At 45.9% G+C, this 57,671-nt stretch carries 42 protein-coding genes and 6 pseudogenes (1 of these 48 cut by a window edge); 38 read left to right on the plus strand and 10 right to left on the minus strand.

Translation table 11 applies throughout. From position 1 onward, the window contains the following. Window positions 1–557: 557 nt before the first annotated feature. Window positions 558–1,280, plus strand: a complete 723-nt coding sequence (locus tag NST07_RS16360) for a response regulator transcription factor (protein WP_341378585.1) — start codon at window positions 558–560, stop codon at window positions 1,278–1,280. Between the two features lie 210 nt (window positions 1,281–1,490). Then, a complete protein-coding gene (locus tag NST07_RS16365) occupies window positions 1,491–8,543 on the plus strand; it encodes an alpha-amylase (RefSeq protein ID WP_342481884.1) in 7,053 nt (2,350 codons plus the stop codon). Between the two features lie 78 nt (window positions 8,544–8,621). On the opposite strand, the pseudogene NST07_RS16370 reads toward NST07_RS16365, so the two are convergent. Beyond that, window positions 8,622–8,810: pseudogene (locus NST07_RS16370) on the minus strand (winged helix-turn-helix transcriptional regulator); the annotation flags it as partial. 32 nt (window positions 8,811–8,842) lie between these two features. Between NST07_RS16370 and NST07_RS16375 the strand changes: the two are divergent. Then, window positions 8,843–8,959: pseudogene (locus NST07_RS16375) on the plus strand (dehydrogenase); the annotation flags it as partial. 8 nt (window positions 8,960–8,967) lie between these two features. Here the strand turns inward: NST07_RS16375 and NST07_RS16380 are convergent. Together NST07_RS16380 and fabV are read right to left on the minus strand one after the other, a co-directional pair. Beyond that, a complete protein-coding gene (locus NST07_RS16380; RefSeq protein ID WP_342481885.1) occupies window positions 8,968–10,032 on the minus strand; it encodes a LacI family DNA-binding transcriptional regulator in 1,065 nt (354 codons plus the stop codon). Between the two features lie 213 nt (window positions 10,033–10,245). Then, on the minus strand, window positions 10,246–11,439 hold the full coding sequence (gene fabV / locus NST07_RS16385) for an enoyl-ACP reductase FabV (RefSeq protein ID WP_342481886.1): 1,194 nt from the start codon (window positions 11,437–11,439) through the stop codon (window positions 10,246–10,248). 570 nt (window positions 11,440–12,009) lie between these two features. On the opposite strand from fabV, the gene NST07_RS16390 reads away from it, so the two are divergent. Together NST07_RS16390 and NST07_RS16395 are read left to right on the plus strand one after the other, a co-directional pair. Further along, window positions 12,010–12,363, plus strand: coding sequence for a hypothetical protein (locus tag NST07_RS16390; RefSeq protein WP_341093114.1), 354 nt, complete (start codon window positions 12,010–12,012; stop codon window positions 12,361–12,363). A gap of 549 nt (window positions 12,364–12,912) precedes the next feature. Beyond that, window positions 12,913–13,795 (plus strand): annotated as a pseudogene (locus NST07_RS16395) (transposase). 931 nt (window positions 13,796–14,726) lie between these two features. Here NST07_RS16395 and NST07_RS16400 read toward each other — a convergent pair. After that, window positions 14,727–15,384: pseudogene (locus tag NST07_RS16400) on the minus strand (DJ-1/PfpI family protein). Window positions 15,385–15,999: 615 nt separating this feature from the next. Here NST07_RS16400 and NST07_RS16405 point away from each other — a divergent pair. From NST07_RS16405 to NST07_RS16460, 12 genes and pseudogenes are all read left to right on the plus strand, one after another. Further along, a complete protein-coding gene (locus tag NST07_RS16405) occupies window positions 16,000–17,712 on the plus strand; it encodes a histidine kinase (RefSeq protein ID WP_342481887.1) in 1,713 nt (570 codons plus the stop codon). After that, the gene (locus NST07_RS16410; RefSeq protein WP_342481888.1) at window positions 17,709–19,115 is read left to right on the plus strand and encodes a response regulator; all 1,407 of its coding nucleotides are present in this window, start codon (window positions 17,709–17,711) and stop codon (window positions 19,113–19,115) included. Before NST07_RS16405 ends, NST07_RS16410 begins: the two co-directional genes overlap by 4 nt. Before the next feature lie 370 nt (window positions 19,116–19,485). After that, window positions 19,486–21,222 (plus strand): sugar ABC transporter substrate-binding protein, encoded by a 1,737-nt coding sequence (locus NST07_RS16415; protein WP_341093119.1) that lies wholly within the window; start codon window positions 19,486–19,488, stop codon window positions 21,220–21,222. 60 nt (window positions 21,223–21,282) lie between these two features. Then, the gene (locus NST07_RS16420; RefSeq protein ID WP_341093120.1) at window positions 21,283–22,197 is read left to right on the plus strand and encodes an ABC transporter permease subunit; all 915 of its coding nucleotides are present in this window, start codon (window positions 21,283–21,285) and stop codon (window positions 22,195–22,197) included. Window positions 22,198–22,210: 13 nt separating this feature from the next. Continuing rightward, window positions 22,211–23,104, plus strand: coding sequence for a carbohydrate ABC transporter permease (locus NST07_RS16425; RefSeq protein WP_038591843.1), 894 nt, complete (start codon window positions 22,211–22,213; stop codon window positions 23,102–23,104). Window positions 23,105–23,166: 62 nt separating this feature from the next. Further along, window positions 23,167–24,801, plus strand: a complete 1,635-nt coding sequence (locus NST07_RS16430) for an alpha-glucosidase (protein WP_342481889.1) — start codon at window positions 23,167–23,169, stop codon at window positions 24,799–24,801. Between the two features lie 49 nt (window positions 24,802–24,850). After that, window positions 24,851–25,171 (plus strand): annotated as a pseudogene (locus NST07_RS16435) (alpha-amylase family glycosyl hydrolase); the annotation flags it as partial. A 209-nt stretch (window positions 25,172–25,380) separates the two neighbouring features. Next, entirely contained in the window at window positions 25,381–25,737 is a 357-nt protein-coding gene (locus NST07_RS16440; RefSeq protein WP_342481890.1) for a hypothetical protein, read from the plus strand. Window positions 25,738–26,247: 510 nt separating this feature from the next. Next, window positions 26,248–26,943 carry a response regulator transcription factor gene (locus NST07_RS16445; RefSeq protein ID WP_341093126.1) on the plus strand — a complete coding sequence of 232 codons (696 nt, stop codon included), beginning with the start codon at window positions 26,248–26,250 and terminating at the stop codon, window positions 26,941–26,943. 1 nt (window position 26,944) lies between these two features. After that, on the plus strand, window positions 26,945–28,000 hold the full coding sequence (locus NST07_RS16450) for a HAMP domain-containing sensor histidine kinase (protein WP_341378597.1): 1,056 nt from the start codon (window positions 26,945–26,947) through the stop codon (window positions 27,998–28,000). A 218-nt stretch (window positions 28,001–28,218) separates the two neighbouring features. Continuing rightward, a complete protein-coding gene (locus tag NST07_RS16455) occupies window positions 28,219–29,400 on the plus strand; it encodes an alpha/beta hydrolase (RefSeq protein WP_341093130.1) in 1,182 nt (393 codons plus the stop codon). A 212-nt stretch (window positions 29,401–29,612) separates the two neighbouring features. Then, window positions 29,613–29,993, plus strand: coding sequence for a DUF488 family protein (locus tag NST07_RS16460; RefSeq protein WP_341093132.1), 381 nt, complete (start codon window positions 29,613–29,615; stop codon window positions 29,991–29,993). A 57-nt stretch (window positions 29,994–30,050) separates the two neighbouring features. Here the strand turns inward: NST07_RS16460 and hmpA are convergent, their stop codons facing one another. Then, complete coding sequence (gene hmpA / locus NST07_RS16465) at window positions 30,051–31,232, minus strand: NO-inducible flavohemoprotein (RefSeq protein ID WP_341097667.1); 1,182 nt, start codon at window positions 31,230–31,232, stop codon at window positions 30,051–30,053. Between the two features lie 151 nt (window positions 31,233–31,383). Here hmpA and NST07_RS16470 point away from each other — a divergent pair. Continuing rightward, window positions 31,384–31,812: pseudogene (locus NST07_RS16470) on the plus strand (Rrf2 family transcriptional regulator); the annotation flags it as partial. A 13-nt stretch (window positions 31,813–31,825) separates the two neighbouring features. Here the strand turns inward: NST07_RS16470 and NST07_RS16475 are convergent. Next, window positions 31,826–32,245, minus strand: coding sequence for a hypothetical protein (locus NST07_RS16475; RefSeq protein ID WP_342481891.1), 420 nt, complete (start codon window positions 32,243–32,245; stop codon window positions 31,826–31,828). A 318-nt stretch (window positions 32,246–32,563) separates the two neighbouring features. On the opposite strand from NST07_RS16475, the gene NST07_RS16480 reads away from it, so the two are divergent. From NST07_RS16480 to ilvB, 11 genes are all read left to right on the plus strand, one after another. Continuing rightward, complete coding sequence (locus tag NST07_RS16480) at window positions 32,564–36,238, plus strand: nitrate reductase subunit alpha (protein WP_342481892.1); 3,675 nt, start codon at window positions 32,564–32,566, stop codon at window positions 36,236–36,238. Continuing rightward, window positions 36,228–37,799, plus strand: a complete 1,572-nt coding sequence (gene narH / locus NST07_RS16485; RefSeq protein WP_342481893.1) for a nitrate reductase subunit beta — start codon at window positions 36,228–36,230, stop codon at window positions 37,797–37,799. The genes NST07_RS16480 and narH overlap by 11 nt, the downstream gene beginning before the upstream one ends. Then, window positions 37,792–38,358 (plus strand): nitrate reductase molybdenum cofactor assembly chaperone, encoded by a 567-nt coding sequence (gene narJ, locus NST07_RS16490; RefSeq protein ID WP_341097668.1) that lies wholly within the window; start codon window positions 37,792–37,794, stop codon window positions 38,356–38,358. Before narH ends, narJ begins: the two co-directional genes overlap by 8 nt. Beyond that, window positions 38,355–39,041: a respiratory nitrate reductase subunit gamma gene (gene narI / locus NST07_RS16495; protein ID WP_341093137.1), complete on the plus strand. Its 687-nt coding sequence runs from the start codon at window positions 38,355–38,357 to the stop codon at window positions 39,039–39,041. Before narJ ends, narI begins: the two co-directional genes overlap by 4 nt. Window positions 39,042–39,090: 49 nt before the next feature. Further along, window positions 39,091–39,549 carry a GAF domain-containing protein gene (locus NST07_RS16500; RefSeq protein ID WP_342481894.1) on the plus strand — a complete coding sequence of 153 codons (459 nt, stop codon included), beginning with the start codon at window positions 39,091–39,093 and terminating at the stop codon, window positions 39,547–39,549. Between the two features lie 11 nt (window positions 39,550–39,560). Then, complete coding sequence (locus tag NST07_RS16505; protein ID WP_341093139.1) at window positions 39,561–40,613, plus strand: sensor histidine kinase; 1,053 nt, start codon at window positions 39,561–39,563, stop codon at window positions 40,611–40,613. Window positions 40,614–40,620: 7 nt separating this feature from the next. Next, entirely contained in the window at window positions 40,621–41,268 is a 648-nt protein-coding gene (locus NST07_RS16510; RefSeq protein ID WP_341093140.1) for a response regulator transcription factor, read from the plus strand. Window positions 41,269–41,292: 24 nt separating this feature from the next. Beyond that, the gene (locus NST07_RS16515) at window positions 41,293–41,820 is read left to right on the plus strand and encodes a hemerythrin domain-containing protein (protein WP_341378603.1); all 528 of its coding nucleotides are present in this window, start codon (window positions 41,293–41,295) and stop codon (window positions 41,818–41,820) included. 307 nt (window positions 41,821–42,127) lie between these two features. Then, window positions 42,128–43,618, plus strand: coding sequence for an MFS transporter (locus NST07_RS16520; protein WP_341378604.1), 1,491 nt, complete (start codon window positions 42,128–42,130; stop codon window positions 43,616–43,618). A gap of 19 nt (window positions 43,619–43,637) precedes the next feature. Next, complete coding sequence (moaA, locus tag NST07_RS16525) at window positions 43,638–44,654, plus strand: GTP 3',8-cyclase MoaA (RefSeq protein WP_342481895.1); 1,017 nt, start codon at window positions 43,638–43,640, stop codon at window positions 44,652–44,654. A gap of 34 nt (window positions 44,655–44,688) precedes the next feature. Continuing rightward, window positions 44,689–46,365 (plus strand): biosynthetic-type acetolactate synthase large subunit, encoded by a 1,677-nt coding sequence (gene ilvB, locus NST07_RS16530; protein WP_341097669.1) that lies wholly within the window; start codon window positions 44,689–44,691, stop codon window positions 46,363–46,365. A gap of 76 nt (window positions 46,366–46,441) precedes the next feature. On the opposite strand, the gene NST07_RS16535 is transcribed toward ilvB, so the two are convergent. Then, window positions 46,442–47,155, minus strand: coding sequence for a YwiC-like family protein (locus tag NST07_RS16535; protein WP_342481896.1), 714 nt, complete (start codon window positions 47,153–47,155; stop codon window positions 46,442–46,444). A 164-nt stretch (window positions 47,156–47,319) separates the two neighbouring features. Between NST07_RS16535 and NST07_RS16540 the strand changes: the two genes are divergently transcribed. Together NST07_RS16540 and NST07_RS16545 are read left to right on the plus strand one after the other, a co-directional pair. Further along, window positions 47,320–47,532 carry a hypothetical protein gene (locus NST07_RS16540; RefSeq protein WP_341093145.1) on the plus strand — a complete coding sequence of 71 codons (213 nt, stop codon included), beginning with the start codon at window positions 47,320–47,322 and terminating at the stop codon, window positions 47,530–47,532. A 127-nt stretch (window positions 47,533–47,659) separates the two neighbouring features. Continuing rightward, window positions 47,660–48,292 (plus strand): type 1 glutamine amidotransferase family protein, encoded by a 633-nt coding sequence (locus NST07_RS16545; RefSeq protein WP_341093146.1) that lies wholly within the window; start codon window positions 47,660–47,662, stop codon window positions 48,290–48,292. A 19-nt stretch (window positions 48,293–48,311) separates the two neighbouring features. Here NST07_RS16545 and NST07_RS16550 read toward each other — a convergent pair whose 3' ends face one another. Beyond that, entirely contained in the window at window positions 48,312–49,160 is an 849-nt protein-coding gene (locus NST07_RS16550) for an AraC family transcriptional regulator (protein ID WP_341093147.1), read from the minus strand. A gap of 83 nt (window positions 49,161–49,243) precedes the next feature. Between NST07_RS16550 and NST07_RS16555 the strand changes: the two genes are divergently transcribed. The 5 genes from NST07_RS16555 (at window position 49,244) to NST07_RS16575 (ending at window position 53,903) form a co-directional block, all read left to right on the plus strand. After that, window positions 49,244–50,302: a Gfo/Idh/MocA family oxidoreductase gene (locus NST07_RS16555; RefSeq protein WP_341093149.1), complete on the plus strand. Its 1,059-nt coding sequence runs from the start codon at window positions 49,244–49,246 to the stop codon at window positions 50,300–50,302. 28 nt (window positions 50,303–50,330) lie between these two features. After that, window positions 50,331–51,188, plus strand: a complete 858-nt coding sequence (locus NST07_RS16560) for a sugar phosphate isomerase/epimerase family protein (RefSeq protein ID WP_342481897.1) — start codon at window positions 50,331–50,333, stop codon at window positions 51,186–51,188. Window positions 51,189–51,229: 41 nt separating this feature from the next. Then, window positions 51,230–52,105, plus strand: a complete 876-nt coding sequence (locus NST07_RS16565; protein WP_341093151.1) for a sugar phosphate isomerase/epimerase family protein — start codon at window positions 51,230–51,232, stop codon at window positions 52,103–52,105. Window positions 52,106–52,397: 292 nt separating this feature from the next. After that, entirely contained in the window at window positions 52,398–53,438 is a 1,041-nt protein-coding gene (locus tag NST07_RS16570) for an NAD(P)-dependent alcohol dehydrogenase (protein ID WP_341093152.1), read from the plus strand. Window positions 53,439–53,492: 54 nt separating this feature from the next. Further along, window positions 53,493–53,903, plus strand: coding sequence for a MerR family transcriptional regulator (locus NST07_RS16575; RefSeq protein ID WP_342481898.1), 411 nt, complete (start codon window positions 53,493–53,495; stop codon window positions 53,901–53,903). A 132-nt stretch (window positions 53,904–54,035) separates the two neighbouring features. Here the strand turns inward: NST07_RS16575 and NST07_RS16580 are convergent, their stop codons facing one another. Beyond that, window positions 54,036–54,902: a MurR/RpiR family transcriptional regulator gene (locus tag NST07_RS16580; RefSeq protein ID WP_342481899.1), complete on the minus strand. Its 867-nt coding sequence runs from the start codon at window positions 54,900–54,902 to the stop codon at window positions 54,036–54,038. Window positions 54,903–55,047: 145 nt separating this feature from the next. On the opposite strand from NST07_RS16580, the gene NST07_RS16585 reads away from it, so the two are divergent. Both NST07_RS16585 and NST07_RS16590 read left to right on the plus strand, forming a co-directional pair. Beyond that, window positions 55,048–56,067, plus strand: a complete 1,020-nt coding sequence (locus NST07_RS16585) for a Gfo/Idh/MocA family oxidoreductase (protein ID WP_341093156.1) — start codon at window positions 55,048–55,050, stop codon at window positions 56,065–56,067. A 1-nt stretch (window position 56,068) separates the two neighbouring features. Then, window positions 56,069–57,064 (plus strand): Gfo/Idh/MocA family oxidoreductase, encoded by a 996-nt coding sequence (locus tag NST07_RS16590; protein ID WP_341093158.1) that lies wholly within the window; start codon window positions 56,069–56,071, stop codon window positions 57,062–57,064. A gap of 259 nt (window positions 57,065–57,323) precedes the next feature. Here NST07_RS16590 and NST07_RS16595 read toward each other — a convergent pair whose 3' ends face one another. Further along, window positions 57,324–57,671 carry the 3' end of an ABC transporter substrate-binding protein gene (locus tag NST07_RS16595; protein ID WP_342481900.1) on the minus strand. Its footprint extends 1,398 nt past the window's final position, so the window shows 348 of its 1,746 coding nt (coding positions 1,399–1,746); its start codon lies beyond the right edge, outside the window — the gene reads right to left on this strand; it ends in the stop codon at window positions 57,324–57,326.

Genomic DNA, 57,671 nt, shown 5'->3' on the forward strand with positions numbered 1-57,671 from the left:
CTCTGCCTATTCGAATGAAAAAAACGCCTTATAATCTTACTGGACAGTCAAAAGTTCTACAGAGCTAAGAAACCATGAGCAAACAGGCGAAAAATAGACTTGCGTAAATAAGCGGCAACGCTGGCTTCGGAGACCACGGCATGGGAGGGCGTTCGCAGGTAGCGGAAAAACAGCCCTGAGGTGCGGCCTGAGAATTGCAAGGCCACCAGTTGGAGAGTCTCATTGCAATGCACTGGCACATCACAAATCCCTCAATGGCCTGGCTCGTTTTCTGGATGCGCTGCTGATCATTCTTGTAACCCATTTGGCGATTAGATTGTGGTCTATATAGTTGCGATATACCACAGCATATGATATTTTTGTATGAAAATAACAGGATTTTGTACACGCTCTAAAGTTCACCTTGTAATGTTAATATCTACAAGAGGTTGAGATTGTTTTTACTACTGATTAAATTAGGAATAGGCCAACAAACGACCACCCTGTAAATGAAGTAGGGCTGTCTCTTTAACATCATCAGGAAAGCGCTTACACATCTTATGAAAGGAGAAAAATGAATGCGGGAAAAAATCATAATCATTGATGATGATACTGAACCTCGCAAAATATTGGTTCAATCCTTACTAGAGCATGGATATGATGCTGTTGGATATCCTCACGGCGGACAAGCATTGGTAAGCATCATTCATTCTCACGATCCTGATTTAATTATTCTTGACCTGTCAATGCCAGGCGCGGGGGGCTTGAACTTATGCACGGAATTGCGCAAATTCAGCGATAAACCAGTACTTTTTACAAGTCATCATACTGAAGATTATCTTAGGATTGAAGCCTTGAACCGGGGGGCAGATGAGTTTATTGCCAAACCCTCCAGCTTTGAAGTATTGCTCGCCCGGATCAGAGCACACCTCCGCAGGTACAAACGGGCTTTCCCTGTTAATCAACGTCATTTAATAGTTTTTCCAGGCCTGCAGATCGATCCTACTACCCACTCAGTAATTGTCTATGGCAAGGAAGTCTCTTTATCTTCTAAAGAATTCCGACTCCTTGTTGTTCTGGCAAAGAACCCGAATCGCGTATTTCACACCGAAACCTTATATGATCTAATTTGGAAAGACATTAAGCATGGGGACATACGAACCGTCATGGTTCATATTTATAACTTGCGGCAAAAAATCGAAAAAAAACCGAGTAAACCGCTATATATTCATACTGTCAGAGGTGCCGGCTATAAATTTAACGGATCGGTTTCACTTTTGATGGAATCCATGGATGCGTAGTATTAAAACACCGCTTATCGAATAATCAAAGACTTTGCTTAAAAACTTATTTCATTACTTTAACTAGACTTTAACATAAGTTGGTAAGATGGACTTGGATGCAAACGATTGCAGTCCGAAAAAAACCAGATTTTTAGCAGCAGATCGCTTGCTGGTTTACGGATCACGTACTCGTTTCATATCAAAGGGTACAGGAGGAGAAAAAAACTAATGGTGAAAAAGAGTTGCAAAGTTTTACTAAGCATGATGCTGCTCTGCTCAATGCTGGGGAGCGTTGCAGTATTGCCAGCGGGCCAAGCAACAGCGGCCACATTGACCCCGACAGCACCGTCCATAGAAGCGTCTGCAACAACCAGCAGCGCGCCGGTTAATAACACGATGATGCAGTTTTTCGAATGGAATACACCTAAGGATGGTGGACATTGGAACCATCTTGCTGCTGAAGCGGCTAATCTGAGCGATGTGGGGATCACGGCAATCTGGATACCGCCTGCTTATAAAGGCCATGTGGGAACAGACGATGTTGGTTATGGCGTTTACGATTTCTACGATCTGGGTGAATTCAACCAGAAAGGAACCGTACGTACCAAATATGGTACGAAAGCTGAACTGAAATCGGCGATCGAATCGCTTCACAACAACAATGTTCAAGTCTACGGCGATATCGTTGTCAATCATTTGATGGGCGGCGATCAAAGCGAGAATATTAAAGTGACGCAAGTACATGGGAACAACCGCAACCAGACGATCGGCGAGTTCAATACAAACGTTTGGACAAAATACAATTTTGATGGCCGCAACAATGCCTATTCCAATTTCAAATGGAATTGGACGCACTTTGACGGTTCAGGGGACCACGATAAAATTTACCGCTTTCCAGGCAAAGCATGGGATTGGGAGGTTAGCACCGAGAACGGTAACTATGACTACCTGATGGGTACCGACATTGACTATGACAACACTGCAGTTGCAGATGAAATAAAAAAATGGGGCGTATGGTATGTCAACGAAATGGGTCTGGATGGTTACAGACTAGATGCTGTTAAACATATCAAATACGGCTTCATGAAGGAATTTGTAGAAAATGCCCGTACCAAAACAGGCAAAGAGTTGTTCACTGTCGGTGAATTTATCGGTGGTACAGCTGAATTGAACTCCTACCTGGGTAAAGTGAATCAAAGCATGTCCTTATTTGATTTCCCGCTCCGCAACAACTTTGCGGCAGCCTCCAGTTCCAACGGAGGTTATAGCATGCGCAACCTGGCCAGCGGAACATTGACGGGAACAAATTCGGGTAAATCCGTTACTTTCATTGAGAATCATGATACGCAGCCTGACCGTTCAGATTCTCATGGCGCACAGGTTCTTGATTGGTTTAAACCGCTAGCTTATGCGTACACTCTGACACGACAGGAAGGTTATCCCTCAGTATTCTATGGTGACTACTATGGAACCAGAAGCAGCAACACTGCTGGTCCTGGAACAGGGAAAATTAAATCGCTGAAGAGCAAGCTTGATCCGCTTCTCAAAGCACGCAAGGATTACGCTTACGGTAAACAAAACGACTATCTTGATAGTGATGACATGATCGGCTGGACTCGTGAAGGTTTGGCTTCCAAACCAAACTCGGGCTTGGCAACAGTCATGACAGACCGTGCCGGCGGATCGAAAACTATGTATGTGGGAACAAGCCACGCCGGTGAACAATGGAAAGATATCACAGGCAACTTCTCTGATAAAGTAACTATCGGCTCTAGCGGCAATGGTACATTCAAGGTTAAAGACGGTTCTGTATCGGTATGGGTACCAGATGTGGCAACTCCAACCGATCAAGCCCCTACAGTACCAACAAATGTACAAGGAACAGCAGTAGGCACTACCTCTGTAAATCTGAGTTGGACAGCTTCTACTGACGACAAGGGAATTGCTAAATACGAGGTTTATCGTGACAGCGCTCTCATCGGTGAGTCCGCCAGCACTACTTACAACGATTCAACAGTAGCAGCTAACAAGACCTATTCCTATACAGTCAAGGCAGTAGATACAGTCGGTCAGAAATCAGGATTCAGCCCTGCGGCTGCTGTTACCGTTGGCGGCGGAACGCAAGATCAGCTTCCAACTGTGCCAATGAATGTGAAGGGAACCGCATCAGGCACAATATCAGTCAACCTGATATGGAGTCCTTCTACGGATGACAAGGGTATTGTGAAATATGAAATTTTCCGTGACGGTATGCTGAAAGGCGAAGCCACGGGAACAGCATATTCAGACAACACTGTAGCAAATGACAAAACGTATTCCTACACAGTCAGAGCTGTAGATACGATTGGACAGAGATCAGCATTCAGTGCTCCTGCTGCCGTTAAAATCGGCAACGGCGGGCAGCAGCAAGAAGTAAGCCCATTCAGCTGGGATAATGCAAACGTTTACTTCGTTATGACAGACCGTTTCAACAACGGTAATACCAGCAATGACAACGCTTATGGCAGACCTAAGACAGATACCTGGGGCTCGGATGTGGGTACATTCCACGGCGGAGATATTAAAGGTTTGACCAAAAAGCTGGAAGAAGGTTACTTCACCGATCTGGGTACAAATGCAATTTGGATTACAGCTCCTTGGGAACAAATGCACGGCTGGGTAGGCGGTAAAGACGGTGACTTTGCTCACTATGGCTACCATGGCTACTATGGACTTGATTTCACTGCGATGGACAAGAGCATCGGTACCATTGATGAAATGCGCGAGTTCGTTGACCTTGCCCACACCAAGGGAATTCGTGTTGTCCTTGACGTGGTGATGAACCATGTCGCTTATCCGACACTTGTGGATATGGCGGAATACGGATACGGTGACCGCGGCGGACTCGCCGGCAACTGGATTCCGGATAAAAGCCAAGGCCAGAACTGGCACACGCACAATAACATTATGAACACAAATAATTCCAGTGCATGGGCTTCCTGGTGGGGAAGTAGCTGGATTCGTGCCAACACTATTGCGGGATACGATCAATGCAGCGGTAACGATCAGACGCTGTGCGTAGGGTTCCTGCCTGATATCAAGACCGAATCCACTAGTGGTACCGGTTTGCCGCCGCTACTGAAGACGAAGTTCAACAAAGAAACAAGCGGTTACGACAACTGGATCGTTCCGGCTGCCAAGCAATACCGCAAAGACCTGAACGTCGCCCCTAAGGATTACATGATCAAATGGCTGTCTTCATGGGTCGAAGAATTCGGAGTGGATGGTTTCCGTATCGATACTGCAAAGCATGTTCAAGCTGATAGATGGAAAGAGCTCAAGACAAGCGCAAGCAGTTCCCTTGCGAAATGGAGGCAGAACAACCCAACGAAACCGGGAGCAGACTGGACAGATAACTTCTGGATGACCGGGGAAGTGTGGGGTCATGGCCTCGGAAGAACCGGCACTTATTTCGATAACGGATTTGATTCCTTAATCAACTTCTCCTTCCAAAGCGCAAATATGAGCGACCTGGAAGGGCTCTTCTCCCGGTATGCAAGTGAATTAAACGGAGATCTGCCTAACTACAATATGCTCAGCTACCTTTCTTCCCACGATAAAGGGTTGTACAACCGTGGAAACCTGATTCAAGCAGGCACCGCGCTGCTGCTTCTTCCGGGCGGAGTGCAAACATTCTATGGAGATGAGACGGCAAGACCGTTCGGAGCTACCGGCTCTGACCCGGATCAGGGTGCGCGTTCATCTATGAACTGGAGCGGTATTCACCAAGGTGTTCTGTCACACTGGCAGAAGATAGGACAATTCAGAAACAATCACATTGCTGTAGGCGCAGGAACTCATAAGAAAATTGCGGACAGTCCGTATACATTCTCACGCATCTATGAGAAGGATGATATCCTGGATAAAGTAGTAGTTGCTACAGGAGTCTCCGGAACTGTGGATGTGAATGTATCCGGCATCTTCCCGGATGGCACTACTGTACGCGATACTTACACGCAAAACGAAGGGATTGTAAGCGGAGGCAAGGCTAAATTTACCGCTGGAGCCAACGGCGTTATTCTGATTGAAAATGTTGGCGTAAACAAAAGGTTCCCGGTTCTGACGGCTTCACCAGCAGGCGGTAAATTTAAAACCGAAACTACCTCTGTAACGCTTTCGATCAAAAATACGGACAGCGGCAAGTACACGCTGGATGGCAGTGATCCGATTAACGGAACTGCATTTACCAATGGAACAACAATCACAATTGGCGCAGGCATGGCCATTAATGACACGAAAACACTGAAGATGTACGCTACGAATGAAAATGGCGAAGGTACGGCGTCTTACGATTTTACGAAGGGCGATCCTAACGCCAAGCTGGAGGTTTATCTCAAGAAACCGGCTGGATGGGGAACACCTTCCATCTACTACTACGACACAGCACCTAAGGACAATGACCCAACCTGGGCTACAGCTCCAGCTATGACAAGCGCTGGCGGAGACTGGTATGTCTACAGCTTCGACACGGCTGAACAAGCTACAATTATCTTTAAAGACAGCACAGGCAAACAAGTGCCAGCTCAGAACCAAGCTGGATTCACCAGAACAGCAACAGGCTGGTATGACGGAAGCGCTTGGTCCGATAATGATCCGCGTGTCGTGACTAAACCGACGGCTCCATCGAACCTGGCTGTGTCTGTAAAGACAGACAAGACAGTAACATTGACTTGGAATGCATCTACCGACAGCTCCGGAATTGCCGGATACGACATATACCGCAACAATGTGAAGGTTGGTTCGTCGACAACTGCAACTTATAAGGATACAGGCTTGACTGCAGAAACAACGTATTCCTTTAAAGTTATTGCCAGAAGCCAATCCGGCGGAACCTCCAATCCGAGTAACGAGCTCAGCGTTAAGACCAATCCGCCTGAACAAGGTACGGACAACACCGTTACTGTTTACTACAAAAAGGGATACACAAATCCTTACATTCACTACCGCGCTGAAGGTGGCAACTGGACAGCCAGTCCGGGCGTGAAGATGGAGGATTCTGAAATTCAGGGATATGCAGTGCACACGATTGACCTGGGAACCTCACCGGCAACACGCGCAGAGGTAGCATTCAACAATGGCAGCGGTCAATGGGATAACAACAATCAGAAGAACTATTTCTTCGACATAGGCGACAATACCTATGACGCAGGTAAAGTGACTGCCGGTAAACCGGGAACTGCAAATCCGGGCAATAAAGTTACCGTGTACTACAAAGAGGGCTGGACGAATGTAAACATTCATTATCGCGCCGAGGGTGGCACTTGGACGTCTGCTCCTGGCGTGAAGATGGAGAATGATTCGTTGAATCCCGGTTACAAAAAAATAACTGTTGATATTGGAACCGCTAGTCGTCTGGAAGCTTGCTTCAATAACGGAAGCAATGTTTGGGACAGCAATGGTCAGAAGAACTACTTCTTCAACGCAGGCGACAATATTTACGTTCCTGGCAACAACAATGCTCCAGGACAAGTGAAGCTTGGGGAAAAACCGGTGGGAGCTGATACGATTGCCCCTTCTGTCCCGTCTAACCTGGCTGGCAATCTAAGCAGTGGAACGCCTAAGACGATCACCTTGACTTGGGGGGCCTCAACTGACAATGTCGGGGTAGCAGATTACCAAATAACCCGTAAGGCTGGTATAAGCACGGAGACATTTACGGTGAAGGCAACAACATTCATCGACAGCACGGTAACGGATGTTACAACTTACAAGTACCAAGTCCGCGCTCGTGATGCTGCAAATAATTTCTCTGCGAACAGCAATGAAGTAACCATTCAAGTATCGGGTGCGGGTGATAGCATCGCACCTTCGGCGCCAAGTAATGTAACAGGTACAGCAACTACTACCAGTGTTGCCCTTCAGTGGACAGCTTCGACGGATAACGTTGGTGTAGAGGGTTATGAAATATATCGTAATGGAGCTAAAGTGGGTACTTCAACAGTTCCAAGCTATTCCGACACAGGATTAACTAAAGAAACTTCGTATAAGTACACAGTTAAAGCTTTCGACGCTGCAGGCAACCTTTCAGCTGCCAGCAACGAAGTAACCGTTGAAACTTCAGCCGGAACCGATACAGAGGCGCCAAGTGTTCCAGCCAGTCTTATATCGACCGGTAAGACAACTTCAACAGTGAGCCTGTCCTGGGCAGCTTCAACAGATAATGTGGCTGTAGCAGGTTACGACATCTATCGTGATGCAGTAAAAGTAGGAACTTCAACAACTCCTGCTTTCACGGACACAGGTTTGGCTGAAGAAACATCGTATACCTACACGGTAAAAGCTTTCGATGCTGCAAATAACTTCTCAGCAGCAAGCGCTGAACTTACAGTGGTAACATTGAAAGGAACGATCGTTATTCCTGGTGGTGACAAGCCATATTCCACTAATCCTTCATTCGGTAAACGCGTATCCACTCCGATCACAATTGATGGAGTGAACAGTGGTGAATGGACAGATGACATGCTGATTGCCATCGACATGGCCGGTGACGACCCGCGTACACTCGGCAGCAACTGGTCTCTACATGAAACGCCAATGGATCTTAGCCATCTGTGGGCTGCATGGGATAGTGAGTTCGTGTATCTGGCTTGGCAGTATGTAGATGTTACAGACATCGTTGATCCTGCCAATGCTGGTTCTGCAGGCGGTACACCGATCCGCTCCATGGATATGCCGCAGACGATTGCCATTGATACAATTCCTGGTGCTGGTGCAACAAATGATATGTGGAAGAAGAATGGAAATAAGCCGCTCTGGGGCGGACTGGATCTTCCTGATTATCAGTTCAACATCGCTTCGAATATGTTCCACTCCGGTTACATTTCCAGAGCCGTAAACGGTTTGTTCCCTGTTGACGATGCTGGAGTGAACTATAAGACAGGCGCAGCAGCAGGTATTACCGTTAAATTTGCTAAAGGCAAAGGTTATACATCCCTGTGGGGCGTGAAAGATGCTGATGATGTTAATGATTCAAGCAAGCTTATAAACTTCATGGCGCTTGGCCACGATCCAAATCGTGACACATTCTATGAAGCGAAAATCCCGCTTAGCGCACTCGGAAATCCGGATATTGAGAATGCAGGTATTGGTGTAATGCTGCACCAAGGCGAGTTCTCGCCAATGGATACCCTTCCTAATGATCCAGCGACTTCCGATACGCCAGGGGTTTCAGAGTCCAACTCCCCTAAAGAGTGGAGCGACATTGATTTATTGATTTCTCCATTCGCACGCATCGGCAGATAATAGCGGACGGCTATTATTGAATTACACATTCCCTGTAACAACACAAAGAGGTCGGCCAGTTTTCTGGCTGACCTCTTTTCAATGAGACACCGTCATTGAACAAGTGGAAACGGCTTCGCCGTCCTCAAAAGAACGCCCCCAGCCGCACATGCTGTCCAAAAGGGTACTCAGCGTTTTACCGTGAGCGGAGAGGCTGTATTCAACCTTTGCGGGGATACTGGGGAACACTTTCCGTTCAATTAACATGGCCTCTTCCAGCTCGCGGAGAGAACATCTTAAAGAATACGAGAAACTGTCTGCTACTGGGACGTGTTGGCTATGATGGGGAGATTGCGCATACAGTACTTTACCTGATGACGAACCCCTTTACAACAGGCAGCACCTTGTTCCCGGACGGGGGTAATCTTTTGCAGTAGGATTACCGTCAAGTGAAAGGGAGAACTTTGCGGACGGTGGTCCCTCCATGAAGACCGCCCTGAAGCATAATCTGCTCGTAGGGGAGGGCCGGGTTAGCGATCCGCCACAACATCCGGTCCACTGCGCGATACCCGGTTTCCGTCACAGGCAATGTGGGCCGGGCGATATCGGGCAGGATGCCAGGCAATACTGCTTCAGGCTCCAGTCCAATCAGGGAGAAGTCGCCTGGAATGGTATGGCCTGTGATTTGACAGGCCAGATAGGTACGGGTCAGAGCGTCCTGTGAAGCACACACAAAGGCAGTGGGGGCATAACGGCTGATCTTTTCCTGCCATCTGCCTGTCCATTTATCCTGCGGCCCATCCAGCTCAAAGATATGGAACTCATCTAAGGGTAAGCTCATTCCGGCTTCATCTATTGCAGTGTTGAAGGCTTGCCAGCGCATCCGGTATCCCCGGCTCCGCCGGATATCTCCGATATACATGATGCGGCGGTGTCCCATGGCAATTAAGTGCCTGGTTGCTTGCTGCATAGCGTCATACACATTCCAGATCACGCTGTCCACACCTGCTCCCGGAGGCGGGAAATGAAGCAGAATGCGCGGCATGGGCAATCCGATCAGTCGGGCTTCCACAGCTTCAGGGATAACCGGGCTGATAAATATTCCATCTGCATACTTCAGGTTGTTCCTGTCTCTCCAGGATTTGAACCTTCCCGGCTGCCAAAGATCATCTGGCACAAAAACAACTTCAACCGCATGACCGGCTTCAGCCAGACGCTGCTGTACACTCTCCAGCAGAATGCGGTGCAGCTCCGACTTCAGTCCCTGGTCCGCTGCAATCAAGAAGATAAAGCGGCGTCCCGCACCCGCATATAGTGGTGTATTTTCGAACAACTGGCTGCGTTCCTGTTCTTTGGTATGATAGCCGAGCTTGTCGGCCAGCAGACGAACCTCATTTCGGGTATGCTCCGACATCCCGGGCAGCCCGCGAAGTGCCTTAGAAACAGTATGAACGGTTAATCCCAGCTCATCGGCAAGCTGTTTAAGGGTGATCTTTTTCTTGATCGGCATATCGACCCTCCTACAAATGAAACAAAAATGGGAGTTAAATCAATAAAGGCAACGGCATTGGAACACCCTGATATTACGCTATAGTCGGACTGGTACAAAGAGGATCTCGTGCAGGACCTATCGCCTATTATGGAAAGCTCCTGGCCCGGAACAGCGCTTCTTTCTATCTAGCTATCTGAGGAAGGAAACACTTGGTTAACTTACTTGTCAGACTTATTGGAATAAGTTTGGTATAGCAACTTCCGGGTTCGTGTCTGCTTCATAGTTGATATCTGCATTCTCAAAGCCAAACAACTGGAAGAACTCTCTGCGGTAGCCTTCCAGGTCGGTAAGTTCATTCATATGCTCTGTGGACAAAAGATTCCAGAGGCGGGTTACCTCAGCTTGAACGGCAGGCGACATTTCCCAGTCATCAATACGAATACGTCCTTCCTCATCCAGCGGAACTTCTCCACCTGTATAGAGACGATCTGCAAACAGTCGGTATGTCTGTTCAATACAACCTTCGTGCAGCTCCAGTTCCTTCATGACTTTGAACAGGACTGAGATGTATAAAGGAACAACCGGCAAGGCGGAACTCGATTGGGTCACCAGCCCTTTACTAACTACGACGAATGCGCGACCGCCATGAACCTTCATCTGCCCGTTAAGCTCTCTGGCGGTGGCTTCCAGATGATCCTTAGCCCGGCCGATGGTTCCGGAGCGGTAGACTGCATCCGTAAGCTCCGGCCCGATATAGGAGTAGGCTATCGTTGTCGCATCGTCTGCCAGCACACCCGCTTCCCGGAGAGCATTAATCCACAGCAGCCAATCTTCACCGCCCATCACTTTGACCGTGCCGCGGATTTCCTCTTCTGTGGCAGGCTCAATAGATATGGTGCTTACTTCACCGGTATGGAAGTCTACCGTTTTATTAGTGTAGGTGCGCCCGATGGGCTTCAGCGCAGATTGATACACCTCACCGGTCTGCGGATCACTCCGTCGTCCAGTAGAAACACTGTAGACCACAAGATCGACCTGTCCCAGCTTCTGGCGGATCAGCTCAATAGTTCGCTCTTTGGTTTCTTGCGTGAAAGCGTCACCAGCGACACTGTATGACTGCAGGCCAGCTTCTTCGGCAAGCCGTTCAAACGCCGCTGAATTATACCAGCCAGCGGATGCAGTCCGTTTTCCGTTGGGACTGCTCTGCCGATACACGCCCACTGTGCTTGCGCCCGCACCGAAAGCAGATGTAATGCGGGAAGCAAGACCATATCCGGTTGAGGCTCCAATTACCAGAACATTACGGGGGCCCTGGATCTTCGGCCGTTTTGTTATCGCTTGTATTTGCTGTTGAACTTGGCTGGCGCATCCCTCTGGATGTGCAGTTGTGCATATGAAGCCGCGTGTTCTTGGTTTGATTATCATGGTCTATGCTCCTCACTTTATGTATATTGACGTGACAGGAAACACTTGTTTGTATTCAATACTTCTCATATGTTTATTACTGCAAATTCGACAAAAATACAATATACTCCCTTTTTATTTCAAATGCACAAAAGGAAGCTATTCCTAAATTTTGAATGGTGTCAAATAAATGAAGTCCTCCGTAGTGAACAATCTGATTCGTTAGAAACAAAGTAAATCATTGAGTGAAAGATGAAGGATAGTTGAATCAAACAAGGAGTAGTTTGCCACGGCAGAGCTGCTCCCTTGTTTTCATTAAGCTCAAATTAGGTCGTAGGCACCATAGCTTATCCACCTTCATCTCCCAGCCATAGTAGCAGTATAACAGATACATATATTTTCATCATCTGTGGTGCGTCGTTTGCGCTGCATGTATGGCTAACGGGAAACGATAGTTAAAAACAACCAAACCAACTCGGCAGCCATCCAAAAGGAACGGCTGCCTTTGATTGAACTAACGGCAGGATGGTTGAATAATACACAGGTGTATAATAGAACAAAGATTAGATATTGACGGAGGGGTTCTATGATATGTTGACTGAGAAGCAGAGATTACTTTTCGAAAACTTAAAAGGAATTAAAGATACTAATGTTGATTTATCAGTTGCAAGCTTCCACCCTCAATCAAACATTCGATGGACCGATTCCGATGAGGCATATCAATTTCTTCGAAATAAGCTGAACTCCGAAGAAGATCTAAAAGCACTTGCTGTAATTCAGAATGAGCTCGTTGAGCAAGTGATTTATCGCATTATGGAAATGATTGATGGTTATGGTGGGTTGAACTTTGAAGTAGATTTGATCGATCAAGAGACTAAGCAGTCTTTACGAGATGGAATACAATTACACGATAAGTTCATGGATCATTTATACAAAACTGAATGAAAACTATAGTTTAATAGCGGTTGCTTCGGCAGTCGTTATTATTTGTAGTAGCGGGCAGTTTAGTTCAATCGGTTTCGTAAGTACCTTAAAGCATATACATTCACGGCGTCACTGCAACAACGTCAGAATGTAATGTCAAACTTCAAAGGCTTGTTTAGTTGTACGAGCGCTCGTGTTTTAAGAATCTTTGCACTAACCGGAAACGATAGTTGAAAAAAACCAACTCGGCAGTTCAGTCCAAAAGGAAAGGCTGCTTTTGATTGAACTAAACATTCCTGTAAGGCCTAAGATTTGGTCTTTGTCAAAAAAGGAGCGCCTCGGTATGATGGGTTTGTCGACGGGTTTATAACCCAACACCATCAAGGAGGCGCTCTTATTATGAAGTTTAAACAATCAGACGGTCAAAATCAACGCATTGAACGAATTTCCACATCTCACCTTGTTGTGGGTATAGATATCGCGAAGGAAACTCATGTTGCACAAGCGTAATTAGATCGGTGGATCGAGGGAATAGGGCAGAAACACGGCTTAAAGGATCTCATAATCGGGATGGAGCCGACCGGACACTACGGGTATAACCTGACCAATTGGCTTACCGACAAAGGCATAGGCGTTGAAATGGTGAATCCGGCAACCACCAAACGAAACAAGGAGAACCGCGATAATTCCCCCTCCAAAAGTGATCCGAAGGATGCGCTTGTCATTGCTGATGTGATCAGTCGAGGCTACTACTATGAATACTCGCGACAGGCTATCGTCTTTCAGAAGTTACGAACAATTATGAGTGACCGGGAATATTGGGTGACGAATAGTGTACGGCTACAGAACCGGATCATTCGCTGGTTAGACATTCGGTTCCCCGAGTATTTCTCGGTGTTTAAAAACTGGGCATGCAAACGTTCCATAGCTACGCTTAAAGAATTCCCTTCTCCGCAGGATTTAGAGTCTCTTTCCGTATCAGAGGTGATCACGAGATGGAGAGAGCATATGAAACGAGCTGGTGGCTCGACTGGCATGCAGAAGGCTGCGCAGCTCATCGCTCAAGCTAAGAACAGTATAGGCGAAACGACTGCTCTAAATGAAGCGAAACAGGATTTACAATGGCTATTACAAGAGTTCGAACGGATGGTAGAGATACTAGAGAGAATTGAACCGAAAGTACTTCAGGGAAACGAAAGGGACAGATTGTGCTTTCTAAAAGGGGCGATGCTACGCTGCGAAAATACCTGTATCTGGCCACGCTCCAACTCGTTGGAAATCATCCGATGTTCCGACAGCTGCATGAGAATAATGTTCAAGTCAAGCAAATGAAAAGCAACAATCAGTATTTAAACTACTTGGAAAACTGGCACGAATCATCATTGGCATCGTTCAAAGGGGAGAAGCCTTTTCTCCTGGAAAAGCTGCCCCTACTTGCATTCAAGCTGCCTAAGACTGATTAAGCGATCACGTATATTGACTCATTCGTAGGATTTCAAAAAGAAAGCACGGAGGACCGAGTTCCTGCCCGATAAGGGCTCAGACCCGTCAGCTAAACGTTATCGGTCTCCACGCCTTGGTCAGGTGAAACGAAGGAAGGTAAGGGCATAGACCCGTAGAGTCATGGGATGGTGAACCCCCAAGGAAATTGTGGAGTATGCGTGCAGAAGAATAACACTTGGAGAGCTGTTCCACACGCTTCTTCTGTTCCCGCATACCCAAGATCGAGACAACGGTGTCTAATGAGCTTAAATTAATGCTAGTCTTTTTTGTCTTCAGTCTCCCGATAGCAAGTGTTATCCTTTATGTGAATACAGTGGCACTTCTGAAAAAAATTAAGCATGGTGATGATACTTTTGGAAACACCTTTTGGGGCGCCGTCTTATTTGGATATATTATTTTTTGGACTTGTCCTTCTAATCACAACAAGTTCAGAGCATTGAACTATCGGGAGACGTTAGTGGGGCACCGCCAGCAAAACGCAGATTCACACTGTTAAGAGGATTTGAACATTAAAATAACCAGTTTTCACCCCGCTAAGGGGTAACCGTTAGAAACGAAGACACATACAACTTTTTTTGAAAAATTAGTAACTATGCAATTTAACGTGCTAAGACTTGTACATTCTACTAATGAGATATAGCACCGGGGTGCATCCAATGAGAGGTTTCTCTTTAATTCAAATGATCCCGATTTATAAAAAAGAAGGAGCACTTCGCTCCTTCTTCTTCTTTGGATATTTCCGCTACCAAGTACTAACAATATTGAACGTTTAAGCCACGTTAATACCGGAATGAGGTCTTGCTCAGATACCTTACACCTACCTCAACCTACCCCAACCTACCCCAATAACGCTATTGAGAATATGCTGAATTATTTGTGATTTATAAATTGGGCTCCCGTTTTGCAAACTCTTGTAACATCCCTCTTATTTGTTCTACCAATAAAGCAGGCGCTTTCTTTGGGGAACCCGTGTCAAACGGAGGCTGAGGATCGTATTCCAAAATCAGCTGGACTCCTTTACTCATATCATCTCCCAATTCCCATGCTATTAATTGAAGTGCCATATCAATACCAGAGGAGACACCGGCTGCTGTAACGATTTTGCCCTGACGAACCACTCTTTCATCTGTTGGAATTGTTCCAAGAGATTGAAGCAGGTCGAAGGATCCCCAATGACTGGTGGCTACGATTCCATTTAACAAGCCTGCGGCGCTCAAAATCAGAGAGCCGTTAAAAAACCGACGTGGTCCATTTCGTAGTTTCATGTATTTGGCGAATCCAATTTAACGTTTCTTCGTCATTCATTGGAGTTTTATAATTTGGCGGACTGCAACCTGGAACAACGAGAATATCAGCTGAAGTAACTTCAGAAAAACTGTAATCGGCATGCAAATAACCCATATTTGAGTCCAGTTTGATTAACCCTTTTTTCTTAGCGACAAACTTCACTTCACATTTCAGTGTAGCAGCAAATACATCGTATGGACCAATTGCATCTAATGCTGTGATTCCATCGAAAAGCATGATTGCGATTTTCAAGATGATCTCTCCTTTGGAGTGGGATTCTATTCTTACAAACAAACTATAACATACCCATACGGGGTAAGGGTATGTAATAATTACATCCACGCCATTCAACCTTTCTACGGCATCATGATTGGAGACTGGTGCAACAACCAGAATAGGATTAATCTACTATGAGTGCTTCCCAGCGGGAGCAACATTCAGTGGTGCACCGTGGTCGTTGGAGTCAGACTAGCGGATGGGCTCTAATCGCACCATAGTTCATCGACCTTCCTCTCCCAGCCGTACTTCCAGTATAAAATACCGAGCTAAAATTTTCATTCTCTGTGGTGCAGCGCTGATTTTGCGCTGCATGGTTGGCTAACGGGCAGCATTGTGGCACCGTTCAGTATGAAAGTGTTTGACTAATTTGAATATCAATCTATAATTATGAAAGAAAATTGGACTTGGACAGGACACAGACAGATTGTCCTGATTTGTGCCCTCCTGAATGGATTGAAATGCCGACATGCTTCAAAATGGCCGAGGGCTATGAGGAAAACGATAATCGGTATAGCTGTATGTATATTCACAGCAAGCTTCCATAAGTAGGAGCTTGTTGTTTCATTTTTAGAAGGAGAACAGGTCAAAATGACACTTAAAAAAAGAATCTTTTTATTGTTCTTTCTCAGTGCGTTTATCCCCTTTATCAGCATATTTGCAATTTCTTACTATACCATTGACTCCATTTTCGCAAATAAGATCGATGATGGCATCCGTAGCAATTTACAGCAGGTGACATCCTCATTGGAGAATTCAATCACCAATCTGAATCACGTTACGCAGCAATTGTCTTACAGTGGCACTGTAGGCAAAAGGATGGATGAATTTTTGAATCCGTCCTCCGATATCTTCGAATTGATCGATGCCAGGGACGAATTAAAGAGCGGATTAAGCGTTGTCACGTTTACCAATCCAAATATCGGTTTGACCTTATATTACTTCCAGAAAGAAGGCACTACGCAGTTCGGTAACTTTCCGGTCAAGGATCGTTTTTCTCCTGAGTCTTTGCCTGTGCTCTTCCAAACCTATGGAATTAAGTACTATGGTCCCCATATCAGCATGAATCGATTCGATGACAAACTCGTTCTGTCTGCTATGCGAAGAGTACAACTTCCCAAAAGGGACGATGCGTACATTTACGTAGAATCCGGCTTTCGTCTTACAGAGGATATCTTGGGTTACAATCAATACAACGGCGCTTTATCTCATCTGATCCTGGATGGAGAAGGCAACATTGTGTACAGTGAAATACCGGAAGCCATGAAGGTCGGGGAGAATTTCTCCAGCTTAACAGTCGACCCTGTGAAGGACGGAATATCCCGCGGGTACCACTGGTTTAAAGAGGATTCCTCACAGAAATGGAGTGTCGTATCGGTCATTTCACAGGCTCAATATCAACAGGAGAAAAACCAGTGGCTGCTTCAAATATTGCTGGTCGCTTTATTTTTCCTTGGTTTTACCGTATTTCTTGCTTGGCTTCTGTGGAAGATGGTCTACAAACCACTCGGACTCTTCCATTCCGAAATCAATGGGATGTCCAAGAATCCACAATCGACAGGGAGCCGAGCTCGAACTCAGATTCCCGAATTTGATTTTCTGCTGGGTGAATTTTCCAATATGCAGCATCAAATCGGTGACCTCTTCAAGGAAGTGCAGCAGAAAGAGAAGATTCGTGCAGACCTGGAAGTGGAAAAACTGCTCTATCAGATCAACCCGCACTTTCTGATGAATACACTGGATACGGTGCACTGGCTGGCCGTCATGAACGGACAAGGGGAGATCGACAAGCTGGTGCAGTCCTTGAACAAGCTGTTGTATTACAATTTGGGCAAATTAGGGCAAGTATCCACGATGGAAGAGGAAATTGATGCGTTAAGGCAGTATCTGATTTTGCAGCAAATTCGATATGACTTTGAATTTGATGTCCGCATTACTGCAGATGAACAAGTGCTTCAAATTCCTGTGCCTCGCTTTATTTTGCAACCGCTGGTTGAAAATTCGCTATATCATGGACTGAGTGACGAAGGTTTTATTCAAATTGAAGTTACACGCACTGAAACGTTGAACATTATGATACAAGATAATGGTGCAGGCATGACCGAGGAAGCCATTCATAAACTGCTGAACAATCGTGTAGCTGAACAACAAAAAGTAGGGATGGGTATAGGACTCAATTACGTTCACCGTATGTTGAAGGCACAGTACGGGGATCAAGCACAACTGGTGATCGAGAGTGAAGTGGGAACGGGGACAAGCATACTGCTCATATTGCCTATTAAAGGAGAAGATATCTCGGCATGATTAAGGTATTGATTGTGGATGACGATAAGCTGGTACGCAAAGGCATTAGCTCTGCGATGCCATGGAACGAGTTCAACATGGAAGTTGTAGGAGAAGCAAGTAACGGGGCGAAAGCACTGGATTTTCTGAAATCCCAACCGGTCGATCTAATGTTGACGGATCTTGCCATGCCGGTAATGTCAGGGATTGAACTGATGCATGCTGCGAGGCAGCTCTATCCGGAACTTCATATCGTTGTGTTAACACTGCATCAGGATTTCGATTATATCCAGGAAGCGCTCAGGCTGGGAGCCATCGACTATATAGCCAAAGTCCAGCTGGAAAAAGAGCAATTCGAACATGTTCTGCATCGGATACATACCCGAATTAACGGGTTGACGAACACGAAAATAAAGATGCCTTCACAGAATGTAATTAATGTCCATTATCGAAATGTGTATGCACTTGTTTCACTGGATCGCAAATCAGAACATACGTGGACAATGGAGCTAACTGCGCATGAAGATGAGATAAGGTGGGAGGTTGAGCGGAATAGCTGGATGTGGGCAGTACCCCAGTACGAAGAGGATCAACTTTTTCATCAATTAAAGCTATCCCTGAATCAAGTCCCCCAAAGTACGTTGTTGGTTTTGTCTGATGTACAAGAGCGAACGTGGTCGCAAATCAAAAACTGGATTATGAATTATACAGAGACGTCTTTATTCTATGCGTACAACCCCAGTGACCAAGTCATTCCCGTTTCGATGAAAGAGGGAGACATATTTTCAAAAGAACCGCAGGATGAGGACATTGACCGGATTAAGCAAAGTTGGTTCCAAACACTATGGACCCATCATGACAGTTACTACAACCAACTTATTGACCAGTTCAAATCATTACGATTACATAAAGGTCAGTTGATGGGATTGCTGTACTCGATCGTTATGGAGTGGAACCACCTTTTTGCCCAAACTACGCTTGGAAGAATCTCCATGATCCATTCTTTCGAGTCCTGGTTCGAGGTCGAAGAGTGGATCAAGCAGACTGCTGCAGGCATTCGAAAGACCGATGAACAGACTTCATATTCACCGGAAATCATCGATGCCGTGAAAAAAGCGGTGATGATCGTGCAACATGATTTGGAGCAGGCATATACAGCTTCAGGTCTCTCCCAACAACTCAACATCAGCCGAAGCTATTTCAGTCAATGTTTCAAAGATCTGATGGGGAAAACCTTTAATGAGTACTCCCGGTTCATCCGGGTAGAGAAGTCCAAAGAGTATTTGCTCAATACGAACAACACGATTTTCTGGATTGCGGAGCGGGTGGGTTATACGGATGAAAAATATTTCAGCCGGATTTTCCGTGAACTGACAGGTCTTCTGCCAAGCGAGTATCGGCAGCTAGGCAGAGGGAATAAATAGCGGATATCTTCCCAATGACCGAACATCCATTTTATGAGAAAAGTGACCGTATTCCATGATCGTTGTAGGCTGTCATGTAAATGATACGAAAGACATTTTATCGATTTTTGATAAATGAAGGCCGACAGCTTCCTGTTTTAGGAGCTGCTGGCCTTTGTTTTTGATCAAGAATAAGGATAGATAGACGAATGTAGGTCAGTAGGTAGGGTATATGCTCACAAGCTAACCAATGTATTATATTACCGACTGAAAACTGTAACCATTTCTCTATCCAAACGGACGTGCAATCCCTATCTCGATTGGTCTTCAATCCATTTTATAATGAAAGCGTAAACAAAATTGATATCAGAATAAAGGGGAATCGAACTAGATGAGAACAAAATGGTCCATGAAAAGCAAACGGTTGACGAAGCGACTGGCCGTGCTGTCCATGTCTGCCTTGATGGTTGCAACACTCGCGGCATGTGGAGACTCTTCCAATCCTCCTACTGCAGAGGAAGCAGGCAAATATGAGGTAACGCCGGGAGATCCGTTCAGTGCCTATAAAGACGAAATCACCGTAACCATGGGACGGGTGACCACAGCCAACCCGAAACTGCCGGCTGGAGATACCTATGAGAACAACGCGTATACTCGGCTGGTCAAAGACACGTTTAACGCTCAGATTACAGATCAATTTGAAGCCAATGGTGAAGATTATAGCCGTCAAGTTTCGCTCGCCATCGCCTCCGGGGAATTGCCTGACATGATGCGCGTCGATTCCAAAGATGAACTGAAAGAACTGGTGGATAATGATCTGATTGAGGATCTGACAGCCATTTATGATCAATATGCTACGGATAACATCAAGCAGATGTACGATTCCTATGATGGCCGTGCATTAGACAATGCGACGATCGATGGACGTTTGATGGGCCTACCGGCGACTTCCCTGGATTCCGCACCAACGATGGTTTGGGTCCGTCAAGATTGGCTGGATCTGCTGGGAATTCAACTTGATGCAGACGGAGACGGGACCATCTCGCTGGATGAAGTGGAGAAAACAGCGCTGGAATTCCTGAAAAGAGATCCTGGCCAATCCGGGAACCCGGTAGGTATTCCATTTGTGAACACGCTGAATACAACAGATTATAATGGCTCTGCTTATACCATGCTGGGTGTTGCCTCAACCGAGGGAGCGTTCCCGCAATATTGGATGAATAGTGAAGAGGGCAAAATCGTGTATGGTTCCACGACAGAAGAAACCAAGCAAATGCTGGGCATCATGGCGGATTGGTTCAAGAATGGCATCATTGACCCGCAATTTGGGACCCGCACGTTTGATGACATTACTGCACTCTACACCAATGGCCAAAGCGGTATCGCTTTTGGACCGTGGCATATCCCTGACTGGGGACTGATCAGCGTGAAGCAGATGGATAAAAATGCAAAATTCTCGGCGTATACGTTGGAGGATGCAGACGGCAATGTCAACGTGGCACATGCCAATCCATCCAATCAGTTTATCGTGGTGAAAAAAGGATATGAACACCCTGAGCTGGCCGTTAAGATTGTAAACCTGTTCTACGATAAACTGGCTAATGATAAAGATGCCGCAGCAACCATGCCGGAAGCTGCCAAGTATCAAGAGACCGGGGTAGACGGTTCTACGAGACCTTTTAATATCGAAGTCAACTCGGCTACATCGCTGCTGGATGATTACTCTGACGTCGTTCGTGGGATTAAAGGAGAGATTGGCCTGGATGAGGTTCGTACAACCGAATCGAAGAACAATATCGGAAGTATCAAAACCTATTTAAGCGACATGGATACGGATGACGCGACTGCTTGGTCGAAATATCATTCGCGGATCAACGGAGTTGGACTGATCGACAAACTGACACAGGAAAAAAAATTCGTCTGGATGACACCTGCTTTCTCTGGAACTACATCAAGCATGAAACAGACGTGGGCCAATCTGACGAAGTTGGAGCAGGAATCATTTATCAAAATCGTGACCGGTTCAGAACCGCTCGATTACTTCGATACATTCGTCAGCAATTGGAAGAAACAAGGTGGTGATCAAATCATTCAGGAAATTGAAGACGAGGTCGCATCAAAACAATAAACATCATGAACAGTGGCAGGGCTGCGATACGCAGCCTTTCTTGAAGAAAGGGGTTCATCCATGAAACAGGGGAATTTGAAAGCAAGGGGCCGGCTTGGCGCCGGTGCCATGTACCATATGATGATGCTGCCAGGCATTTTGTTTTTGCTTGTATTCAGCTATGTTCCAATGGTCGGCATCATTACGGCTTTTCAGGACTATATACCCGCCAAGGGCATGTTCGGCTCCGAATTTGTAGGGCTGAAGCATTTTATTTATATGTTTAAGCTGCCGGATATCGCGCAGGTCGTCAGCAATACCTTGGTGATTGCTATTGGCAAGATTCTGCTCGGAACGATGATGGCCATCATTTTTTCCGTTTTGTTAAATGAAATTCGTATTAAATACGTAAAAAAATCCGTGCAGACGATTGTTTATCTGCCGCACTTTCTATCTTGGGTTGTACTGGCATCCGTCGTTGTCAACATGTTCAGTTTGGACGGAATTGTGAATCAAATGTTGGCGTTCTTTGGCCTGGAAAATATTAATTTCCTTGGCAGCAACACCTGGTTCCAGCCACTGATTATCGGAACAGACGTGTGGAAGGAGTTTGGTTACAGTTCCATCGTCTATTTGGCTGCTATTACGTCGATTGATCCCGGTATGTATGAAGCGGCAGGAATGGATGGAGCCAGTTGGTGGAGAAAAGTATGGCATATTACGTTGCCGGGCATGCTCCCTATTATTCTGCTCATGGGTGTAATGAGCCTGACCAATATTTTGAGCGCCGGTTTCGATCAAATCTATAATCTGTATAACCCGGTTGTCTATGAGTCGGGCGATATTCTGGATACCTATGTCTACAGGATCGGTCTCGTTGGGCGACAGTATAGCTTCGGTACGGCTGTTGGCTTGTTCAAGTCCGTGATCGGCATTGTTTTACTCTTGTCTGCCAACCAGTTGGCCAAAAAATATACGGACCGGAAAATATTCTAAGGAGGCGAAACCTGTGTCCTATTCTGCAAACTTAAAAGATCGAATTGGCCGGTTTGTCATCTATGCCATCGTCATCATGCTGGCATTGGCCTGCCTTCTTCCGTTATGGAATATCGTTGCCATTTCATTCAGTAGCAGCGAGGCGGTATCAGCGAATGCTGTAGGTCTCGTTCCGGTCAATTTTACAACTGCAGCGTATACTAAAATTATTGATGATCCACAGTTCTGGCGTTCCTTTGGCATATCTGTTCTACGTGTCGCGCTTACCCTTGTGCTTAACATGACTCTGATTATTTTGATGGCTTATCCGTTATCCAAATCGAAAAGGGATTTTAAAGGCAGAAACATTTATATGAATATTATGATTTTTGCCATGTTGTTCAGTGGAGGCATGATTCCGAGTTACCTGCTGATCAAAAACCTGGATATGTTGAATACGATTTGGGCACTTGTTCTGCCAGGCGCTGTCCCGATATTCAGTGTCATCCTCGTGATGAACTTCTTCTCCGCTGTACCTAAAGCGCTTGAAGAAGCAGCGTTCATCGATGGGGCGAATCCGCTCCAGGTCTTGTTCAAAGTGTATGTTCCTGTGTCCATTCCTGCGCTGGCAACAGTCGCTCTATTCAGTATCGTGGGTACATGGAATGACTTCTTCAGCGGTTTGATCTATATGACCAAAGTCAGCAATTATCCGCTAATGACCTATATTCAGTCCCTTAACGTGAATATTGCCGATTTGCTTCAAGCCGGCACGAATTCCAGTGAGCTCAGCAACCTGACTGAAATTTCGAAAAAAAACCTGAATGCGGCCAAAATCGTAGTCGCTGTCATCCCGCTATTGCTGATTTATCCGCTGCTGCAAAAATACTTTGTGACTGGCATTGTCGTAGGATCCGTCAAAGAATAACGAGATGCTGTGAGTTGATGAAAATAAACCACGTTTCGTGTGAAAGAGAGGTTGAATGAAACATGAAAAATAAAAAATGGTGGAAAGAAACCGTAGTATATCAAATATATCCACGGAGCTTTCAAGATAGTAACGGAGATGGAATCGGCGACTTGGAGGGCATTGTGTCCCGATTGGATTATTTGCAGGAACTCGGCATCGGTGCGATTTGGTTATCACCCGTTTGCAAGTCCCCTCAAGATGATTATGGGTATGATATTTCAGATTATCAGGATATCGATCCGATGTTTGGGTCTTTGGAAGATATGGAAAAGTTAATTCATGAAGCCGGGAAACGAGACATTCGGATCATTATGGATTTGGTGTTGAACCATACATCGGATGAACACCCTTGGTTTCAAGAATCCAAAAAAAGCAAAGACAATCCGTACCATGACTACTACGTCTGGAGAGATGGCGTTGAAGGAACGCCTCCGAACGACTTAGGGTCCACATTCGGTGGCTCAGCCTGGGAATGGGTGCCTGAGATCGGGCAATATTATTTACATCTATTTTCTGTAAAACAGCCGGATCTTAACTGGGAAAACCCTAAAGTCCGACAGGAGATATACAACATGATCTATTGGTGGATCGACAAGGGTGTTGGTGGTTTTCGACTTGATGTGATCGACTTAATCGGTAAAGAACCGGATTTGAAGATTACGGGAAACGGGCCTAATCTGCATAAATATATCAGGGAACTGAGCAAAGCGACGTTTCAAAAAGCGGAAGACCTGCTAACCGTTGGAGAAACATGGGGCGCCACTCCGGAAATCGCCAAACTGTACAGCAACCCGGACGGCAGTGAGTTTTCAATGGTATTTCAATTTGAACACATCGGCTTGGATGAACAAGAAGGCAAAGGAAAGTGGGATCTAAAGCCTTTAGATGTTATGTCATTAAAAAAAGTGCTGTCCAAATGGCAGACGGAGCTCAAGGGTGACGCCTGGAACAGTTTATTCTGGAATAACCACGACTTGCCACGAATCGTTTCACGTTGGGGAAATGATGGAGAATTCAGGATCGAATCAGCTAAAATGTTGGCCACCCTTCTTCATGGCATGCAAGGTACGCCATACATTTATCAGGGTGAAGAATTGGGCATGACGAATGTTCAATATGCTATTGAAGATTATCGGGATATAGAATTGCTCAATTTTTATAAGGAAAGAATGGGGAAAGGTTATCCTGAACGCAACATTATGGAGTCCATCTACGCCAAAGGACGCGATAACGCACGAACACCTATGCAATGGGATACTTCCGATAACGCTGGTTTTACACGAGGGGAACCATGGATTAAGGTGAATCCGAATTATAAGCACATCCATGCCGAACAAAGTTTGAATAACCCCGAATCCATATTCCATTATTACCGGAAGTTAATTCAATTAAGGAAAGATCATGAAGTAATCGTATATGGTGAATATGAGCTGATCTTTCCAGAGAATCAAGACGTGTTTGCATATACCCGAACATTGGATGGTACCAAAATTCTTGTCGTATGCAATTTCAAAGGATATACGACCGAACTCCCGCTTCAGGGACAATTGGCACAGACGAATCAGCTGTTGATATGCAATTATACAGGTGATATGACGGAGAGCGAATTGCGTCCATACGAAGCAAGAATGTACCTTAGCCATGATAAAGCATAATACGTTAAATAAAGTTTAGTCCTCAAAACTGCTATTATATTCAAGATCCGGTATTGATCTGATATGGATCTGCCCGATGTATAAGGCACCCAACGATGATAATGGTTATGACATCAGTGATTACTGTTCCATCATGGCTGAATTCGGCACGATGGCGGACTTTGATCAATTACTAAATGAAGTTCATCACTGCGGCATGAAACTTATTATGGACTTGGTGATCAATCATATAAGTGACGAACACCCGTGGTTTATAGAATCCAGAGGTTCGCTGGATAACCCTAAACGAGATTGTTACATCTGGAGTTATGATAGAAGAAATAACGGAAAAATTAAATGGAAGATTTGGAAAAGTGAATTTGATCCGTCTTACAGGCGGATACACTAATCTTACATTTCTTATCGAGGGTACTAATCCATTATTAGTGGCTAAGGTTGTCCATTTATTTAATGAAGATACATTGAATTAGGTAAATTGTTTGAATTTTTTACAGGGGTCGGGAGTTACACCTATCATTCATGATGTATTGGACATTTCTAATATGAGAATTGTATTAATGGACTATAAGAATGGTATTCATGGACACTCTAATACATACAAACCACTTTAATGAAAATGGCAAAGGGATAAGAAAAAGTAATATTGCTATGTTAAAGGATGCGGATTTAGATTTGAAATACGTACCAGTTGAACTAACTAAGCAGTCAAAGGAGATATTATGTAGGGCTGAATGGGGAAATCCTTTGAATGATTTAGCTTGGGTATGTTGGTTTACAAAGCTTCATTACTCTGAAAAAGCACTTTTACTGAATACAGCATTTATAAATGAATACCTATCCCATTATCCCTTAACCATTTCGTCAGAACAATTAAAAGCATGTTGTTTCTATATAAAAGGGGAATTCTATCCAAAGAAAAGCCAAATCCATTGTTAGGATTGGCTTTTCTTCTTTATATGCTGATATAACCCACCGAACTAAAACATGCTGACGGGTTTGTTTTTTTCTGCAGCGTGTCTAGTAGCTAGGACGGAAACCCGACTTTTTTAACATGTCTAATTTCTATGCATTGATTTGTTCAGATGTACAGGAAAGATAATACTACTATATCCTACTATGAAATTGCATCGGGTGAACAGGGAGGAGGAGAATGAGCGGATTCTACAGCGGTTGGAAGTCCAAACATTCTCTGTAGTTACGGCCAATCCCCATATAGAAGTAATGTTTATATAAAGGATATTCTACAGAGTCCGCGAATTAGACATTATCCGGAATTTCGAAAGCCCGTATTAACAGGGGGATACGAATAGAACTCAGGCAAGCCATCGGCGAAAATGAAACAGACGCTTACAGCCCAGTATCCAACCGACGATGAGGTATAACAGAATGCGGTGCACTGGGAATTGCATCAACAAGATCCATTTAAAGAGGTTGGGAGGTATAAAGATGCCAAAAACGATATTAGTTGTAGACGACGATGAAGAAATCGTAAAACTCATCACAAAGAGTTTAAGGTACGAGCAATTTGCAATAATTTCGGCATGTTCCGGGAAAGAAGCCTTATCTGCATTGGAAGAAAACCACATTGATTTCATCGTTCTTGATATAGTGATGCCTGATATGGATGGACTTGATGTCTGCAGAAGTATCCGAAAATCTTATAATGTTCCAATTTTGTTTTTAAGTGCGCGTGATAAGGACATTGACAAAATCGTCGGGCTTGAAATAGGAGCAGACGATTACATGACCAAACCTTTCAGTATTCGGGAGCTTGCCTCCAGGATAAAGGCCCACTTCAGAAAAGTGGACAGGCTGTTTAAAGAGTGGGATGAACTTAGTACCAGTAACGAAAAGGCGGATGCTCCGCTCATTTTGAACGATAAGACGTTTGAAGCATTCCTGCATAGCAGGAAGCTCGACTTATCAACGAAGGAATTTCAAATTTTGTCTATTCTTATGCGTCACCCCAATCATGTATTGACTCGTGAGCAGATATATCAAAACGTCTGGGGAGACGAATACGGAGAAATAAATACCGTAACGGTCCATATAAAAAATATCCGTAAGAAACTTGGTCCTGAATATGACTTTATTAAAACCATATGGGGCATAGGATATAAATACACGGAAAGAGAGCAATAGTATGAAACTGAAAATAAAAATTCCTCTCTTATTCCTGCTGATGCTTATAATTTTTATGTTTTCAATTGGAATGTACCTGAAGCTTGTCTTTGCAGTATATTCCCCTATACGCAGTTCATTGCTGGACTCACGATATATTGCATTGCTCCTGCCCATATTTGGCATTGCCTTTTTCATATTTATTATTCTGATTATCTATATTCATTTTTGCATAGAGAAACCCATTCAGCTTCTGAATACCAGGCTGGAAGAAGTAAATATTGTACATCCAATGCCTCCGCTAGCTTTGAGGAGTAATGACGAGATCGGAGAACTTTATAAGCACTTCAATAAGATGGAGCATAGGCTTCAACTCGCCCACAGAGAGCAAACCGATATGATTGCCGCTATCGCCCACGACTTGAAAACACCCCTGACCTCTATTAACGGTTTTACTGAACTGCTGGCTGCACACAAGGACTTACCAGAAACTGAAAAGCAGGAATATTATGAATTGATTCAAAGGAAGTCAGAATATATGGTCGAACTCATCAATGATTTCTCCAGCTTCACCAAAGAAAAACTGGAGTTGGAATCCATGGTAGCTAAACCTGTAAATGCATCAAAATTATTCGAAAAAATTGCCCTTGAATATGAGTACGAGCTGGCGGGACTTGACAACGAGCTTACTTGCCGCCACTCATTCACGGACAATATATTGCTAATGGTCAATGAACCGATGATCCGTCGGGTTTTCGGCAACCTCTTTAGCAATGCTGTAAGATATGGAGGGAAGAATAAGCTGAAAGTGTATATGACCGGATACCCGCTAGGACATTATGCCTATTTTCAAATCGAGGATAATGGGATTGGAGTGCCGGATAAGGATATTTCTTCTCTGTTCCTCAAATTTTTCACTGTGGATAAATCGCGGCAAATCCAAAAGGGCGGGCTGGGGCTGGGTCTAGCAAGCTGTAAGTCCATTATTGAACATCACGGTGGCGAAATTGTTGCCTACCCTTCCGAATATGGCGGTTTGGGGATAAGATTTAGCCTTCCCCGGGCGGCACAGCGCTGACCTTATTTTTGCACACATATTCTTTTACAACAAAGTTAAAGGCTGCTGCCACACACACCCGGGAAGCTGCCTTTTTTGTTTTTTCAGCGTTTTATAGTTTTTTATATTCTCTTTATAAACATTTATTTTTCTTTTAAAGAAGCTTTATCTTTGTGTTGTAAAAATTACTTGTAGTAAAAAAACTACAATCACTAGAACTGGAAAAGGAGAATGCTACAATGTCAATTGAGTTCAGCCGTTGGCCCAATAACTACATGATGTCATACCAAGTCACCAAAGCTTTGGGTATGGCAAGCCTAGGTGCTACGGACGTCACCGAGATCTACGAGGCCTGCAAAAAAATCGACCCCGATGATAAGGATACGTGGCACAGGGAATGGCTCATAACCGCCCAGGCACTGGAAAGACACGGCAAGGAGGCCGAAACAGCTGGAAACTGGTATACAGCACGAAACTGCTACATTCGCGCCTGCAATTACTACAGAATCGCAGAGTATGCGGTGATGGATGATGACATCGAGAAAATCCGTATCTTTAAGAAGGTAAATGAACTCTTCGAAGCTGCCGGAAAGTACTTCGATGTCCGCCCGGAGAAGATTGAGGTTGATTACGAGGATGTCAAGCTGGAGGGGTACTTCTTTTCCCCTTCCTGGATAAAAGGTCCAAAGCCGACTCTTTTTGCTCTTAACGGTGGCGATGAGTGGTCAATTGAAAATTATTTCTGGCTAGGTCCCGCCTTCATTTCGTGTGGATATAACTTTCTGGTCTATGACCAGCCTGGCACCGGCCTCTCGCTGTACGAAAAAGGAAAGGGGAGACGGGCGGATAGTGAGGCTTTCCATTCCCGGGCAATCGACTTTCTTCTAACACGGCCGGAAGTCGATCCCGATAAGATTATCGTGCACGGGGAGAGTTTTGCGGCTTACGACTCGCTGCGATTCGCTTCGTTCGATCACAGGATTGCTGCCGTCATCTCCGACGGCGGTACGCACGCCTTCGACTGGGGTGCCATGCTTAATTGGATGCCGCCGAGTCTGGCCGCACACGGAATGAGAATTCTAGGGGCAAAAAGCTTGGAGGATTTTGCGGGGAATCCGCGTTTTGCCTATGATCTTGAGGGCAAGCTCCACCAGATAGAATGTCCGCTTCTTGTAATGCACGGAGCGGAAGAGATATTGGTTCAGCCAAATCCCCTGACACAAGCCTTGAAGAATTACGAGCAAGCGGGTTCAAAAAACAAGACGTTCTACCCGATAGAAGATAGACGACTTGGCGGATTAGAACACTGTCAGGTAGACAACATCAACGTGCTGCATGAGGTAGTGCTGAATTGGCTCTGCTCAATTGGGCTTGGGCCAGCCTCGCCTCGCTTAAGCGATTGCCAGGACATCATAAAGTAGATTTATTGAAAGGTTTCTAATTGAGCTTGTTCAGGAGTGTCGTACTTAGATTCCTGAATAAGCTCTCTCTTATGGAGGAGTTGCCGGAAACTAGCACCACAAATCGAAGCTTTTATTTATATCCTTAATAAGCCTTGATTGTTTATAATATGATGATAAAACAGAGAGATAAAAGCAACAGCTATGTGCATAAGGAAGGAGGATCGTTAATCATGGTGCTGCATAAAAAACAAAATAATCATCTCAGGCTGAAGCGGATTTATGAGAAAGCTGAGCCAGAGGATGGGTACCGGATACTGGTAGACAGACTGTGGCCCCGTGGCATTTCCAAACAAAAATCCGCAATTGACGAATGGATGAAGGAGATTGCCCCCAGCCCGGAGCTGCGAAAATGGTTCGGCCATGAGCCAGGGCGGTTTGCGGGATTTACAAGCAGCTATATCAGGGAGCTGGAGGAAGACCCGGAGCGCGGCAGACTTGCTGCAAAGATTGATGAACTGGTGCTGGAACAAGAGGTTACTTTGGTCTATGGAGCAAAAGATCCCGTTCATAATCATGCGAACGTCCTGCTTGAATGGCTTGTTTCCCGATAAAATACAGGCCGCCCCCAGATCGACTAAGATCCGGGAAGCGGCCTATGTGTTTTATTACTAGTTGTTGTCCAACTGCAGGGCGGGGCCGAAAAATTCATAATGAATTTGTTCTTCTTTCATTCCGAGCGCATGCAGTTCACGAATCATCGCTTCCATAAAAGGTACCGGACCGCAAACATAAGCATCACCTGTAATGTCTACATATGTCTTTAGGACTTCACCTGTAATTACGCCATCCGGACCACCGGAATAGAAGGTTTTGGTCTTAACATTGCTCATAACAGATGCATGTTTCTCGACATCTTTACGGAAAGCGGCCAGTGCTTCATTCCGCGCAGAATGCAGGAATACAGTCGGCCGTTCCGGCGTTGCTGCCGCAACGGTTTCGAACATGCTTATCATCGGCGTGATGCCTACACCACCAGAGATAAAGGCCACTGGCGTTGTTTTGGTGGCATCCAGCAAAAACTCACCTGCCGGGGCGCTTACTTCGACGGTATCTCCTTCTGCAACCTGCTCATGAAGATAAAGCGAGACGACACCATTCGGATCATTATCTGCTTCGCGTTTCACGGAAATGCGGAATTCATCCGCTTTTGGTGCTTGTGAAAGGCTGTACTGGCGGATCATGGTGTACTTCTCCCCAGGGATTAGAACACGCACAGAGATATACTGTCCTGGCTTATAATCCGGTACATTGGAACCGTCTGCCGGTTTGAGGTAGAACGATGTAATGTTGGTGCTTTCTTGTACTTTGCGCGCAACAGTGAACGGTTTGAAGAAGTTCCAGCCATTTTCCTGTTCCCGCGCTTCTTTGTACATGCTGTCTTCAACGCCGATAAAGGCACCTGCGATGACGCCGTAGGCTTCTTCCCATGCTTTGAGAATGTCATCTGTGGCGGCATCACCCAGCACTTCCTTGATGGCTTTCAGTAAAAATTCGCCGACGATCGGGTAATGCTCCGGTTTAATGCCAAGACTGACATGCTTGTGTGCAATCTGGACAACCGCAGGCAGAATATTCTCAAGGTTGTCAATGTGGACGGCTGCTGCGTACACCGCATTGGCAAGTGCAGCCTGCTGGCGGCCTTGCGCCTGGTTGGCATGGTTAAATACATTAAGAAGTTCTGGATGGGCTTCGAACAAATTCCGGTAAAACACAGATGTAATGGTTGTGCCATGTTCGGCTAATACGGGTGCTGTGGATTTGACAATATCCCTGGTTTCCTGTGATAAAATAACGATCAGCTCCTCTCAATTGTTACAAATTTAATATATACTCATTTTAAGTTAAAAGATATATTTAAAATACCACTTTAACAAAATGGACAATATATATGATATTATTTGTAATAAATATCACTTACTATACCTACAAATGGAGGGAAATATGAGACTTACTTTGTATACAGATTTTTCTTTGCGAATCCTCCTCTATCTTGGATCAAAACAGCAAAGTGAGCTTTCAACCATACAAGACATTTCGAACGCTTATCATATATCTAAAAATCATTTAATGAAGGTCTCACACGAATTAGGAAAGGCAGGATATATTGAAACTGTAAGAGGGCGGGGGGGAGGCATACGGCTTGCCCGGACACCTGAAGAGATAAACATTGGGGAGGTCGTACGCCGGATGGAAGACGACTTCTATCTTGTCGAGTGCTTCAATCCTTCAGGCGGCAGCTGTCCGATCTCCCCGGTTTGTGGACTTAAAGGAGCGCTTGCCAGAGCACTTCAAGCCTATCTGCAGGTACTTAATGAATATACGCTGCAGGATTTATTAATCAACAAAGATGACCTGCGTGCTATTCTTCAACAGCAGGAGAAGGTCACGCCTCCGCTAACAACAGCCGTTCTTCATCCCGGCTATGAATGGAGTTCACAACCAACAGGGCATGGAACTGATGAATCGCCTCAGGAGTGAGGCCGTCTTCAGCAAGCATTGCTTTCACATCTTGTACTATGATTCGCAGCAGTGCATGGTCACGTGTCAGCTGTTTAACTGCGTCTTGCAAGTGAGGACTCTTCTCGGCCATTTCCTGATAGAAACCCTCTTCCTCCGCATCGGCGTGGCTAATGATTCGCGTCTCCCAATACTCAATCAAATGATCGGCTGCTTGGCGCGCCACCTCGAATTCTTTTGCTTCCAGAAGCTCTTCCACTTCTTCAGTTTTAGCTATAGCACCAGACAGCCCGCCTTGATGAATGGCATGATGGGCGTGCAACTGGCGCAATGAAGGACCTGTCATGTGGCTCATCCTCTCGTTTTTTTTCAGTATAGCACACCAGAAAGCAGTGGAATTCCCGCTAAGGAATTCCCCGGATCACAAACAGGGAACTCCCTAATAGGAACTAATATCCTTAATCATCAAGTCCACAACACAGCTTTTCTCTCAGCGGGGAAAGCTTTTTTTGCTTTTTATTCAGATCAAGGGAATTCCCGCGGCGCAATAGGCGATTCCCTAATGGGAAGTATCGCCAGGGGGATCCATAATGAGATTAATTGAATGAATGTATTTTTTTTACGCAACCCTGTCCTTCATTCTGCAAAGGAGTGTTCGTAATCGATGAAGAAAAAATATGGTCTCAACTTTTTCAAGCCAATTGAAAGCTATTCCGGGAACTGGTCCATTCTTGAGGAGAAAAACCGGGATTGGGAGAATATGTACCGCCAGCGCTGGTCTCATGATAAAGTAGTCCGCACCACTCACGGAGTCAATTGTACAGGTTCCTGCAGCTGGAAGGTATTTGTGAAGAACGGAATTATTACCTGGGAGAACCAGCAGATTGATTATCCTTCCTGCGGGCCGGATATGCCGGAATTCGAACCGCGCGGGTGTCCCCGTGGAGCTACATTTTCGTGGTATGAATACAGTCCTCTACGTGTGAAATATCCCTATGTTAGAGGGAAGCTGTGGCGTCTGTGGCAAACGGCGCTGTCCGAGCATGACAATTACGTCGATGCGTGGGCCAGCATTGTAGAAGATCCTGCGAAGTCTGATCTTTACAAGAAGGCCCGCGGCAAAGGCGGCCATATCCGAGTGGGATGGAACGATGTACTCCACCTCATTTCGGCACAATTGATTTATACCATTAGAAAATATGGACCCGACCGGATCGCCGGCTTTACACCTATTCCGGCCATGTCGATGGTCAGCTACGCTTCGGGTGCGCGCTTCATCTCGCTCCTGGGCGGGCAAATGCTGAGCTTCTATGACTGGTACGCCGATCTTCCTCCGGCATCTCCGCAAATTTGGGGGGAGCAGACAGATGTACCGGAATCTTCCGACTGGTACAATGCTGGCTATTTGATGATGTGGGGGTCCAATGTGCCGCTTACCCGGACACCGGATGCACACTTCATGACGGAAGTGCGGTACAAGGGAACCAAGGTAGTATCGGTGGCACCGGATCTCGCGGAAAACGTCAAATTCGCCGACAACTGGCTGGCGCCAAATCCCGGTACGGACGCCGCGCTCGCTCAGGCCATGACGCATGTAATTCTGAATGAGTTCTACAATGAGCGCCAGGAACCGATGTTCCTGAATTATGCCAAGCAATATACAGACATGCCTTTTCTGATTTTGCTGGACACGCATGAAGATGCCTTGAAAGGCGGACGTTTCCTCCGGGCGAGTGACCTCGGTGAGATGTCACAGCATTCAGACTGGAAACCGGTCATCTTTGACAAGTCGGCCAGTGAATTTATCGTTCCCAATGGGACCATGGGCCAGCGCTGGGAAGAAGGCAAGCAATGGAACCTGATCCTTCAACGTGAAGATGGAAGCAAAGTGGAGCCGGCGCTGAGTATTGAAGGTCATGGAGAGCAGTGGGCAGAAATTGTATTCCCTTACTTCGACAATGCCGGTAACGGTACGTTCAGACGGATGATCCCGGTCAAAACAATCCAGCTTGCAGACGGTACAGAACGGGTTGTTGCCACTGTTTATGATTTGATGATGAGCCAATACGGCATCGCTCGTACAGCCAGCCCGCTGAATGCCAAGGACTACACTGATGAATCCTCTCTTTACACGCCTGCCTGGCAGGAGAAAATTACGAGTGTGAAAGCAAGTGTTGTCGTTCAAATTGCCCGTGAATTTGCCCAGAACGCGATTGATACGGGCGGACGTTCGATGATTATCATGGGGGCTGGGATCAATCACTGGTTCAACAGTGACACCATTTACCGTTCCATCTTGAATCTGGTGATGCTCACCGCTTCACAAGGAGTCAACGGCGGGGGCTGGGCGCATTATGTCGGTCAAGAGAAATGCCGCCCGATCGAAGGATGGTCAACGGTAGCCTTTGCTAAAGACTGGCAGGGTGCGTCCCGTCAGCAAAATGCCACATCGTTTTTCTACTTTGCAACAGAGCAATGGCGTTATGAGGAGAGCGGCACGGATTCGCTGAAGTCGCCAACTGGCGGAAAGGTAGCTTATCAGCATCCGGCTGACTATAACGTGCTGGCTGCACGTCTCGGCTGGCTGCCGTCCTTTCCGCAGTTCAATAAGAACAGTCTTTTGTTTGCGGAAGAAGCTGCGCAACAGGGCAAGAAATCCAATGCCGAAATAATTGACCACACGCTGGAAGAGATCAAATCGCGTAAAACCCGCTTTGCGGTGGAAGATCCGGGCGCTCCTGAGAATTTCCCGCGTTCACTGTTTATCTGGCGCTCGAACCTGATCTCAAGCTCCGCGAAGGGGCAGGAGTATTTCATGAAGCATTTACTGGGAGCTTCCGACGGGCTGCTCGCCGAGCCGAATGAAGAGCAGAAGCCGGAGGAAATCATCTGGCGGGAAGATGTGGAAGGCAAGCTGGATCTGATGGTTGCCCTGGATTTCCGGATGACCACAACGCCGCTGTATGCGGATATTGTTTTGCCTGCGGCCACATGGTATGAGAAAACAGATTTGTCATCAACAGACATGCATCCTTTTGTTCACCCGTTCAATCCGGCTGTGAACCCGCTGTGGGAATCACGTTCGGACTGGGATATTTACCGCCAGCTTGCGGAGGTTTTCTCCGAAATGGCGAAATCGCATCTGCCTGGCGTCTACAAAGATCTTGTCTCAACACCTCTCGGCCATGACTCAGTAAGCGAGATTTCACAGCCTATGGGCCTTGTGAAGGACTGGGCCAAAGGCGAAATAGAAGCGATCCCGGGCAAAACAATGCCAAACTTAAGTATTATAGAACGGGACTATACCCAAATTCATGATAAGTACATCACGCTTGGACCCAACCTTGCAACTGGCAAAGCTGGGGCACATGGCATCAGCTTCTCTGTCGCCGAAGAATATGAGGAATTGAAGCAGATAAGCGGAGTTCATTACGATGATTCGATCAAAAACGGCCTGCCAAAACTTCAAACTGCCCGTCAGGCGGCAGATACGATCCTTCATCTGTCATCGGCTACCAATGGCCGCGTATCCCAAAAGGCTTACGCGCAAGCAGAGAAAGATTCGGGCGTCGAGCTCAAAGATATCTCGGCTGACCGGGCAGCAGAGAAGATTACGTTCCAGAGCATCACCGCTCAGCCGAGGGAAGTCATTCCTACACCGGTATTCAGCGGCTCGAACAAGCAGGGCCGCCGTTATTCACCGTTCACTACCAATATCGAACGTCTTGTTCCTTTCCGTACCTTGACAGGAAGACAGCATTTCTATATTGACCATGAGATCTTCCTGCAGTTTGGAGAATCGCTGCCAGTCTATAAGCCAACCTTACCGCCGATGGTCTTCGGACCGCGTGACAAGGCTGTGAAAGGCGGACAGGATTCGCTTGTTCTACGGTATTTGACACCGCATGGCAAGTGGAATATCCACTCTACCTACCAGGATAACCAGCACATGCTGACCTTGTTCCGCGGGGGTCCAACCGTATGGATTAACAATGAGGATGCCGAAGCGCATCAGATTTCCGATAATGACTGGCTGGAAGTATACAACCGCAACGGTGTCGTAACCGCACGCGCAGTCGTCAGCCACCGGATGCCGAGAGGCACCATGTTTATGTACCACGCCCAGGACAAGCATATTCAAGTACCAGGCTCTGAGATCACGGATACTCGCGGCGGAAGCCATAATGCTCCTACACGAATTCATTTGAAGCCTACTCAGATGGTGGGCGGATACGCACAGCTCAGCTACGGTTTCAACTACTATGGTCCAATCGGCAACCAGCGGGATGTCTACGTAGCCGTACGCAAAATGAAGGAGGTTAACTGGCTTGAAAATTAAAGCGCAAGTAGCAATGGTAATGAATCTGGATAAATGCATTGGCTGCCACACATGCAGTGTCACCTGCAAGACAACCTGGACTAACCGTAAAGGCGCGGAATATATGTGGTTCAACAACGTTGAAACGAAGCCGGGGATCGGCTATCCGAAACGTTGGGAAGACCAGGAGCTCTATAAAGGCGGCTGGAAGCTGCGTAAAGGAAAACTGGAGCTGAAGTCAGGCAATAAGCTGTCCAAGATCGCGCTCGGCAAAATCTTCTACAATCCAGACATGCCGGAAATGAAGGATTACTATGAGCCGTGGACTTACAATTACGAACATTTGACGAATGCAGGCGAGCAAAAACATTCCCCGGTCGCACGGGCACATTCGGCGGTAACGGGTGAGAAAATGGATCTGGAATGGGGGCCGAACTGGGAAGATGATCTCGCTGGAGCGCATGTAACGGGACCGCTGGATCCGAACATCCAGAAAATTGAGGAAGAGATCAAATTCAACTTCGAGAAATCTTTTATGATCTATCTGCCCCGCCTATGTGAACACTGCCTTAATCCGAGTTGTGTCGCGTCCTGTCCTTCCGGTGCGATGTACAAACGGGATGAAGACGGAATTGTGCTCGTCGACCAGGAAGCCTGCCGCGGCTGGAGATATTGCATGACGGGCTGCCCGTATAAGAAGGTGTACTTCAACTGGCAGACCAACAAGGCGGAGAAATGTACCTTCTGCTTCCCGCGCGTGGAAGCGGGCTTGCCGACGGTCTGCTCCGAGACTTGTACCGGCCGGATTCGCTATTTGGGCGTTCTGCTGTATGACGCCGACAAAGTACTTGATGCTGCTTCGACGCCGGATGAGAAGGACCTGTATAAAGCACAATGTGATCTGTTTATGAATCCGCATGATCCGGAAGTAATCGCTCAGGCAAGAAAAGACGGCATTTCGGAAGACTGGCTGGAGGCAGCCCAGAACTCCCCGGTCTACAAGCTTGCCATCGAGCACAAGCTGGCATTCCCGCTTCATCCGGAATACCGGACACTGCCAATGGTTTGGTATGTGCCGCCGCTTAGTCCGATCATGAATTATTTTGAAGGAAAAGATTCGCTGAAGAATCCGGATCAGATCTTCCCGGCTATCGAAGAAATGCGCACTCCGATCCAGTATTTGGCCAACATGCTGACTGCAGGTGACACGCAGACGGTCAAAGAAGCCTTACAGCGGATGGCAATGATGCGCTCATATATGCGTGCCAAATCTACAGGTCAGGACTTCGACCTAAGCCGTCTGGAACGTGTAGGGATGACTGCGCATCAGACGGAACAGATGTACCGGCTGCTCGCTATCGCCAAATATGAAGACCGCTTTGTGATTCCGACTTCCCATAGAGAACAGCATATGAACCCTTATCGTGCTCAAGGTTCGACCGGCTATGGCAATAGCATGGGAGATACGGGCTCCGGCTCCGGCTGTGACGGCTGTGGCCCGGCCAGCGCTGCAGGAACTACGATGAAGAGCGGCAAGGAAATGTATGAAGAGAACTTCTACGGAGGGATTTGGCGTGATTGATCTGATCAAATTATACGATTTCAAGCAATCCTTCGGATATTTCGCCCTGCAGCTTATGTACCCGGAGAAGCTGGATTTTCATCCGGCTTTTCTGGAAGAGGCGTTCAGCAGCGGCCACCCGGGTTACGCCCATGTGCACACCTACTGGTCAATGATGCAAAACTTCAGCCTGGAAGAGATTCAGGAGAGTTATGCGGCCACTTTTGATTTCCAGAAAGACTGCGCCCTGTACATGACCTATTTTAAATTTGAAGATGCCAAAGAACGCGGACAGATGCTGGCCAAACTGAAGCTGTTATACGAGATGTTCGGGCTGCAAATGCCAGAAGGTGAGCTGCCCGATTATCTTCCGCTGATGTGTGAATTTCTGTATGCTGCAGAATGGCTTGAAGATCCGTCGGCACCTGAGAATTTCGGCATGCTGATTGCGATTCTTGAGGATGGCACCTATCATCTGCTCAAGGCGCTTGATAAGAATAAAAGTCCCTATTTCCATCTGGTGAAGGGATTGCGTGAAACATTCAAAGCTTGTGCCCGACAGGAGGCCCCCAGTCAATGAATATGTTTGCTCAGTTTCTATGGGTTATTTTCCCTTACATCTGTATGGTGGTCTTTATCGGCGGACATATCTTCCGTTACCGCAAGGATCAGTTTAACTGGACGGCGAAATCCAGTGAATTCATTGAAAAGAAACAGTTGAAATATGGAAGTATCTTATTCCATCTTGGGATTATTCCGGTCATTTTTGGCCATATCGGGGGTCTCGCCATACCGAAGTCATGGATGGAGGCAATCGGTGTCAATGAACATCTTTACCACATAGGCGCGCTGTATATTGGCGGATTTTTCGGAGTAGCTACGTTACTGGGGATGATCATTCTGACCTCCCGCCGTTTTACGATCAAGAATGTCCGCCGGCTCAGCAGTGCCTCCGATTTGATTGTCAATTCACTGCTGCTCTTTATCGTCTTTATGGGAATGTACTCCACAATCGTAACCAATGCTGTACAGCCCGAGTTTGATTACCGTGAGACGATTTCCGTCTGGTTCCGGGGCCTCTTCATGTTCAGACCGGATCCGTCACTTATGGAAAGTGTGCCATTTTCCTTCAAGCTGCACATCCTGTCCGGCTTCGCCATTTTTGCCCTTTGGCCGTTCACCCGCTTAGTCCATGTATGGAGTGTTCCATTGAATTATGTAGGCAGAAGTTATATTCTATACAGAAGAAATAAATCGAATTAAAGGAAAGTAAGCGAAAACTTCTTTCCCTGTTCAATTAGGAGAGAGAACGATGACAAATACGGTGAATTACCAAAAGGAGCTAGATCAGATCCGTAAGGTTTTAGGTTATGATTTTATGTCAATGGCCCTTGCTGAACCGGCAGAATATGACTATGTGATCCGATGGAAATACGCCTCCGGCAATACGAATGACCGTTTCAAACGGATTGTACTGCAATCGGGAAGAGGAATTGCGGGAATCGTGTTCAAGACCGGAAAACCGTTCTTACTCTCTTCTGTACAGAAACATGTGCAGCCTGATACCTTGTTTAACTATCCCATTACTAAGATGGAGAATTTGAACAGCATTGGCGCTGTCCCCATATGGAACGATGCCCGTGTCGCAGGTGTACTGCTTGGAGGATTCAGGGGAGAAAAGCAGGTAACCGGAGAAATGCTGCACGCCTTGGAGACAGTTGCGCGTAAAGGTATTGGAGACTTGAACGGGAAGGAATTGTTGCTGAGTTGAGGGTACCCGGAATGGATCTGCCGAATCTGTTAATGACGAAGCTGTTTGAGAACAGCATGGAGGCCATGTTCTTTTTTGACCGGGAAGGGAAAGCCCTGGCAATGAATCCGGCTGCAGAAAATATCGTAGACAAGGATATCCTGAAGCAGCTTTATCAGGGAAATCCCCAGGCCCTTTGTGGAACTTGCCGGGGGTATACCAGTGAAACGGAACTGCGCACCTGCCTTAACTGTTATTTCAATACTCCGGACTCCGAGGATTTCACATCCTATCAAGTTTACCTGGAAACCAAAGACAAAGGGATTGTTCCTTATGCCGCTACGTTTCATACCATTGATTACGAGCAAGGTATCCGGGTATTTATGCTGAGAGATTTAACCAGACAGTTCAAAACACAAGAGAAGTTTTATCAGAACAAAATGATGAAACATGTGATAGAAGCACAGGAAAATGAACGCAAACGGATATCCCGTGAGTTGCATGACAGTGTTGCCCAGGAGTTGATGAGCGCCGTCATTGATCTTCGCGTGCTCAAATATATGACATCTGACGAGCAGCTGCTGAGGAAAGTGAAGCAGACTGAGGTATCAATGACCCGGCTGCTGAATGATATCCGCAACCTCTCAGTAGAGCTTAGACCTGCGGCACTCGATGATTTCGGATTGGAAGCTGCTTTCCGGTCCCACTTCAAACGGATGGAACAAAGCTATGGCCTTGTAATCGAATATAAATCTCAGCTTTCAGAGAAGCGCTATGAGAGTGAAATCGAGACCGTCATGTACCGGGTTTGCCAGGAAGCCGTTTTGAACGCGCTAAAGTATGCCCAAGTAGACACGGTCAAAGTTTCTCTTACAGAGAAAGACGATGTCCTGCGGCTCCTGGTCGAAGATGAAGGAACCGGCTTCAAATTGGGGGACGAACCTAGCGGAACCGGACTTGGCCTCTTTGGCATGCAGGAACGGGCGGAATTGGTTGGCGGTACTTTCAATGTAGATTCAGGTATCGGCAGAGGTACAAGAATCCTTTTACAGGTTCCTGTAGGATTTGCTCAAGGGAAGGAATGAGATTCTGATGAAGATCGTCATTGCAGACGACCATGCGATAGTACGCAGCGGATTCTCCATGATCCTGAATTTTCAGGATGATATTGAAGTAATCGGAGCGGCGGCAGACGGAAGAGAAGCTTATGCCATGGTAGCCAAATTCCGGCCGGATATTCTGATCATGGATCTGAGCATGCCGCCGGGAGAAAGCGGACTGACTGCGACAGGCAAGATTAAAGAGGATTACCCGGATACCAAAATCCTGATTCTGACGATGCATGATGATGAGGAATACTTATTCCATGTACTCAAGAACGGAGCTTCCGGATATGTCCTCAAAAGCGCGCCGGACGAGGAGCTATTGCTGGCCATTCGGACCATTTATGAAGGCGGGACCTACATCCATCCCAAGATGGCGACTTCTCTAGTCCGTGAGTTTATCAAAAAGGATAAGACCGTCAGCACAGAAGACCTGTTCGAACTGTTGTCGAAACGGGAACTGGAGATCTTGCCGCTAATCGCCAAGGGATACGGCAACAAGGAAATTGCTGAGAAGCTGTTCATCTCCGTGAAAACGGTCGAAGCCCACAAAGCTAAAATCATGGAGAAATTAAATCTTAAAAGCCGGCCTGAGCTGGTTGAATATGCATTAAGGAAAAAAATGCTGGATTTCTAACCGGTGAATGGAGGTTATGCTTGCGTGCCGGATTTTTCAGAATTGCAGTTTACAACACCCGCCATGCGCATTCTTGAGAATGAACACCGTTATCTGTCTTTTCTTATGGAAGAATGGCATGCCATCGTGCTTTGGTTTGAACAGGAAACGATAAGTGTGGATGAAGGCTGGACACGGGTTCAAGAGCTGCGTAAAGGGGTCCTCGATTTTACCGGTCCGCTGAAGAAGCATACAGCGAAGGAAGAAACACACTTTTTTCCGCTGCTTGGCACTTATATCGGTTTTGAACAGGGGCCGCTTGTCGGTATTCAGGAGGAGCACAGCGAAATTGACGATTACATCGGCCATTTCCTGCATCACACGGGTGGCGGGATAGAGCTGCTGTCACTTGAAGAGATGCGCGAAGCTGTGAAGTACGCCGGAGAAGCTTTTGAAGTATTGACTGTGCACTTTGTAAAAGAGGAGAATGTCATTTATCCGATGGCCGAAAATCAGATGAATGCCTTAGACAAAGAGCGGTTATGCCAGAAACTAAATACACTCATCACCTGAAACACAGGAGGGGTTGTCCCAAAAGCCTTGAAATGGCTGCTTGGGACAGCCCCTTTTTTATGCTTTGTAGCTAGCTGCGACTGAACCTTTACTCTAAACTTGTCAGTTCAAGTTATATAGAACTTAAGAAGGTGAGTCCAGTGTCTTCATACAGGGCGAAGATGTTCCTGCCTATTTTCAGGGTTTACCCTGTCAGGGAAAGGGTTCTCCCCTATATCTGAACAGGGGGATCGGCGGATACAATGAGATCAGGAAATACGTATCTAGAAAGACAATCAGGAGAATAAATGGCGAAAAGGTGAGTTGAATGATTAAAAAAATGCAGTTGCCGCTACAAACATTAAACTTGATTCTCGGATTCATGGTATGGGTTATTATTTCCTCCCTGATGCCTTTTATTTCCGAAGACATCAGCATTCCACCAGGAAAATTGGCGATGGTCACCGCAATTCCGGTTGTCCTGGGTTCGATTCTAAGAATTCCGCTTGGCTATTATGCAAATATTTTAGGAGCACGGGTTATCTTTATGACCAGCTTTATTCTGCTCTTGTTTCCGGTCTACTTTATTAGTGAAGCTTCTACAATGACTCATTTAATTATTGGAGGAACTTTTCTTGGAGTCGGCGGGGCTGTATTCTCAGTAGGGGTTACTTCACTGCCTAAGTATTTCCCTAAAGAAAAACATGGTTTGGTAAACGGGGTTTACGGAATAGGCAATATCGGAACTGCCGTCACAACCTTCTCTGCCCCGTTCGTAGCCGCACAAATCGGCTGGTCGCCGACTGTCAAGATGTACCTGATCCTTTTACTTATCTTTATTGCGTTGAATTTCTTTTTCGGGGACCGGCACGAACCCAAGATGAAAACACCAATCATCGACCAAATCAAAGGCGTTGCCAAAAATGAGAAGCTCTGGCTGTTCTCGCTGTTCTACTTTATTACCTTCGGGTCTTTTGTAGCGTTTACGATTTATCTGCCGAACTTCCTGGTCTCCAATTTTGGACTGGAAAAGGTGGATGCAGGCATGCGCACAGCCGGCTTCATCGCAGTTGCTACCTTTTTCCGGCCGGTAGGTGGCTGGCTCGGCGACAAATTCCAGCCTTTGTTCCTGCTGATTGGCACATTCAGTATCTATACGGTTGCAGCGATCATTCTTGCATTTATGCCTTCCATGGGTCTGTATACAGCGGGCTGTCTTGCCATTGCAGTAAGTGCGGGAATCGGAAACGGTGTTATTTTCAAATTGATGCCTTTGTACTTTAATAAGCAGGCTGGAATTGCCAACGGGATTGTGTCAATGATGGGTGGTCTTGGCGGCTTTTTTCCGCCGATTATGCTGTCGTTGATTTATTCGGTCACAGGTCAATATTCCATTGGATTCATGCTGCTCTCGCAGGTGGCCCTAGCCAGTCTGGTGCTGGTGGTATGGCTGTATTATCAGGATCGGCTTGCGCTTACCTCTGAAGTGTTCAACTCGACCGGGCAGGGGATTCTGGTAACCGATGTATCAGGACTTATTAAAACCGTGAATCCGGCATTTACGAAGCTCACGGGCTTCACCGAAGAAGAAGTACTCGGCAAACAGCCCAGTATCCTGAAGTCAGGCCGCCAATCCAAGGATTTCTACAGCGGCATGTGGAGTGAAATCAGGGCGAAGGGGATGTGGCAGGGCGAAATCTGGAATCGACGCAAAAATGGTGAGGAATATTTGCAGTGGCTAAATATCAGCGCTGTCAAAGACGAGACAGGCGAAGATGTCCGCTATGTGGGCACGTTTAGCGATATCACGCAGAAGTAACCGAAAGGGACGATGCCAGATGAATGTACATCCACCACAAGATCAACGGCGGCGGCCCATCCACGATTTGCGGATATCTGTAACCGACCGGTGCAATTTCCGGTGTTCCTACTGCATGCCAAAAGAAGTGTACGGTGAAGATTATGCCTTCCTTCCCACAAGTGAACTGCTGACATTTGAAGAAATTCACCGCTTGACGAGGTTGTTTGTTTCGCTTGGTGTAAGCAAAATCAGGCTGACCGGCGGTGAACCGCTAATGCGGCGGGGTCTGCCCGGTCTTGTTGCCAAGATTGGCTCTTTGGACGGTGTAGAAGATATCGGTTTAACGACCAATGGGGTGCTGCTAGGGCAACAGGCGGAGCCTCTATACGAGGCGGGACTACGCAGACTGAATGTAAGCCTGGATGCACTGAATCCTGAGCTATTTGGGAGAATGAACGGGCGTGGCATCAAACCCGGTTTTATTTTAAAACAGATTGATCATGCTATAGAAACAGGTTTTGAGGTCAAAGTGAACATGGTGGTGCAAAGAGGTCTGAACGAACCGGAGATTCTGCCGATGGCCCGCTATTTCAAAGAAAGAACTATAACGTTGCGGTTCATCGAGTTCATGGATGTCGGCAACGACAATGGCTGGAGCTTTGAAAAAGTCGTAACGAAAAAAGAAATTATGGAGCGCCTCCAAAGTACATTCGAGCTGGAAGCACTCGATAACAATTATTTCGGTGAAGTTGCCCAACGCTACCGCTATAAGGGCAGCAAGGCAGAGGTTGGTTTTATTACTTCGGTATCTGAGTCGTTTTGTTCTTCCTGCACGCGCGCCCGGCTGTCCTCTGACGGCAAATTTTATACCTGCCTGTTCGCATCAAGCGGTTTTGATCTCAGGAAGATGATTCGCAGCGGGGCGGATGATCAAAGCTTGCTCGAAGCTATTAGGAACGTCTGGGAGCAGCGTACAGACCGCTATTCTGATGACCGGACGGAACAAACCGTAAGGAATAGAACAAAGATAGGGATGTCCTATATTGGAGGTTAAAGACTGATATTACGATGGGAGATGAATTGTGCCAATGAACGGAGCACAGCTGCTAATTCAGATGTTGATAGAGAAGAAAATTGACACCCTATTCGGATACCCCGGCGGTGCGGTATTACCTTTGTATGATGCTTTGTATGATTGCGACAGCATACAGCATGTTCTCGTTAGACATGAGCAGGCAGCGGTACATGCCGCTGATGGATATGCCAGAGCAACGGGACGCCCGGGAGTAGCGCTTGTTACCAGCGGGCCGGGTGCCACAAATGCGGTTACCGGCATTGCTACAGCCTTTATGGACTCGATTCCGTTAATCGTCCTGACGGGCCAGGTATCTACCGATCTCATAGGTCTGGACAGCTTTCAGGAAGTAGACATTTATGGCATGACGATGCCCATTACCAAGCACAACTATATTGTCAGGGAGGTCGCCGATCTTCCGAAGATTGTGAACGAGGCATTCCATGTGGCAACAACGGGACGACCCGGCCCAGTCCTCATTGATTTGCCGAAGAATGTAATGGCAGCAGAATTTAACATGGAGGAACTCTCTGGCAATCAGGATTCCCAGCCATATATCCGGGGTTATCAGCCAAAGCATTCAATTGATCTTCTGGATATCCAGCTTGCAGCTGATCAGTTAAACCGTTCTGAACGCCCGCTTATTCTTATTGGTGGAGGCTGTATGACAGGTAATACTCCGGCGTTGTTAAAAGAGTTCGCCGAGCAATTCAACCTTCCTGTAGCCAGTACGCTCATGGGTTTGGGTGCCTTTCCATCCGGGCATCCCCTACATCTGGGTATGGTTGGGATGCACGGAACAGTCGCGGCCAATCGTGCGCTGCAGGGTGCTGACGTGGTGTTATGTCTCGGGGTTCGTTTCAGTGACCGTGTTACAGGCAACCGTAAAGCATTCTCGCCGGGCTCTTATAAGATCCAAGTCGATATTGATACTTCCGAATTAAATAAAAACGTTGCAGTCGATCTTGCTATTACAGGAGAATGCGCAGATGTGCTTGCCGGACTGTCTGAAAAAATACATATGCAAGAACCTGCTGTTTGGAATCAGCAAATCCGGATCTGGTCCAAGCGTTCAACAAAATCACCCCGGGTGAAGGATAATAAGCTGACTCCGGTTGAGGTGATAAGATGTATACAAAATGCAACAGATGGCGATGCCATCATCTCTACCGACGTAGGACAGCATCAAATTTGGACGGCCACACATTATAATTTCTCAGAAGCCCGTTCTTTCCTGACCTCTGGCGGGCTTGGGACAATGGGCTATGGCTTACCGGCTGCAATTGGTGCTGCAGTAGCTTTTCCTGACCGTCAAGTAGTGTGTATCACGGGAGACGGAAGCATCCAGATGAATATGCAGGAAATGATGACAGCGGTCGATCTGGGCCTGAACGTCAAAGTCGCTATCTTCAAAAATGGCTATCTGGGCATGGTAAGGCAGTGGCAGCAGCTGTTTCTTGGCCGCCGTTATTCTTCCGTACGCATCAGTTCACCCGACTTCGTAGCCTTGGCCAAATCCTTTGGCGCTCAGGGGCTCCGGGCCGATAATCTTGCCGAGGCCGAGCATATTATTGATCTTGCCCTCCATACGGACGGACTTGTCGTCATGGAGTTCGATATTACCGAGGAAACGAATGTATATCCCATCGTACCTCCGGGGTCCAGCAATCAGGACATGATTGTTGAATAACATCAGACCAATTCAAAAAGGATGTTTCTCTATCGAATCACCGGTAGAGGAACATCCTTTCTTTTGCTGCCAACCACTAGAAGTACAGCACAAGCACAGACACATACAACATAAGGGAAAAGCCAATTTCAATCATTCCGGTACGCTTGGCGGTGATCCCTGTCTTGGGGAGAATGGCTGCCCGCAGCAGCAGGATAACAAGTGGAGCGAGCAATGAAGGGAATAGCAGCAGACCAGCCACAGCGAACAGCAGATGATACAGAATAGATCCGTAATAGAAGCGGATGTTATTTCGTTCACGAATAACCGTTTTGACATACAAGGCGGTCCCGATAAAATAGAGTACGCTGAGCAGGAACAGCTCTGTCACGGCTCCCCAGTTTTCTCCTTTGCCGACATAAAAGACAGGATAAATGATCAGGCAAAATGCCAATATGGCGCAAATATCATTAAGCAAGGCACGTTCATTTTTGGTTTTTGCATAATACAGATTAACAGCGAACAGGGGAACAAGCGGCAGAACAAATCCTAACAGCTTAGGTTCAGCAATCACCAGATATAGGATAAAGGGCAGAAGCAGAATCCCGTAAACCCGCATGGGCTGTAGGTAACGCTCCAATTTCCCTGTCTTTACCCATTGCAGCAACGGGAAGCTGAACAAATAAATCAGAAGCCAGCAAACAAACAGGGGAATATGTATAAATTGCCCTTTCGATGAAGCAACTCCGAACAGAAATGGAAGGATAAGCATCGCCCAAGCCCCGTGCTGGTTGGGTATGTACTTCCTCATGAGAACAAAACCTCCTTCCCTGAAAATAAACGACAACCATAGGTTGCCGCACTACTTAACTATACGTCCTTACCTATGTTGTTATAGTGATTTGAGACACTAAGTATCGATAATGTATGAATAACAGACATTTACCTCGTGCATAGTAAAGAAGAACGCTGGTAATGAAGTGGAATAAGAAGGGAGTGCTGTGGAGCATGAAGGAAAAAGAAATTAAACAGAATGCGATTGAAGCGGACCAGTTGAACTTTCACGACCAAACGGACGATGTAGTCCGTAGTGTGTCTGCCCCAAAGGGGATCGACGAAGCCGTTGTAGCTATGACCTCACATATCAATAAATACGATGTACCGGATGAGCTGGAAGACAATAATTAATGAATCGAGCGCGTGCAGGTTAACCTGATACGCGCTTTTTTATATGGCCTGATAAACTTCCCTGACGATAGCTGTCAGGGAAGTTTAATTATAATAGGTTTATCAAATGTGATTGGAGTGTTATAGAATGCAAACCCAAAAAGCTTATCTTTATGTATTTAATACAATGTCAGACTGGGAATACGGATATTTAATTGCTGAACTAAACACAGGCAGATATTTCAAAAAAGATTTAGCGCCTTTAAAAGTAGTTACGGTAGGAGCTGATAAAGAAATGATTTCTACGATGGGAGGACTGAATATAAAACCGGATATTTCCATTGATGAGTGTACATTTCAGAGTAAAGATCTTTTAGTTTTACCCGGAGGGAATACTTGGGGAGAAGATATTCACCAGCCTGTCTTAAAAAAAGTTGGCCAAGCTTTACAGCTAGGCACTATTGTTGCTGCAATTTGTGGGGCAACTGAGGGTCTGGCGAATAATGGATACCTAGATTCTAGAAAGCATACAAGCAATAACTTGGAGTATCTTAAAATGGTCTGTCCGAATTATAAAGGAGAAAAATTCCATGAGATAGGACCTGCTGTATCTGGTGAGAATCTGGTTACTGCATCAGGGGTAGCTTCTCTGGAATTTGCGATGGAGGTACTGAAACAATTAGATGTATTTACACCAGATACATTGCATTCATGGTACAAACTCAATAAGACTCAACAACCTGAATACTTTTTCCAGTTAATGAGTTCAATATCCTTGTAAGCGTGCAATCAACATGTGATTATACATTATTGCGAAAATGTTGGGGGGAAACACCTACATATTTTTTGAATAGCCGCGAGAAGTAAAAAACATCATTGTATCCAAGGGAAACGGCAGTATCTTTAATCGATCGATCTGTATTCAGCAGTATATTTTTGGCTTCGGAAATTTTGAGACGGTGAATGTACTTATTAAGTGAGTACCCGGTATGTTTCTGAATGATACGCCGGAGCGTAGATATCGAAATGTGGTAGCGTTCGCAAAATGCAGCAGCATCAAAACTTTGATGCAGGGATGCCGCAATATCATCCATGAGCTTGGTGATATAGTCGGTCGAATCAGTATTTGGCTGGCTGCTGTGTACAAATTCATACAAAAGGGATTCCAGGAGTAAGGAAGCCCGGTCCAGATTGCTTGGAATGCCGCTTTCCATCAACATGAAGATTCGATCAATTTTGCTCTGCTGTTCATCACCCAGTCCTGTCTGGCGAACACGGTAAGGTTCGGTTAACCAGGTGGAGAGCCACTCCTCAATTCGTGATCCTTCAACTGTGAAATAGAATTCATCCCAAGTCTCTTGCGGGTCGGGTCCATAGTCAAAAGTGGCATCTGGAAAAAAGACAAAAAAAGAACCTTTATGAACAGGCTGCTTTTCCTTGTTGTTAACCTGATATGTGCCCTTGCCGCCTGCAATGTAGACGAAAGCATAATGATCGAATTGTGCATGGGGTCGATAGAGCGAGCGGTTGGGGAGGTGCCCCACATTGACGATCGATAATGATTTTAGCTGCAGCTTACTTTCATCTGTCGTGCGATCAATAATGCGAATAGGCTTAGAACTGATTGTATAGTCCATGTAGGTGGTCATGATGGTTATTCTACCTCCAGAAGAGTCATGTTATCTTAATTGTATAATAAAATATGACCAATATATAGGAGGGTTCACGCGGCATGAGTAAAAAGAAAATTGGACTGATCGGAGCCGGCTCTATCTCCGACTTGCATTTGCAAGCCTATCAGGGGAATAAACATGCAGAACTATATGCTATATGTGACTTGAATCAGCAACGGGCAGAAGATAAAGCGAAGCAGTACAATATTCCGAACGTGTATACAGATTATCATGATTTATTGGCCAATCCGGAAGTGGAAGCGGTCAGCATTTGTACGTGGAACAACAGTCATGCAGAGATCAGTATTGCAGCCCTGCGTGCCGGTAAGCATGTACTAGTGGAGAAACCTTTATGCCGCAGCGTTGAAGAAGCGAATGCCATCCAGAATGCGGTACGTGAAACTGGCAAATTGTTGCAGGTCGGATTTGTACGCCGTTACGACGCAAATGCGCAGCTTGTAAAGAACTTCATTGAGAAAGGTGAACTGGGTGAAATCTATTATGCTAAAGCTTCTTGTATCCGTAGACTTGGGAATCCGGGTGGCTGGTTTGCAGATGTTGAACGTTCCGGGGGCGGTCCATTAATTGATCTCGGAGTCCATGTTATTGATTTGTGCTGGTATATGATGGGGCGTCCAAAGCCCGTTTCGGTTAGCGGCAACACGTATCATAAATTAGGCAACCGCGCGAATGTGAAGAACTTATCCTTTTATCAGGCAGCCGATTATGATCCAAGTATCAATGGAGTGGAAGATATGGCCAATGCATTAATCCGTTTTGAGAATGGGGCATCACTTATGGTTGATGTCAGCTTTACCCTTCATGCGAAGTCAGATGAGCTTGCTATTCGTTTATACGGTGATAAGGGCGGAGTGGAAATTGAGCCTGAATTGACCATGATTACTGAAAAATATGACACTATTCTGAATGTAGCTCCGCAAACAGACAGCAAATCCATAAATGTGCCGGAGGCATTTTGTAATGAAGTGAATCACTTTCTGGCCTGCCTGCAAACTGGTGCAACACCGATCAGTCCGGTAGAAGATGGCTTGCAAATCATGAAGATATTGTGCGGTATCTATGAGTCTGCGAACAAAGGACAAGAAGTTCAGCTCTAATAGAATTTCAGGAAAAGAGGGTGAAACCATGAAACTGGGAGTCAGTTCATACAGCTTGGTAAATGAGTTGGAATCGGGTGAAATGGATATTTTGGGTGTAGTTGATTGGATTGCCGACCAAAGCGGCGAGCATATTGAGATTGTACCCATTGGATTCGAATTGACTGGTAATCCTGACTTGGCGGACGCTATTCGGGAAAAGGCAAAGTCACGGAACATAGATGTCTCCAACTATGCCATCGGCGCTAATTTTGAAACAGATTCACAAGAAGCCTTTGAGCTGGAAATCAAGCGGGTAATGGGTGAAGTCGATGTTGCCGCAAGACTGGGTGTAACTCGTATGCGCCATGATGTAGCAAGCAGCAGCGATACTTCGATCGGCAACTTTCATCGTCAATTGGACCGCCTGGCAGAAGCCTGCGGGCGAATTGCCGATTATGCAGCACAGTACGGTATAGTAACCAGCGTGGAGAATCATGGCTATTTTATACAAGCCAGTGACCGGGTACAGGCATTGATTCAGCGGGTGAATCGGACAAATTTCCGTACAACGCTGGATGTGGGCAATTTCATGTGCGTGGATGAGAACTCTGTGGTTGCCGTGAAGAACAATATTGCATATGCTTCTGTGGTGCATGTCAAGGATTTCTATTGGAGACCTTCGTATCAGAATCCCGGGGAGGGCTGGTTCCAAACGGCAAGCGGTAATTATTTAAGAGGTGCAATCGCAGGCCATGGAGATATTGATATGCGTGAAGTGCTTCGTGTGGTTAAAGCGTCAGGATATGACGGATATATTTCACTGGAATTTGAAGGGCTTGAGGAATGTAAACGGGGAACCCGGATAGGTCTTGATAATGTGAGAAGGCTTTGGAACGAAAGTTAATCTGCGATGAGATCAGAACCCAATAAAGAGGAGGCTTAATAATGAATTTGGCAAACCCGATTGGTATAATGGTCGATAGTTTGCGTCTTAACTTGCGGGATGGACTGGCGAAAGCTAAAGAGCTGGGAGCAGATGGTGTACAAATCTATGCAGTTGAAGGTGAGATGGACCCTGAGAATCTGTCCCCGCGAGAGCGAAAGGAATTGAAGAGTTATATCGAATCCCTCGGTCTGAGTATTTCAGCATTGTGTGGTGATCTGGCTGGCCATGGCTTTCAAGATGCAAAGGTAAATTCGGCGAAAATCGAAAAATCGAAGCGTATTCTCGATTTAGCAGTTGATCTGGGAACACAGATTGTTACCACGCATATTGGTATTGTTCCGAATCAGGTGAATGATCCAGTCTATGATACGATGCAGCGTGCGTGTGAAGAGCTTGGTGTCTATGCCAAGAGCTTGGATGCCTATTTTGCAATTGAGACTGGACCGGAAAAATCTGCACATTTGAAGCAATTCCTCAATTCGCTGAGCACGAATGGCGTTTCTGTCAACTTTGACCCTGCCAACATGGTCATGGTAACGGGGGATGATCCTGTTCAAGGGGTACACAATCTGAAAGATTATATTGTTCATACGCATGTGAAGGATGGCATCCGTCTGCGGGAAGTAGATCCCCGTGAAGTCTATGGAGCGTTAGGCTATGAGCCGATGAGTCACGACCGTATTGCCGAAGATGCTGCATCTGGCGCAAGCTATCGGGAACTGGCTTTAGGGGAAGGCCATGTGGATTTTGATAACTATTTCAAAGCGCTCCAGGATATTGGCTACACCGGGTATTTGACCATTGAACGCGAAGTGGGCGATCAGCCGGAAGCTGATATTGCCAAAGCGATTGATTTTATCCGGCGATATCGTTAAAGAAATAGGGCAGTGTTGAATACAACCAAAAAAGGCGAGTCTCTGAATAATGGAGACTTGCCTCTTTTTGTTGTTCTGCGTTTAGCTTAGGCAACCTAGCCAAGTGAACACACCTTCGGCTAAATCCCAGCCACCGTCAGCCTCTTCATACTCACCAAACCCTAGGGTTATTATACTTTTGGAAAATGGGTGTTGACTTAGAGTTAACTCCAGAGGGTAAACTCCTCTATGTAGCTATAGCAAATTGTTGACCGTTAGAGATATGTACCAGATACTAAGGAGTGAAGAAAACATGTGTAGAACTCATGTACTAAGTGTAGCAAGTGCAAAAGCACCTTTTGAAAAAACAACGATTGAGCGAAGAGAACTGCGGCCCAATGACATTTTAATTGATATTCAATTTTGCGGCATTTGCCATTCCGACATTCACAATGCTTTTGATGAATGGGGCGGCGGAATTTTCCCGATGGTCCCCGGGCATGAAATGGCCGGAGTCGTAACAGCTGTGGGTACTGAAGTCACTACATTTGCTATTGGCGATCGAGTGGGTGTCGGCTGCTTTGTGGACTCCTGTGGAGAATGTGAGTACTGCCTACGTGGTGAGGAGCAGTTTTGTACGAAAGGCGTTGTGAACTCGTACAATTCATATGATTACGATGGTAATGTGACCTATGGCGGATACAGCCAAAAGATCGTGGTCAAAGAAGCGTTCGTTGTCCGCATCCCCGACAGCCTGGCTTTGGATGTGGCAAGCCCGCTATTATGCGCAGGCATCACCACTTACTCTCCTTTGAAAAAGTGGAACGCCGGCCCAGGCAAAAGGGTTGCTATTGTAGGTATGGGAGGTCTTGGTCATCTGGCGGTCCAATACGCACATGCCATGGGTGCTGAAGTAACCGTCCTCAGCCAATCTATGAATAAGAAAAGTGAGTCGCTGGAGCTTGGCGCAGATCAGTATTATGCAACCAGCGATCCCGCAACATTTACTGAGCTGGCAAATCATTTTGACCTCATCTTAAACACAGTATCTTCAAATCTTAATGTCGATGCCTATCTGTCTATGCTTCGGATCGACGGAACGCTTGTAAATGTCGGTGCACCAACCGAGCCTGACAAGTATCAAGTATTCTCACTAATCATGGGCCGCCGCAGCATTGCGGGTTCACTCGTTGGCGGAATTCAGGAAACTCAAGAAATGCTCGATTTCTCTGCAGAGCATGGGATTGCTCCAAAAATCGAGGTCATTTCTGCTAACCAAGTAGACGAAGCCTTCGAACGTGTTGTCCGCAGTGATGTGCGTTATCGTTTTGTCATCGACATGTCTACCTTGTAAGGACGAAGTTTCATGCAATATAATAGTTGATGCAAACCGGGAGGTGAAGCGAGTATGGCGTCGGCCATTAAACAGGTAGCAGAGAAATTTGATGTTTCTCAGGATACACTCCGTTATTATGAACGGATTGGGCTGATTCCTCATGTAAATCGCAACAAAAGCGGCAACAGAGATTATACGGAAGAAGACTGCAAATGGGTTGAGTTTATCATCTGTATGCGACATGCCGGTCTCTCGATAGAAGTATTGATTGAATATGTCGATTTATTTAACCAGGGTGATGAATCCGCCGAGGCCAGAAAAGATCTATTAATCGAAGAGCGCAAGCAGCTCGCCATAAGAATGGAAGTCATGAAAAAAACGCTGGAACGCCTGGATTCTAAGATTTCAAGGTATGAGGAAACTATAGGAAAAAGAGAAAAAACACTAAGAAGATCTACTGAGCAGTTTGATAACGAAATCTAGGATTAAACACCTGTGTACGATCTCTTTAAGGCGTAATAAAAAGCGAACCCGCAGCTACAGTGCTGCTGGTTCGCTTTTGTTGGTTAACTTTTCGCTGCTGCAATGGTCATTATATATCAAGTTTAACGTTATCTATAAGTCATTCATCATTTCATTAACGTAGGTGCTTTTCAACGATTGGACTGTGGATTCCCTGTTTATCGAATAAGAAATTTTATAGATACAGGAGTATATCACGTTCAGGACGTATTCAAATGCTATTTGCGAGGAAAAGGTTCCGATCTTGGCATGTTTTACTTCGTCATTTGGCACTTGAATACAGAGCGTACTGAGTTTTGCCAGTTCACTTTGATTGGTAGCTGTGATAGTGATAAAAGGGATCTGTTTACGTCTGAAGTGCTGAGCGGCTCTTACATAAATCGGTGATTTTCCGTGGTAAGTCAAGAAAATCGCGCAATCCTCTTCCGTCAAATTAACGGTATGATACGCCCATTCGTACAGCTCCGTAGCGATCACTACGTATTTGTTGATTTTAATCATTTTATTCTGAAAACTCTTCGCGCGGATTTGGGAATCGCCCAAGGCATAGATAAAGATCCTTTTGGCTTGCTCCAGCATCCCGGCTGTTTGGGACAGCAAATCATCATCCACGTAGGCAAAGGTTTTGTCGATCGTTTCCTTCATCAATTCAGCAATTTCTTTCGCCACTTGAAGTGGAGATTCCTCATCACTAAACGGATAGTTAGGGTCGACGCTGGAAATGTTCTGGGTATATTGCTGGAATTCCCGGGCAAGTTTAATGATGAACTCTTTAAATCCGGACAGCCCGAGTTTATGGGTTAAGCGACTGACCGCTGAGTGCGACGTATAGGTAGCCTTTGCAAGCTCCTGAATATTTAAATGCAGTATGCTTTCTTTATGCATCAGAATATAGGCAGCGATACTTTTTTCATTTGGTGTAAAGTTATGCATTTCCGATAATTGGGTCAATATCTTCAACTAATTCACTCCTATAAACATTTTGTTCAAAAAGCTACCGGGATCTAACCAAGGAATTGGTGAATTGTACCGTTTTGCCGGCTGATCCTTTACGTTAGACTGAGTTCTTCTATAATAAATGAAAAAGACCTGAGGGGGAATCCATATGCTTACGATCGGTTATATCGGGAATGGCAAAAGCACAAACCGTTATCATCTGCCTTTTTCATTAAACCGGGAAAATTTAAAGGTGAAGGCGATCTACGCCCGTAATCCGGATAAAGGAGAGTGGGAGAAGGCGCAAGGCGTCCTTTACACTGATGAACTTGCAACTTTAATGAACGATGAAGAGATTCAGTTGATCGTGATTTGTACACATATTGATTCGCATTATGCTTATGCCAAAATGGCGCTTGACCACGGGAAGAATGTGCTTGTCGAAAAACCTTTTATGCCAACCAAAGAAGAAGCAGTCTCAATCTTCCAATACGCCAAAGAGAAAAAGCTGGTACTCCAATGTTATCAGAATAGACGTTTCGATTCGGACTTCCTCACGACCAAAAAAGTTATCGAATCAGGCAAACTGGGTGATTTGCTGGAGGTGGAGATGCATTACGATTATTATCGCCCGGAGACCCCGAATTCAGTTAAGTATTACTCCAAAAATAACAGTTATTTATACGGACATGGGGTTCACACCATTGATCAGGTCTTATCCTACTTTGGGGAACCGGAATATATACATTACGATGTTCGTCAACTGCTGGGAACCGGCAGAATGAATGATTACTTTGATCTGGATTTCTATTATTCTACACTCAAGGTATCGGTTAAATCGAGCTTCTTCCGCTTGAAGGCGCGGCCAAGTTTTGTTGTATACGGAAAAAAGGGGGTATTCGTTAAACAAACGCAGGACCGCCAGGAAGAGCACCTGAAATTATTTTATTTGCCCAAGGGACATGCTGATTTTGGCATTGATTTGCCGGAGCATTATGGTACCCTGATTTATCTGGATGATGCAGGCCAATATCATGAAGAAAAGGTCGTCTCTGAGAAGGGCGACTATGCCCGGGTATATGACGATATGTATCAAGCTATCATGCAGGGCAAAGATAAGACAATAAAAGATGAAGAAACGATTGCCGTTATGGAGATCATCGAGAATGGGATAGAGGGGTGCAGCTAGAATGAAATTAGGAATCGTGGGAGCCGGCAATATAGTGATGGAGTTATTAAGTTTTGTTCGTGATATTCCTACTATTTCATTACAGGCCATCTGTTCAAAACCTGACCATCAGGAAAAATTGCTGACCCTGCAAGGCCAGTATGGAATCTCTCAGATCTTCTACAATTATGCTGAGATGCTTGGCAGTGATGAAGTGGATACGGTCTATATCGGGCTGCCTAATCATCTGCATTATTCCTATGTGAAAGAAGCTTTACTGAGAGGCAAGCATGTCATCTGTGAGAAGCCGTTCACATCCAATTTGGGTGAATTTCTGGAGTTGAAAGAGATTGCACTTCAGAGTGGATTAATACTGGTAGAAGCCATCACGAATCAATATTTAAAAAACTATCTAAGCATGAAGGAATTTCTGCCCAAGCTGGGTGAGCTTAAAATCGTGGAATGCAATTATTCCCAATATTCATCCCGCTATGATGCCTTCAAAGCAGGAGAGGTGCTGCCCGCGTTTAACCCGGAACTATCCGGGGGAGCGTTGATGGATATCAATATTTATAATATTCATTTGGCAATAGGCCTCTTCGGAAGCCCGGAGAAGGTGGAGTACTTTGCGAACATGGAGCGTGGGATTGATACTTCTGGCATTCTGATGCTTGATTATGGTAAATTCAAATGTGTCTGCATAGGTTCAAAAGACAGCGCAGCTCCTAGTGCAGCTAACATTCAAGGCAATAAAGGATATATCCGCCTGACAGGCTCGACAAACAGTATAGATTGCTTTGATTATGTTCCCAATAAGGAGCAACCCATCCGGGTGGATCGTAAAGATCATCCCCACCGGATGTATGATGAATTCATCGCCTTTGACCGTATGATAAATGAAATGGATATGGAAAAGGTTACGGATAGGCTCGAACATAGCGAGAGAGTCATGCGTGTGATAGAGCTTGCCAAGCTGTCTGCCAATCTTGTGTTTGGACCGGACAGATCAAAGCAATAAATATAAAGAAGGGCCACTGAGAAATTCGGCTTCTTTAATATATTCATCATTAAATTTAGCCACCGAATTTCCATCTGCCATTATGGTGATATTACATCACCTATATCAAAGCTGCAGAGTAAAAGACAATTTGATGCACACAACTTATAATTATAATATTTATATAGTTGGATGTAAATCAACTTAATCGAATAGGGGTGACCCACAGCCATAAATGACTGCTTGGGACACCCCCTGCCGTTATCTACACTTAATACCCTTATTTACTGCTCCATAAGGCTACACGGTCTTGAACGAATTTGGTGTAGCCTTTTTCCATTTTCTCAACGCCGGCTTTATCCAGTTCAGCCATGTAGGCATCCCAAATTTTATCGAATTCGGCCGGTTTCGCCAGGATGGCCTGGGGAATGCGTTTCCACGTAATATCCCTCATTTTGTTACCCAGAATGGAGACTTCATCCTCGCCCGGAATCGCGATATTCCATGCCGCTCCATAAGCTTTTTCGGTGAATTCTTCTTCTTTCGGGAACAAATCCTTCCAGGTGGTAGCCTTATAAGCGGCTAAGATTTCTTTTTCGACATCGCTGTAACCCAGTACAAGCTGTTC

The organism is Paenibacillus sp. FSL L8-0340 (genome assembly GCF_038593145.1).
Classification (GTDB): Bacteria; Bacillota; Bacilli; order Paenibacillales; family Paenibacillaceae; genus Paenibacillus_AQ.

Coding starts and splice junctions, on each gene's coding strand:
- moaA (WP_342481895.1), top strand. CDS start 43,638: ATGAATGTACATCCACCACAAGATCAACGGCGGCGGCCCATCCACGAT.
- NST07_RS16475 (WP_342481891.1), bottom strand. CDS start 32,245: ATGACAGGTCCTTCATTGCGCCAGTTGCACGCCCATCATGCCATTCAT.
- NST07_RS16535 (WP_342481896.1), bottom strand. CDS start 47,155: ATGAGGAAGTACATACCCAACCAGCACGGGGCTTGGGCGATGCTTATC.
- NST07_RS16420 (WP_341093120.1), top strand. CDS start 21,283: ATGAAACAGGGGAATTTGAAAGCAAGGGGCCGGCTTGGCGCCGGTGCC.
- NST07_RS16390 (WP_341093114.1), top strand. CDS start 12,010: ATGTTGACTGAGAAGCAGAGATTACTTTTCGAAAACTTAAAAGGAATT.
- NST07_RS16545 (WP_341093146.1), top strand. CDS start 47,660: ATGCAAACCCAAAAAGCTTATCTTTATGTATTTAATACAATGTCAGAC.
- NST07_RS16480 (WP_342481892.1), top strand. CDS start 32,564: ATGAAGAAAAAATATGGTCTCAACTTTTTCAAGCCAATTGAAAGCTAT.
- ilvB (WP_341097669.1), top strand. CDS start 44,689: ATGAACGGAGCACAGCTGCTAATTCAGATGTTGATAGAGAAGAAAATT.
- NST07_RS16550 (WP_341093147.1), bottom strand. CDS start 49,160: ATGACCACCTACATGGACTATACAATCAGTTCTAAGCCTATTCGCATT.
- NST07_RS16410 (WP_342481888.1), top strand. CDS start 17,709: ATGATTAAGGTATTGATTGTGGATGACGATAAGCTGGTACGCAAAGGC.
- NST07_RS16380 (WP_342481885.1), bottom strand. CDS start 10,032: ATGCCGATCAAGAAAAAGATCACCCTTAAACAGCTTGCCGATGAGCTG.
- NST07_RS16520 (WP_341378604.1), top strand. CDS start 42,128: ATGATTAAAAAAATGCAGTTGCCGCTACAAACATTAAACTTGATTCTC.
- NST07_RS16450 (WP_341378597.1), top strand. CDS start 26,945: ATGAAACTGAAAATAAAAATTCCTCTCTTATTCCTGCTGATGCTTATA.
- NST07_RS16360 (WP_341378585.1), top strand. CDS start 558: ATGCGGGAAAAAATCATAATCATTGATGATGATACTGAACCTCGCAAA.
- NST07_RS16565 (WP_341093151.1), top strand. CDS start 51,230: ATGAATTTGGCAAACCCGATTGGTATAATGGTCGATAGTTTGCGTCTT.
- NST07_RS16575 (WP_342481898.1), top strand. CDS start 53,493: ATGGCGTCGGCCATTAAACAGGTAGCAGAGAAATTTGATGTTTCTCAG.
- NST07_RS16540 (WP_341093145.1), top strand. CDS start 47,320: ATGAAGTGGAATAAGAAGGGAGTGCTGTGGAGCATGAAGGAAAAAGAA.
- NST07_RS16405 (WP_342481887.1), top strand. CDS start 16,000: ATGACACTTAAAAAAAGAATCTTTTTATTGTTCTTTCTCAGTGCGTTT.
- NST07_RS16365 (WP_342481884.1), top strand. CDS start 1,491: ATGGTGAAAAAGAGTTGCAAAGTTTTACTAAGCATGATGCTGCTCTGC.
- NST07_RS16430 (WP_342481889.1), top strand. CDS start 23,167: ATGAAAAATAAAAAATGGTGGAAAGAAACCGTAGTATATCAAATATAT.
- fabV (WP_342481886.1), bottom strand. CDS start 11,439: ATGATAATCAAACCAAGAACACGCGGCTTCATATGCACAACTGCACAT.
- NST07_RS16570 (WP_341093152.1), top strand. CDS start 52,398: ATGTGTAGAACTCATGTACTAAGTGTAGCAAGTGCAAAAGCACCTTTT.
- NST07_RS16590 (WP_341093158.1), top strand. CDS start 56,069: ATGAAATTAGGAATCGTGGGAGCCGGCAATATAGTGATGGAGTTATTA.
- narI (WP_341093137.1), top strand. CDS start 38,355: ATGAATATGTTTGCTCAGTTTCTATGGGTTATTTTCCCTTACATCTGT.
- NST07_RS16455 (WP_341093130.1), top strand. CDS start 28,219: ATGTCAATTGAGTTCAGCCGTTGGCCCAATAACTACATGATGTCATAC.
- NST07_RS16505 (WP_341093139.1), top strand. CDS start 39,561: ATGGATCTGCCGAATCTGTTAATGACGAAGCTGTTTGAGAACAGCATG.
- NST07_RS16415 (WP_341093119.1), top strand. CDS start 19,486: ATGAGAACAAAATGGTCCATGAAAAGCAAACGGTTGACGAAGCGACTG.
- NST07_RS16440 (WP_342481890.1), top strand. CDS start 25,381: ATGGACACTCTAATACATACAAACCACTTTAATGAAAATGGCAAAGGG.
- NST07_RS16510 (WP_341093140.1), top strand. CDS start 40,621: ATGAAGATCGTCATTGCAGACGACCATGCGATAGTACGCAGCGGATTC.
- NST07_RS16585 (WP_341093156.1), top strand. CDS start 55,048: ATGCTTACGATCGGTTATATCGGGAATGGCAAAAGCACAAACCGTTAT.
- NST07_RS16445 (WP_341093126.1), top strand. CDS start 26,248: ATGCCAAAAACGATATTAGTTGTAGACGACGATGAAGAAATCGTAAAA.
- NST07_RS16500 (WP_342481894.1), top strand. CDS start 39,091: ATGACAAATACGGTGAATTACCAAAAGGAGCTAGATCAGATCCGTAAG.
- NST07_RS16555 (WP_341093149.1), top strand. CDS start 49,244: ATGAGTAAAAAGAAAATTGGACTGATCGGAGCCGGCTCTATCTCCGAC.
- NST07_RS16560 (WP_342481897.1), top strand. CDS start 50,331: ATGAAACTGGGAGTCAGTTCATACAGCTTGGTAAATGAGTTGGAATCG.
- NST07_RS16460 (WP_341093132.1), top strand. CDS start 29,613: ATGGTGCTGCATAAAAAACAAAATAATCATCTCAGGCTGAAGCGGATT.